The sequence below is a fragment of the Mycobacterium gordonae genome (assembly GCF_002101675.1).
Lineage (GTDB): Bacteria > Actinomycetota > Actinomycetes > Mycobacteriales > Mycobacteriaceae > Mycobacterium > Mycobacterium gordonae.
This window is the reverse complement of record NZ_LQOY01000249.1, coordinates 1-57,078: the sequence shown is the minus strand read 5'-3', so window position 1 is coordinate 57,078 and position 57,078 is coordinate 1. Positions and strand designations below refer to the sequence as shown.

Genomic DNA, 57,078 nt, shown 5'->3' with positions numbered 1-57,078 from the left:
GACGTGACCTCACCGACCGCGGCCGGTCGGGCGTACCCGCCGGCTTCGATCGACATTCCCGGGCACAGCTCCCCCCAGAATTCGCGACGCTCCGCGTGAGCAGCGGAAAGGCTACCGATCATCGCGACATCGTATCCTGGGTCAGCGGCGTTCGGGGCCGATCAGAATCACTCCCATTCGATGGTGCCGGGGGGTTTGCTGGTGACGTCCAGCACCACCCGGTTGACCTCGCGGACCTCGTTGGTGATGCGGGTCGAAATGCGCTCCAGCACCTCATAGGGCACCCGGGTCCAGTCGGCGGTCATGGCGTCCTCGCTGGAGACCGGGCGCAACACGACCGGGTGCCCGTAGGTACGCCCGTCGCCCTGCACGCCCACCGACCGGATGTCGGCCAGCAGCACCACCGGGCATTGCCAGATCTGATTGTCCAGTCCGGCGGCCGTCAGCTCTTCCCGCGCAATCAGGTCCGCGCGACGCAACGTGTCCAGCCGTGCCGCGGTGACCTCTCCGACGATTCGGATGCCCAGCCCGGGACCCGGGAACGGCTGGCGTGCAACGATTTCCTCCGGCAGGCCCAGCTCCCGCCCGACCGCGCGCACCTCGTCTTTGAACAACAGGCGCAGCGGCTCGACGAGTTTGAACTTGAGGTCGTCGGGCAGACCGCCCACGTTGTGGTGGCTCTTGATGTTGGCGGTGCCGCTGCCGCCGCCGGACTCCACCACGTCCGGGTACAGCGTCCCCTGCACCAGGAAGTCAATCTGGCTGCCGTGCAAGACATCCCGCACCGCGCCCTCGAATGCCCGGATGAACTGCCGGCCGATGATCTTGCGCTTGCCCTCGGGATTGCTGACGCCCGAGAGCGCCTCGAGGAAGGTCTGCGCGGCGTCGACGGTGACCAGATTGGCTCCGGTGGCTGCGACGAAATCGCGCTCCACCTGGGCGCGCTCACCGGCGCGCAACAGACCGTGGTCGACGAAGACGCAAGTCAACTTCTCGCCGATGGCGCGCTGCACCAGCGCGGCGGCCACCGCCGAGTCCACGCCACCGGACAGGCCGCAAATGGCCTGACCGTCGCCGATCTGCTCGCGCACCTGCTCGATCAGCGCGTTGGCGATGTTGGCCGGGGTCCACTCCGCGCCGATCCCGGCGAACTCGTGCAGGAACCGGCTGAGCACCTGTTGTCCGTGCGGGGTGTGCATCACCTCGGGGTGGTACTGCACGCCGGCCAGGCCGCGCTCACGAGCTTCGAAAGCGGCCACCGCCGCCCCCGCGCTGCTGGCCACCACCTCGAATCCTTCCGGCGCCGCGGTGACCGCGTCGCCGTGGCTCATCCACACCGGCTGCACCCCCGGAAGGTCTGAATGCAATTCGCCGCCAAGGACTTTCAGTTCAGTGCGGCCGTACTCGCTGGTTCCGGTGTGCGCGACGGTGCCGCCCAATGCCTGGGCCATCGCCTGGAATCCGTAGCAGATGCCGAACACCGGCAGACCAAGGTCGAACAACGCCGGATCCAGTTGCGGGGCGCCGTCGGCGTAGACACTGGCCGGCCCACCCGAGAGCACCAGTGCCAACGGGTTCCGGGCCCGGATCTCCTCGACCGACGTGGTGTGCGGAACCACCTCCGAGAACACCCGCGCTTCCCGGACCCGGCGGGCAATCAACTGGGCGTACTGGGCACCGAAGTCGACCACCAACACGGGCCGCGGCGAGGCTGATTCCACGGGCACCGAGTTTAGCCATCTGACGGGTTCCGCGGTTGTCAACCTTGGTTGACGGAAATCGCGACCGCTCCTATAGTCCGTTAGGTCGTCCACTTTAGTTGACAGTTCTCCGGATGGGCAGGTGCTCAAAATGGATTTTGTGGTGGCGCCACCTGAGGTCACTTCCGCACTCATCGCGCACGGGCCGGGATCCGGTTCCCTGCTGGCTGCGGCAACGGCGTGGGAGGCGTTGGAAGAAGACCTGACTGCCACGGCGCACGGATTCTCATCGGTGGTGTCGAACCTCGCCCAAGTCTGGCAGGGCGTCCCGGCGACAGCCATGGCTGAACTGGCGTTCTCATACAGCAGCTGGCTGAGGGACGCGGCAACGGCCGCCGCGCACGCCGCCGGTCAAGCGACCGCCGCGGCAGCGGCCTACGACGCGGCGCGGGCAGCTACCGTGCCACTGGAAGCGTTGGCGGGCAATCGAACTCAGCTGTTTTCCCTGGTGGCCTCAAACCTCCTGGGACTCAATGCGCCGGCGATCGCCGCCACCGAGGCCGACTACGAGCAAATGTGGGCCACGGATGTGGCGGCCATGTCGGACTATTACGCTGGCGCCTCGGCCGCGGTCGCCCAGCTCACACCGTGGCGGCCGGCACCGGCGGCGCCGGCCGCATCGTCCGACGTCACTCTGGTGATCGGTGGCAGCGGATTCCCGTTGCCTTCCCAGAGTTATGTGAACACCGTGCTGGCCGAGTACGTCACGCCCCATTTCCCGGCTTTCACCGTCGCCAATGCTCAGGCGCTGCTGACACCCGCGCAGTCCTACTGGATCACCGGCATCAAGACGCTGACCGAGGAGGCCTCCTGGGCCCAGGGGCTGACGATTCTCGACAACGCCATCCATACTCAATTGGCGTCGGGTAATCACGTTGTCGTGCAAGGGTTTTCGCAGGGCGCCGGGATTGCGTCGCTGGAAATGGCCCGACTCAAAGCCGCCGGCGTGCCCACCGATGCGGTGAGCTTCTCCCTGGTCGGGAACCCGATGAACCCCAACGGTGGGCTGTATTCGCGCTTCGACGGACTCACCCTGCCCAGCATGGGCAAGGCGTTCCCCGGGTCCACGCCGGCCAATGATTACCCGACCGTCGTGTACACGATCGAATACGACGGCTTCGCCGACTTCCCGCGGTATCCACTCAACATTGTGGCCGACGTCAACGCCATGCTCGGCGCGCTCTACGTGCACCCGCTGTATCCGACCCTCACGTCCGAACAGGTCGCCACCGCCGTCCAATTGCCCACCGAGGGACCGACGATGACGACCTACTACATGATTCCCACCCAGAACTTGCCGCTGCTCGAGCCGTTACGGACGTCGTTTCTGGGCAACACGATCGCCGATCTGATTCAGCCCAACCTGAAGGTGATCGTGAACCTGGGCTACGGCGACCCCGACTACGGCTATTCGACCGCGCCGGCCAACATTCCCACCCCGTTTGGGCTGTTCCCGGACGTCAGCCCAGTCCGGGTGGTCAACGCCCTGGTCAACGGAACCCAGCAAGGCATCAGCGACGCGGGCGCCGATTTGAGAGCCTGGCATCCACCGTCGCAACCGACCATGCCGAGCCTCCCCCACCTGACCCTGCCGGCATTCTCGCCGCTGTCGGTCGATGGCGTCATCGACGGCCTGCAGACGGCGAACACCAAGCTCGTCACCGCCGCTACCCGCGCCACGGCAACGGCTTACGCGACGCTGCTTCCGACCGCGGACACCCTGACCGCCATCGCCGTCTCACTGCCGTCCTACGACATCAACCTGTTCCTGGACGGCATCAGGCAAGTCGTCGAGGGGGATCCAGCGGGCATCGTCAACGCAATCGGCTACCCGATCGCTGCCGACATCGGACTGCTCACCTTCCTGAGCTTCTTCCTCGCCTACGCCTACTACGGCGCCGCCAAGTCGATCGTCGCCGACTTCACCGCGCTGCTATAGCCCCTCGGCGCGCAGGCACAGCCACGCGGCATCGGCGCAGACCGCCGCGTCCTGCGCGTCCGGTGGGTCGGCCAGCACACCGAGCAGCCAGGCCCAGACCAACTCCTGAGCCGAACCCACCCAGAGCCGGCTGCGGCGAAACGATGTCTACTTTGATCGTCGCCGTTGCAGTTGCTGACCGCGGCCGGGAACCTGACGCCGCGTCAATTTCGGTCCGCTTACGTCGAATCGACCCAGCCTCGTCGGACCGGTGTCCGGCGGTATGATCGCCGGAGCAGGCGACGGATCGAGCAGGGGCTATAAGGGTGCGGGTCACGGGCAGAATTGTGCGGTTTGACGGGGTGCGCGGTTATGGGTTCATCACCCCAGATATTGGCGGCGAAGACGTGTTTTTGCACGTCAACGACCTGGAGGTGGAGAAAAACCGCGTAGTGCGGGGCGCCCGGGTGTCTTTTGAGATTGATGAGGGAAATCGCGGGAAATTCGCGCGGGAAGTACGTTTGTCGAATGTGTCCGCGCCCGTCGACGACGATCCGTCGGTGGCCGGCGACGAATATTTCGACGTGCTTTCGCCCGAAGAATTCCGCCAGACAATTACCGAGAAGTTATTGCACATAACTCCAGCACTGAATGCTCAGCAGATCCTCGCGGTGCGGAGCAGCTTTGAAGAGGTGGCCCGCAAACACGGCTTAGTGGATTCATAGTTTGCCCCCGGCGCCTCACCGGGCATGTGGAGAGGTGTTGCCAACTACATCACCAACTACATGGAAGCGGGGTTGAGCCAGTGGCATCTGTGCTCGGTCTGCCAGAGCAAGTGCGCGCCTGCCTGTTCGACCTCGACGGTGTGCTCACCGACACCGCGAGCGTCCACACCAAGGCGTGGAAGGAGATGTTCGACGCTTTCCTGAGACAGCGCGCAGAGCAGACGGGTGAAGCCTTCGTCCCCTTCGATCCGGCCGCCGACTACCGCCAGTACGTCGATGGCAAGAAACGCGAAGACGGCGTCCGGTCATTCCTGCACAGCCGGGGCATCGATCTGCCCGACGGCGGCCCCGACGATCCGCCCGATGCTGACACCGTGCATGGCTTGGGAACCCGGAAAAACGATGCCTTTCAAGCGGTTCTGCACAAAGACGGTGTCGAGGTGTTCGACGGGTCGCGCCGGTACCTGGAGGCGGTAGAGGCGGCGGGGCTCAAGGTCGCGGTCGTGTCCTCGAGCGCCAACACCCGCGACGTGCTCGCGATCACCGGCTTGGACCGATTCGTCCAGCAGCGGGTAGACGGGGTGACCCTGCGCGAGGAGAACATCGCCGGCAAGCCGGCCCCGGACTCCTACCTGCGCGGCGCGCAGTTGCTCGACGTCGAGCCGGGTGCCGCCGCGGTGTTCGAGGACGCAATCTCCGGCGTACAGGCCGGCCGGGCCGGTAATTTCGGACTGGTGGTGGGTGTCGACCGAGTCGGTCAGGCTGACGAACTGCGCGACAACGGCGCCGACGTGGTGGTGACCGATCTCGCCGAACTGCTCGGTGAGGATGACGGGGGAACGACATGATTTCCCAGGAAGCGTTTCCGGTTGAGCCTTGGCAGATTCGCGAAACCCGACTCAATCTGAATTTACTGGCCCAGTCCGAGTCGCTGTTCGCATTGTCCAACGGGCACATCGGATTACGCGGCAACCTCGACGAAGGTGAACCCTACGGACTGCCGGGCACCTACCTGAACTCGTTCTACGAGATCCGGCCACTGCCCTACGCCGAAGCCGGTTACGGATATCCCGAGGCCGGACAGACCGTCGTCGACGTCACCAACGGCAAGATCATCCGGTTGATGGTCGACGACGAGCCGTTCGACGTCCGCTACGGCGAATTGCTGGACCACGAGCGGATTCTCGACTTCCGAGCCGGAACGCTCACCCGCTGCGCGCACTGGCGCTCGCCCACCGGCAAGCAGGTCAAGGTGACTTCCACTCGACTGGTGTCGCTGGTGCACCGCAGCGTCGCGGCCATCGAGTACGTGGTCGAGGCCATCGACGACTTCTCCCGGGTCACCGTGCAATCCGAACTGGTCACCAACGAGGACCAGCCGCAGACTTCCGACGACCCCCGCGTCTCAGCCATCCTGGAGAACCCGCTGGAGGCCGTAGATCACGAAATCACCGAGGGCAGAGCGCTTCTCATGCACCGCACCCGCAGCAGCGCGCTGATGATGGCCGCTGCGATGGACCACGAGGTCGAGGTCCCGGGCCGGTGCGAGATCAGCACCGACGTCCGCGCCGACCTGGCCCGGACCACGGTCATCTGCGGCCTGCGGCCCGGGCAGAAGCTGCGCATCGTCAAGTACCTGGCCTACGGCTGGTCGAGCCTGCGCTCCCGTCCCGGACTGCGGGATCAGGCCGCCGCGGCCCTGTCCAGCGCCCGCTACAGCGGCTGGCAGGGTCTGCTCGACGGACAGCGCGCCTACCTGGACCTGTTCTGGGACGCGGCCGACGTGGAAGTCGAGGGCGATCCGGAAAGCCAGCAGGCGGTGCGATTCGGGATGTTCCACCTGCTGCAGGCCAGCGCCCGCGCCGAGCGCCGGGCCATTCCCAGCAAGGGCCTCACTGGGACCGGCTACGACGGCCACGCGTTCTGGGACACCGAGGGTTTCGTGTTGCCGGTGCTCACCTACACGGTGCCGCACGCGGTCGCCGACGCCCTGCGCTGGCGCGCCTCGACGCTGGACCTGGCCAAGGAACGGGCCGCCGAGCTGGGCCTGGACGGCGCGGCCTTCCCGTGGCGCACCATCCGCGGCCAGGAGTGCTCGGCGTACTGGCCGGCCGGCACCGCCGGCTGGCACATCAACGCCGACATCGCGATGGCCTTCGAGCGCTATCGCATCGTCACCGGCGACGATTCTCTGGAAGAGGAGTGCGGCCTGCCGGTGCTGATCGAGACCGCCCGGCTGTGGATGTCGCTGGGGCACCACGACCGGCACGGCGTCTGGCATCTGGACGGGGTGACCGGCCCCGACGAGTACACCGCGATCGTCCGGGACAACGTCTTCACCAACCTGATGGCAGCCAATAACCTGCGCACCGCCGCCGAGGCCGCCAAGCGTCATCCCGACAAGGCCGGGGCGCTGGGCGTCACCACCGAGGAGATGGCCGCCTGGCGCGATGCGGCCAACGCCGCCCACATCCCCTACGACGAGGAACTGGGCGTCCACGAACAGTGCGAAGGATTCACCACGCTCGCCGAGTGGGACTTCCAGACCAACGCCACCTATCCCCTGCTGATGCACGAAGCCTACGTTCGGCTCTACCCCGCACAGGTGATCAAACAGGCCGACCTCGTTCTGGCGATGCAATGGCAGAGCCACGCGTTCACGCCCGAGCAGAAAGCCCGCAATGTCGACTACTACGAGCGGCGGACGGTCCGTGACTCGTCACTGTCGGCGTGCACCCAGGCGGTGATGTGCGCCGAGGTCGGCCACCTGGAGCTGGCCCACGACTACGCCTACGAGGCCGCCCTGATCGATCTGCGCGATCTGCACCGCAACACCCGCGACGGTCTGCATATGGCCTCGCTGGCCGGCGCGTGGACGGCGCTGGTCGCCGGCTTCGGCGGGTTGCGCGACGACGAGGGCATCTTGTCCATCGACCCGCAACTGCCCGACGGCATTTCGCGGCTGCGATTCCGGCTGCGGTGGCGTGGTTGTCGCGTGACAGTAGACGCCGACCACGAAAACGTCATCTACACCCTGCGTGACGGGCCCGGTGGCGAGCTGGTGATCCAGCATGCCGGCGAGGAACTCACCTTGAGCACCGAGGAGCCCACGACCATCGCGGTGCGCCGGCGCGAGGCGCTGCTGCCCGCACCGGTTCAGCCGCCGGGGCGGGAGCCGATTCACCGGCGGAGTCTGGCCAAAATGGTGCCGTCGACGTAGACGCGACGGGTGGCTTCCCCGGGCGGTCTTGTCTACGCATTCAACCTGAGCGCGGGTTTCGACGTGACAACGAGGAGAGGTAAGGCTAACCTCATCGCATTCGGTTGTCGTCCCTCGTCGCTGACCCACGGAGCCCTTGGCATTGACCTCTGCATTCATGAAGATCCGAACGTTCCACGGCTCGATGTTGGAACGGCCGTCGACACGTGCGTCACCGCACCGCTCCAGGGCCGTCGCCGACACAAGCGACTCCCGTACGCCCGAGATTCCCTTCATCCGGCCTAGCTTCCCCGGACCGGCGGAGCTGGCGGAAGACTTCCGGCGGATCGCGCACACCAACTGGTATACGAACTTCGGGCCGAAGGAACGCCAGTTCGCTCACGCTCTCGGCGAATACCTGGGTTCGGAGCTGCACGTGGCGACCCTCGCGAACGGCACGATGGCGCTGATCGCAGCGATACACGTCACTTTCGGTGCCGGCGACCGGGATCGCTACGTGCTGATGCCGTCGTTCACCTTCGTCGGCGTAGCCCAGGCTGCGCTGTGGAACGGGTACCGCCCGTGGTTGATCGACATCGACCCCGGCTCATGGCAGCCATGTGTCGAATCCGCCCGCACCGTTCTGGAACGCTCCCGCGACCGGATTGCAGGCATCGTCCTCACCAACGCTTTCGGGGTGGGCAACCCCCAGATCGGGGACTGGGAACAGCTTGCCGCCGAATGGGAGTTGCCCTTGGTCATCGACTCGGCAGCCGGATTCGGTTCTACGTACCCCGACGGCGATCGCGTCGGTGGCCGCGGGAGGTGCGAGATCTTCTCACTCCATGCGACCAAGCCGTTCGCGGTCGGCGAGGGTGGTGCTCTGGTCTCGCGCGATCCGCACCTGGTCGAGCAGACCTATCGGTTTGCCAACTTTGGGCTTGGAAGCTCACGCGAAGCCGGCCATTTCGGCATGAACGCCAAGCTCCAGGAGATCAACGCCGCCATCGGCCTGCGCCAATTGGTGGGCCTCGATGACCGTCTGGAAAGCCGCCGCGCGGTGCTCGGCAGCTACCGCGCCGGTCTGGCTGAGGAGGGGTTGCGATTTCAACCAAACGCCGATGCTTCGGCACTCTGCTTTGCGAGCGCCTGTTGCACGACACCCGACCACAAGACCGCCGTGCTTGCCAGCCTGCACCAGAACGCGGTCCGAGCGCGCGATTACTACAATCCACCTCAGCACCGCCATCCTTATTTCGTCGTAAACGACGAATTGCTCAAGACGGCTGATTTGCCTGTCACAGAAGACATTTGCTCTCGAATCGTCTCCCTGCCGGTGCACGACCACATGGCCTCAGGCGATGTCGCGCGGGTGGTAGCGGCGGTGCAGGAAGCGTAGCGGTGACCGCACAGCCGGCCACACCATGCGACTCCCCCAAGGTGAGCGTGGTGTCGATCACCTACAACCAAGAGAGCTTCATCCGGCAGGCGCTGGACGGCTTCGTCGCGCAGCGAACCAATTTTCCCGTCGAGGTCGTCATCGCCGACGACGCTTCCAGAGACGCCACCCCGGCGATCATCCGGGACTACGCCGCCCGCTACCCGCAGCTGTTTCGACCGATTTTCAGGTCGACGAATATCGGCGTGCACGCGAACTTCGTCGCGACCTTGTCGGCCGCCCGAGGTGAGTACCTCGCCCTGTGCGAGGGCGACGATTACTGGACCGATCCGCTCAAGCTGACCAAGCAGGTGGAATTCCTGGACCGGCATCCGCGCACGAGCCTGTGCTTCCACCCCGTGCGGGTCATCCACGACGGGGCGCCCGACGCGGAGTTTCCACCGGTCAGCTGGCGGCGCGATATGAGCCTGGAAGCGCTGCTGGCACGCAACTTCATCCAGACGAATTCGGTCGTCTACCGTCGCCAGCAGCGTTACGACGACATACCTGCCAACATCATGCCGATCGACTGGTACCTGCATGTGCGGCATGCGATCAACGGCGAGATCGCAATGTTGCCCGACACGATGGCGGTGTATCGCCGTCACCCACAAGGGATCTGGTATGAATCCGATCGCGACCGGCAAAAGTTCTGGCAGTCGCGCGGCTACGGGGTGGTGGCGACGCTCGAGGCGATGGTGGACCTGTTCCCCGGCGACCATGCGCGGGAAAGAATCATCGGCAAGGTGGCCGATTGGGTGCTCGGCGAGATCGCCAAGGTGCCGGGCCCCAAGGGCCGTGCGGCCCTGCTGAATTCGGTGGCCGACCATCCGCGGGTCACGATGCTCTCACTGCAGCACCGGTGGACGCAGACGCGCTGGCGACGGCTTGAACATCGGCTCTCCGGGGACGTCGCACGTGTACGCAGGCATGCCTACGTGTATTCGTCCCACCTCAAACATCGATTTGCGACGGCTTCTGCACGACGTAGAGAACCGAACCGGGATCAATAGCGTGCCGGGAGAATGCCTCCTGGCCGAAGCTTCGCCAGTCGAGCACGTCGATCTCGAAGCGGTGCTGACGAATTCGCGAACAGAGGGTGGCGCGGTCGTAGAGGCGCACGTGATCGCCTTGCGCGAACCGGCGCCAGCGCTCACGTTCGTCGGTCAGTGAGGGATCTTCGTCAAAACTGCCCTGCGGTGTTACCGGGGTCATGATGATGCCGCGGCCGCCGGGTACCAGGACTCGATAGAGCTCATCCAACGCACGGCCGTCATCTGTGACGTGCTCGAGCACGTGCGAGCAGATGAAGAAGTCGAGCGAATCGTTCTGGTAGTTCGGCATGTTCGTGATATCCACCACGTCGTCGACGCCCGACATCATCAGGTCGGCCGATCGGTAGTGGAAGTCATCTCGGCTCCGCAGATATGCAGACAGTGCTGGGGCAGGAGCGAATTCGACCACCCGACGTACCCCGTCGGGCGGCAGGAACCGGTCGACATAGAGCTTGTAGAGCCGGTCGCGGTCGCTGCAACCACACACCGGACACAAGTACCGGCGATGGTTCAACGTCTCGAAGTCGTCAAGTGCGTAAGGGAATTGGTACTGAGCCAGGGTTCGTCCCAAGGTTCGACTGATGCTCTTGAACCGGACCTTCTTATCGCAGAGATTGCAGCGACCCGGCCCGCGGAACATCGCGCTCCGGATGAATCGCTCGAGGCCCCAGGCGGTCATCCGGCCCGCTCAACCCGGCTCGGCTGCACCGATGAGACCAGGCCGGGCGCCAACGATTTCGCCAGTGAGCGAATGCGAGGTGCACTCTCGACGTGCCAGAAACGGATTCGGGCATTGAAATTGCCGCCGTTCAACGGCCCGATGACGAAGAATCCCGGGCTGGCCTCGAACTCATCGTTTACGACGACACCCCGGTTGGTCCGGTTGGGCCGGCAGAGTCCGTTCCGCAGACTGCTGGCGAGGAACGCCGCCGAAGACGTGTCCAGCTCTTCAAAACCGCCGCAATTGACCACTGCCGCGAATCGCCGGGGGTGTGTCTGCTCAATGCCATTTGCCCGGTAACACACCCGGGCAAAGGGCTCGCCGGAGGCGCACGGTTGCACTCCGAGTACCTCGCCGGCGACGATCGCCAACGTGCCTTCGGCGGCCAGCTCCGCTGCCGCCTGGCGGCAGTCGCGTCCCGCGCGACGGACCAACTTCGTGTAATCCATGCCATGCACGCAGAAAAACTCTTCGAGCTGCTCTGGATCCATCTTGCCGAACGCCTTAGCCATCAGCGCGCCGACGCCCTCGTACAGATCGGCCAGATTCAGCGACCGTTCTGCGGCCGTGCGCAGGTCGGCGCGGACGGCGGCCATCAGGTCGATTGCGAGTACAGTCTGCGTTTCGAGCAATGCAGTCAGGCACGGGAATTCGAACTCGGGCGACTCATCGCAGATCATGTAGGGCAACACCCCCGAACGCGAGATCACGGTGACGGTGTCGATCCGTTCGCGGATGGCCGGCTGGTGATACATCAGGTAGAGGACTTCGAGGGAAGTGGCGTTCGATCCCAACACCAGGACGTTGCGCTGTTCGCGCACCGGGACGCCGTCCAGGGCCTGACGTAACCGCTGCAGGTTGCTCTCACAATCGGGGCGGTAAAGATCGTTGATGTAGGCGAATGCGGGCTTGTGATCGCCATGCAGCATCGTCCTGGTCGGCGGGCTGCCGATAGCCGCGACCACCCGGTGTGCACGGATCTCCATGGGACCGCCGGGGACTGAGGGGCGCAAGCCGACGACGAAACACCCAGCTTTCGAATCCGCGCTCACGGCCTCGGCATGGATGGTCGCGATCTCGGCCAATCCGCGGTCGGCGAGGTCAGCCATGGCGTCGACCACTTGCTCCGCGATGAACATGCCGAACAGAAACCGCGGTAGGTAAAGCCCGCCCCACCGGTTGTGGTGCAGCGCATCGCGGTTGTCGTCAAGCCAGCGAGCCGCGGCCTCACCACCGTGCTCCCGCAGGAATGTCAACCAGTCGTCCTTGTGCCGCGCCAGCCAGGCACAGTAAGCGCCCTTCTCGGGTTCGCTGACGAACTCGTCGAGCTTTTGGATGGCGAGCGCGCGGATACTTGACCGGCGACCATATGCGATGCCGCACCAGAACTGCTCGTCACGCTCCACCACCGCGATGCGGAGCTTGGCGACTGGCGGCCGACGCAGCAGAATCGCGGCGATTTCCAGCAGAGTCATCGAGCAGGCGATCCCGCTTCCGACGAAAGCGATGTCGAATGGGGGTACGGGAACCACAGCGCTGTCGCGCAGCATGACCCGCCTCTCGAATCAGCGGGACGACACACCCGCACGCCGTGGAGTTAGGGCAGCCTAACATGCGGCCCCTGGGTGGCAGCCGGCGACTATTCCGGTTCGAGTACGACGCGGACGTACACCTTGCGACCCGACGAATCGACGAACCAGGCATTCCGGAACTCGTCGTGCGTCAATGCACGCAGACGGTTGAGGAAGTGCCCGAAGGTTCCCTGTTCGTCCAAGTCCAATTGCCGCAGCCGGTCGAAATCCTTCTTGAGGTTCAGATTGCCCTCCGTGGCCATCGGCTCGGCCCGATACGTCCGGTCACGAATCGCGGGGAAGTTTTCGAGCACCAACTCGCGCTCGATGGCCAGCAGCCTGATATACACGCTGCCCGAGGTGTCCCAGGAATCGATCGGACATTCCCGCTGCACAATGATGGGGCCGTGGTCCAGTTGATCGTCCATCTCATGAATCGTCACGCCGGCCTGTTGCCCGTTGATGATCGAGAAGACCTGCGGAAACCATCCACGGTTGTACGGGTTCAGACCTGGATGGACATTTACGCATCTGACCCCGTCGAGCAACGCCGCGGGAAAGATCTGCTTGCAGTGCAGTGAGAAAACCAGGTCATAACGCTGCACGATCTCGGCCACGCTGCCGTTGATGTCAAGCCGCGGCACGCCCGGCAGTTGGCCAAACCGCGACTGGTAGACCTCGATTTCGCCGTACCGCCTTTGCAGTTCGCCGGCGAGAGCATAAGTGTGGACGTTGTCGGTGAGGATCAGCGTCGTCATACCCGCCCTCGCACGGCCCTACCGTACGGCACGACCCACCCACTCCGGCGACCTGGCGCTGACGGCCACCCGTCTACTTGGCTATGACGGCAAAGTGGGCACCGGTGGCCCACGACGCTTCGAAGACCCCGAAAGGGACTACCTCGTCGCGGCCGTTGTCGACGCCGGGGTCGTTGAGGTGGACCACATTTGCGCCGGTGTCGATGCCGGTGACGACGACGAAGTGGTTTTCGTGGGTGCGGTCACCACCCTGGTTCCACAGAATCGGGCCGTTGACCGCGGCAAGCACTTTGCGGCCCGCGCCCAACTCCGGTGCCAGCGTCCCGATGGTGAACTGGCCCCTGACGGCCGGAATACCGTAGTGCCCCAATAGAACCGCTACGTCCCACGGGTCGGTGCCGTTGCCGTTGAAGATCGGTCCCGTCCCAGCCGAGTTGGGGGTATTCGCGGCCACCGCCTTGACCTCGTCCTCACTGGGTTGGTTGCCAGTGATCTCACCGACCACATCAGCCACCGCGACCTCTGCGCAGGCCATGTTGTCGTGCTGGCGGCGCCAGAATGGTGCTGCCGCTGCGGGGTTGCCGTACATCTGCCCGGCACCGCCGCCCGGATTAGCTTGCGCCGCAGCGGGAAGTGCTATTACTGATGCGGTAGCCAGCGTCAGCAGCGCACCCACCAGCCCCAACTGCTTTGATGCCTTTGTTGTCATGTGCACAGGATCGGCTGAAGCGCTGGCCAGATCTTTGGATTATCCCTGCGAATTTCTTGCGCCGCAGGCAGCGCGGCTCTCGAGTCAGTGCGGTTGGACCATGCGGGCCAACTCGGCCATCACGGACTGCCGCAGCTCGGCGTCCGTCAGGTCGTCCAGCCCGGTCGACGCCCGCAGGAACGGCTCGAAGAGCCGCCAGCCGAATTGCAGGGCAGCGGCATTGGCCACCGCCAGCCGCGCGCTGCGGTCATCGGGAAATTGCGGGCGCACCGCCTCGAGCAGCTGCGACATGCCAGGGAACTGCGTCTGCAGCTGCCCAACCGGGTAACCGTCCAGCAGCGTGCGGGCGATCACCCGCAGATGCCGCTCCATGACTTGCTCAAGTTCCGCGTCCGAGGCGCCGCGCTGCCGCGCCGCGGTGGTGGCCCCGCCCAGGTGGTCGAGCACCGCGCCAACCAGCTTCTCTTTCGTGCCGAAGTGACGAAACACCAAGCCGTGGTTCACCTTCGACCGGGCCGCGATGTCGCGGATCGAGGTTGCGGCGGGTCCGCGCTCGGCGAACAGATCGGCGGCAGCCTCCAGTACCGCGGCCGCCACCTCCTCCCGCCCGGTGGGAATCGCGCCGCGCGAAACGCTTGCCGCCCGTGTAGTCACGCGCCTACGTTAACGTGGTAGTCAAATGACTACACAAGGCCGCCTCGAAAAGGGAACACACAAATGACACATGCGGTTACCGTCACCAAGCTGACCAGCCGGATCGGCGCCCGCCTGGACGGAGTGCGCCTCGGTGGTGACCTGGACCCGGACACCGTCGAGGAGATCCGCCGGGCGCTGCTGGCCCACAAGGTGATCTTCTTCCGCGGTCAGCACCACCTCGACGACGACGGGCAACTCTCGTTCGCCGAATTGCTGGGCACCCCGGTCGGGCACCCGGCGGCGAAAGCATTCGGTGCGAAAGGCCCGATCATCACGCCGATCAACTCCGAGTGGGGCAAGGCGACCGCCTGGCACACCGATATGACCTTCGCCGCCAACCCGCCGGCGGCCTCGATCCTGCGCGCGGTCACCCTGCCCAGCTACGGGGGGACGACGCTGTGGGCCAACACCGCCGCGGCCTACGCGGCCCTGCCCGAACCGTTGCAGCACCTGGTAGAAAACCTGTGGGGCCTGCACACCAACAAGTTCGACTACACGATCAGCGCGGCCGACCTGCAATCGTTGAGCGACGCCCAGCGGGCAATGGTGACCGGATTCCAGCAGCCCGACTTCCGCACCGAGCATCCGGTGCTGCGGGTGCATCCGGAAACCGGCGAACGCACCCTGCTGGCCGGCAACTTCGTCCGCAGCTTCGTCGGGCTGGACCCGCACGATTCCGACGTGCTGTTCGAATTGCTGCAGCGCCGAATCACCCAGCCGGAGAACACCATTCGCTGGAGCTGGGAGCCCGGTGACGTGGCCATCTGGGACAACCGCGCCACCCAGCACCGGGCCGTCGACGACTACGACAACCAGCACCGGCTGATGCACCGCGTGACGCTGCTCGGCGATGTGCCGGTCAATGCCCGCGGCGATCGCAGCCGGGTGGTCAGCGGCGCCCCCCTTGCCGTGGCGTAGTCAGTTGACTACACTCGCTGTCAAGTAGTCAATTGACTACACCCCTTTTCCGTGAAGGAACAGCGATGACAAACCTGATATCAGTGCACAAGCTGGGCAGCCGCATCGGCGCGGAGATCAGCGGTGTCCGCCTCGGCGGTGACCTCGCCCCAGCTGCGGTGGATGAGATCCGTACGGCGCTGCTGGCTCACAAGGTGATCTTTTTCCGCAATCAGCACCACCTCGATGACCAGCAGCAACTCGCCTTCGCCGGGCTGCTCGGCACGCCGGTCGGTCATCCGGCGGCCACCGCGCTGGCCCCGGACGCCCCGGTCATCACCCCGATCAACTCCGAACTCGGCAAGGCCAACCGCTGGCACACCGACGTCACGTTCGCGGCCAACTACCCGGCCGCATCCATCCTGCGGGCGGTCACGCTGCCCAGCTACGGCGGTTCGACGCTGTGGGCCAACACCGCGACGGCGTACGACGCGCTGCCCAAGCCGCTGAAGTGTCTCGTCGACAACCTATGGGCGGTGCACACCAACCGCTACGACTACGTCAAGACCGAGCAGATGACCGATTTGCAGCGCGCGTTCCGGCAGGCGTTCGAGATGCCCGACTTCCGCACCGAACACCCGGTGGTGCGGGTACACCCCGAAACTGGCGAACGGACCCTGCTGGCCGGCGATTTCGTGCGCAGCTTCGTCGGTCTTGACAGCCGTGAGTCCAGCGCGCTGTTCGAACTGCTGCAGAACCGGATCACCGTGCCGGAGAACACCATTCGCTGGAACTGGCAGCCGGGCGACGTGGCCATCTGGGACAACCGGGCCACTCAGCACCGGGCCGTCGACGACTACGACGACCAGTACCGGCTGATGAACCGGATCACCCTGATGGGCGACGTGCCCGTCGATGTGTACGGGCAGCGCAGTCGGGTCATCAGCGGGGCGCCGCTGGCCTTAGTGAGTTGACGGGCGAGCTGACCGGTAAGCCGATCAGCCGGTCTTGCTGACCGGATCGATGGGCAGCCACCGCAGCGCGCCCGGCGCGTCGGCGGGCACCACCGGGTTCTCCGGTTCGATCGGGTCCAGCCTCCGGTAGGCGTCTCCCTGCAGCGGGCGTTCGTCGTTCTGGCCCTTGTTGGGCCAGAGCGACGCCGCCCGCTCGGCCTGTGCGGCGATCGACAGCGATGGGTTGACGCCGAGGTTGGCCGAGATGGCGGCTCCGTCGACGACGAACAGCGTCGGGTAGCCGTAGACGCGGTGGTAGGGGTCGATCACCCCGTTGGACGGGCTGTCGCCGATCGCCGCGCCACCCAGGAAGTGGGCGGTCAGCGGGATGTTGAACAGCTCGCCCCAGGTGCCACCGGCCACGCCGTCGATCTTCTCCGCGATGCGCCGCGTCACCTCGTTACCGACCGGGATCCAGCTCGGGTTCGGTTCGCCGTGGCCCTGCTTGCTGGAGTACCAGCGGATGCCGAGTTTGCCGCGCTTGGTGAACGTGGTGATCGAGTTGTCCAGGTGCTGCATCACCAGTGCGATCGTGGTGCGCTCACTCCACTGCTTGGGGTAGAGCATCCGCAGCATCAGCCTGGGGTTGGCGCGGGCCTGGTCCAGCAGCTGGCGCCAGCGGGGCACATCGGTGCCCTGCGGCCCGGCCCCGTCGGTCATCAGGGTCTGCAGCAGCCCCATAGCGTTGGAACCCTTGCCGTACCGGACCGGCTCCACGTGGGTGTCGCTGGTGGGGTGGATCGACGAGGTGATCGCGACACCGTGGGTCAGATCTAGCTTGGGGTCCACCTTCAACGTCGCCGCGCCGACGATGGATTCGGAGTTGGTGCGGGTCAAAACTCCGAGCCGGTCGGACAGCTTCGGCAGCTTTCCGGCGTCGCGCATGTTGAACAGCAGGTGCTGGGTGCCCCAGGTACCGGCGGCCAGGATCAGGTGCGAGGCGGTATAGGTCTTACGGTCGCGGCGCACCCAGCTGCCGGTGCGAACGGTCTTGACCTCCCACAACCCGTCCGGCCGCTGCTCGAATCCCTTCACGGTGGTCATCGGAATCACCTGCGCGCCAGCGGATTCCGCGAGGGCAAGATAATTCTTCAGCAGAGTGTTCTTGGCGCCGTGCCGGCAGCCGGTCATGCAGCATCCGCATTCCATGCAACCGGTGCGTGCCGGTCCCGCGCCGCCGAAATAGGGGTCGGGCACCGTCTTGCCGGGCGTCTGGGTGCCGTCGGGGCCGAAGAACACTCCCACCGGGGTGGGCACCCAGGTGTCGCCGCAGCCCATCTCGTCGGCGACCTCTTTGAAGATGCGGTCGGCGTCGGTGAAGGTCGGGTTATAGACCACCCCCAACATCCGCTGCGCCTGCTGATAGTGCGGCATCAATTCGTCGCGCCAGTCGGTGATGTGCTTCCACTGCTGGTCGTTGAAGAACGGGTCCGGCGGGATGTACAGCGTGTTCGCGTAATTCAGCGACCCACCGCCCACGCCGGCGCCGGCCAGGATCATGACATTCTTCAGCGGATGAATGCGCTGGATGCCGTAGCAGCCCAGCTTCGGAGCCCACAGGAATTTGCGCAGGTCCCAGGAGGTTTTGGCGAAGTCCGAATCGGAGAACCGGCGGCCGGCTTCGAGTACGCCGACCCGGTAGCCCTTCTCCGTCAGACGCAGCGCGCTGACGCTGCCACCGAAGCCTGAACCGATAATCAAGACGTCAAAATCCGGTTTCATCGGAGCAGTATGACGCGCTTTACATTGCACGCGTCAAGGGGCTGCCGAGCAGACGCAAAAGCACCCGTTTTCGGCCCGAAAAAGGGGCTTTTGCGTCTGCTCGCGAGGGGCCGGGACCCTAGCTGGCGACCGTCAGACCCACCTTCTGGAACTCTTTGAGGTCGCAGTAGCCGGCCTTGGCCATCGCGCGGCGCAGGCCGCCTACCAGGTTCAGGGTGCCGAACGGGTCATCGGAGGGCCCGTTGAGGACGCGCTGCAGCGGCGGGCGCTCCCCGACGGCGATCTGCAACAGCGCACCCCGCGGCAGCGACGGGTGCGCGGCGGCGGCCGGCCAGAACCAGCCCTCCCCCAGCGCCTCGGCCGACTCGGCCAGGGGCGTGCCCAGCATCACCGCATCGGCACCGCAGGCGATGGCCTTGGCCAGCTCACCGGAGGTGTGGATGTCGCCGTCGGCCAGCACGTGCACGTAGCGGCCACCCGTCTCGTCGAGGTATTCGCGCCGTGCAGCGGCGGCGTCGGCGATCGCGGTGGCCATGGCCACACTGATGCCCAGCACCTCGTCGGTCGTGGTCACTCCCCTGGTGGAGCCGTAGCCGACGATGACGCCGGCCGCCCCGGTGCGCATCAGGTGCAGCGCGGTGCGGTGGTCCTGCACGCCTCCGGCGACGACGGGGATGTCCAGCTCGGAGATGAAGGTCTTGAGGTTCAGCGGCTCGCCGTTGCTGGCAACGCGTTCGGCCGAGACGATGGTGCCCTGGATGACCAGCAGATCCACGCCGGCCTGCACCAGCACCGGGGTGAGCGCCTGAGCGTTCTGCGGGCTGAGCCGCACCGCGGTGGTGACCCCGGCCTCACGGATGCGGGCCACCGCCGCGCCGAGCAGGTCGGGATCGAGCGGGGCCGCGTGCAACTCCTGCAGCAACCGGATCGCCGCCGAGGGTTCGGGCTCCTTGGTTGCGGCCTCGATCAGTTGGGCGATCTTGCCCTGCACGTCGGCATGCCGGCCGAACAGCCCTTCGCCGTTGAGCACCGCCAGCCCGCCGAGGCGGCCGAACTCGATGGCGAACTCCGGGGACACCAGCGCATCGGTCGGGTGGGCCAGCAGCGGAATCTCGAACCGGTAGGCGTCCAGCTGCCAGGCCGTCGACACATCCTGCGACGAACGGGTTCGCCGCGAGGGCACGATGTTGATCTCGCTGAGTTCATAGGTACGACGGGCGCTGCGGCCCATGCCGATCTCAACCATGGTCACCGTCAGCGGGCGTAGTAGTTCGGTGCTTCGACCGTCATGGCGACGTCGTGCGGGTGACTCTCCTTAAGTCCAGCGGGCGTGATCCGGACGAACTGGGCCTGCTGCAGCACCTCTATCGTCGGCGAGCCGGTGTACCCCATCGCGGCTCGCAGACCGCCGGTCAGCTGATGGATCACCGAGCCTAGCGGGCCGCGGAACGGCACCCGGCCTTCGATGCCCTCGGGTACCAGCTTGTCTTCGGACAGCGCATCGTCGGCGAAGTATCGGTCCTTCGAAAACGACTTGCCCCCGCCCCGGCCCTGCATGGCGCCCAGCGAGCCCATGCCGCGGTAGCTCTTGTACTGCTTGCCGTTGACGAAGATCAGCTCTCCGGGTGCCTCGGCGGTGCCGGCCAGCAGCGAGCCGAGCATGGCGGCCGACGCGCCCGCGGCCAGCGCCTTGGCGATGTCGCCGGAGTACTGCAGCCCGCCGTCGGCGATCACCGGCACGCCCGCCGGACGGCAGACCGCGACTGCTTCCAGGATTGCGGTGATCTGCGGTGCGCCGACACCGGCGACGACCCGGGTGGTGCAGATCGAACCGGGCCCGACGCCCACCTTCACGGCGTCGGCGCCGGCGTCGACCAGGGCCGCGGCCGCCGAGCGGGTGGCGACGTTGCCGCCGACCACGTCGACCCGGTCGCCGACCTCGAGCTTGAGTTTGTTCACCATGTCGAGCACCAGTCGGTTGTGCGCGTGCGCGGTGTCGACCACCAGCACGTCCACCCCGGCGTCGACCAGCATCATCGCCCGCACCCAGGCGTCACCGCCCACGCCGACCGCCGCCCCCACCAGCAGCCGCCCGTCGCTGTCCTTGGTGGCCAGCGGGTGCTGCTCGGTCTTGACGAAGTCCTTGACGGTGATCAGCCCGGTCAGCCGGCCGTGGCCGTCCACGATGGGCAACTTCTCGATCTTGTTGCGCCGCAACAGACCAAGTGCCGCCGACGCACTGACGCCCTCCTGGGCGGTGATCAGCGGCGACTTGGTCATCACCTCGGCGACCTGCCGGTTCTGGTCGACCTCGAACCGCATGTCGCGGTTGGTGATGATGCCGACCAGCGCGCCATCGTCGTCGACCACGGGCAGCCCGGAGATGCGGAACCGCGCACACAGCGCGTCGACCTGGGCCAGCGTGTTGTCCGGGCGGCAGGTGACCGGATCGGTGACCATGCCGGCCTCCGAGCGCTTCACCATCTCCACCTGTCCGGCCTGCTCGGCGACGGGCAGGTTGCGGTGCAGCACCCCCATACCGCCGGCGCGGGCCATCGCGATGGCCATCCGCGACTCGGTGACGGTGTCCATCGCCGAGCTGACCAGCGGGACCTTGAGGCGCACCCGCTTGGTGAGCTGACTGGAGGTGTCGGCGGTGGCCGGCACCACGTCGGAAGCCGCGGGCAGCAACAGCACGTCATCGAAGGTCAGACCCAACATCGCGATCTTGTGTGGGTCGTCGCCTCCGGTGGGCACCGGGTCCTCGGTCAGGCCACCCACGCGCACGTACGGGCTGCCGACCAGGTCGGAGCTGTCTTCGAGGCCGGACATGCCACGGGACATCGGCGGGGCCCTCCAAATGCAGGCTGGGGTAAGAAAGATCATCCTATCGGCTTCCGGGGACAGCCCGACTCGCGACTTCGCGTGTCATCACGGTGGGGCGGGGCGCGCCTCGGCAATTTCTGGCGTTATCACTACCGGCCTGCGTAGGCTATGGGGGTGCGTGACCACCTCCCGCCGGGTTTGCCGCCCGATCCCTTCGCCGACGACCCCTGTGACCCGTCGGCGGCTCTGGAGGCCGTCGAGCCGGGCCAGCCGCTGGACCAACAGGAACGGATGGCCGTCGAAGCGGACCTGGCGGACCTCGCGGTCTACGAGGCGCTGTTGGCGCACCGCGGCATTCGCGGCCTGGTGGTCTGCTGCGACGAGTGCCAGCAGGATCACTACCACGACTGGGACATGCTGCGGGCCAACCTGCTGCAGCTGCTCATCGACGGCACTGTGCGTCCGCACGAGCCGGCCTATGACCCCGAGCCGGACGCCTACGTCACGTGGGATTACTGCCGCGGGTACGCCGACGCCTCGCTCAATGAAGCGACGTCCGACGCGGACGGGTTCCGCCGCCACCTCTGAGGTGGGCTCTGCGTTCTAAGGCTGGGTGCTGGTCGGGAACGGTGTTCTCGGCGCTGCTGGCGTGGCCGGCCCCGAAGTCCGGTCCCACAACTCCCCCGACGGTCTCGACGTCCCCGGCGCACTCGGTCCCGCCGCTGGTGAGTCGGGTGTCGCCGAGGTGCTCGATTTGGGCTTGCCCTGGTTTGTCGGCGCGGTGGTCGTCGGTGTGGGTGACGGTGTGGTGGCTGACGGCTTGGGTTTGGTGGTACTGGTCGACGGCACCGAGGTGCTGGGTGGCGTGATGGTGGGAGTCGGCGACGGAGTGGTCGCATCGAGCGGTTCGGGTGTCTGCGGTGACGTCGACTCTTCGACCGACACCGGAGACGGCGACTCGGTGGCAGGAGCCTTCGGCTGGGGTCCCGGGGAGCCGGCCGGCACGTGCGGGATGGCCAACTCGGTGGTGGGGGGCGCGACGGGGCGCACCGTCGCGTTGGGATCTCGCTTTTCCACTTTGGTGTTGAGCTGGTTCACCTCGTCCAGCAGGCCCTGCCGGCGGTCGCCGTCGTTGACGGCCTGCAAGGTGCTGCTGACCTCGGCCAGCTGGCTTTGCGCCTGGTCCCATTTGCCCTGGGCGATCATCTGCTCCACCTTGGCCAAATCGGCCTTGGCGGACAGCACGATCTGGTCGTCGCTGACCCGCGGCTCGTTGAACATCATGGCGTGCAGGCCGTACAACAGGTCACCTGGCCGGGCGTCGCCCAAGACCGCACCGAATCCGCTGAGCAGTAACAGGGTTGCGGCCACCGATCCGACCGCGGCCAGTCCGCGCCGGCCCTGGTTGCGATCCATCATGCCGGCGCGCAGCGCGTCTTCGGCCTCGTCCTGCGAGACCAGCGCACTGGCCGGCGGCCAGCGCAGGTCGTCACGCCACTCCCCCAGCAACGCCGTCAGCGCCTCGTCTTCGAAGCCGCCGGGATCTCCTAGTGCCACCTCGGTGCGCGCAGCGAGCGCGTCGAGGAGCAGGTCCGTGTGAGCGACCTCGTCGAAGGCCGGCTGATCACTACCGATGTCAGAACTACGCATATTCACCTGCCGCGACGATCTCGTCTCTCAACCGTTGAAGTGCGCGGTGTTGCGCCACCCGGACCGCTCCGGTCGTGCTGCCGACGGCGGCGGCGGTCTCCTCGGCGCTCAGGCCCACCACCACGCGCAGGATCAGGATCTCGCGTTGTTTGGCCGGCAAGATCTCCAGCAATTCGTTCATCCGGGTCACCGAGTCGGCCTCGATGGCCCGCTGTTCCGGGCCCGCATCCGAGGACCGCCGCTCGGGCACCTCTTCGGCGGGATAAGCCAGATCGCGACCGGCGGCGCGATGGGCGTCGGCCACTTTGTGTGCCGCGATCCCGTACAGGAAGGCCAGGAATGGGCGTCCTCGGTCCCGGTAGCGCGGCAACGCCGTGATGGTCGCCAAGCACACCTCCTGGGCCACGTCATCTGCAGACAATCCGCCCCGTTCGACGGTGCCGACCCGCGCTCGGCAGTACCGGACGACGATCGGACGGATGGTCTCCAGCACCTCCCGAAGCGCATTCCGGTCCCCTGCTGCGGCCTCCACAACCACAGCGTCGAGACGTTCTCCCTGCATTGTCATCGACGGTGGTTTCTCCAAAGTCACGGACGGGACACATCCCGGGCTAACTCGCTGAGCGACAATATCGGGTGGACAGGATTTCAAGCAGTGCGCCAGGTCCCACCAGCGCGTTGCACTTCACCTGCGCAAATATCCCGAATTTCGACGAGTTCGGGCAGCCCCTGTGGCGGAACCGTGACGCTTCCGGTATCGATCAGCAAGCAAGCCAGCGCCCACCGCAACGGCGTCAGCCCCAGCGGTTCAGCCGCCTGAAGTGCTCGTTGGGCGACGGCGCAAGCCCGCTCGACGGCCCCGGCACTGCATAGCGCGGCAGCGAGCACCACATCGCTCTTGACTCGGTGGCGCGCTGAACCACCGGTCATGATCTGCGCTTTTTCGACCGCTTGCGCCGCGCGGCGCACCGCGGTCGAGCCGTCGCCAGAGGCCATCGCCAGCTCCGCGCCGACCCAGCCCCGGCGCACCGCGAGCCGGTCCGCCGTCGACGCCGCAAGCTCGGCACCGTCCAATGTCGCGTCGGCGCGCGTCAACAGCGCCGCAGCAACGGCGAAGCGGCCGACGCCGAGCGCGTCGGCGGACAGACCCACCAGTGCATCGGCCCGGGCCTCGGGATCGTCGCCCGCCAGCGCGAAAGCCCGCCCGTCCCACCTGCGCGCCAGGGTGTGCCAACCCAGCTGGCGTAGAAACGACGCCTGCGTGCTGTGCGCCAGCGACGCCAGTGGGCCGGCACTGAGCTGCCGGCGCAGCCTGGCCAGGTCGGCATAGGCACTGCCGTAACGGCCCTGTCCGCCGGCGGCGACGGCACGCAGCCACAGTTGGCGCGGCGTGGTCGCTGCCGGCAGCGGCCAGTCCCCCGAGCGGCCTCCGAAGGCGGCGTCCTCGAGGGCCTCCTCGAGGGCCGCAACGGAAGACGCGTCGCTCAAGCTGATAATTTCGCCCCCGCCTGACGAAGTTTCGACAAATCTCGCCGCAAGGTTACTTCATGCCCCGGCAGAAACTCCCGTTCCGCGCCCAAGCGATGAATTCAAATTCTGTGCCCCGGCAACGGCCGGCCGCAGCCGCCGGTGAGCCAGGATGCCACTCGCCGAACCAGCCGACGGACTCGATTTCCAATACTCGAATGTTGTTCCAATTTCCGGTGCGATGCATTGAAAAATGGGGGCTGACATTTTGTGTCAACACCATTATGTTTTGACTGCCGTGATTTTGATGTGATCGCGTCGATGCCCACCAGAATCCGCGAGACCGCCGTCGTGGCGGTCAGGCCGGAAAGGCCGGCCAGGAAGGACTGTCGCGATGAGTTTCTTAACGTCCTCACCGGAGGTCACTTCAGCGCGTCTGTACGCCGGCGCGGGCTCGGGACCGATGCTGGCCGCCGCGGCGGCATGGAGCGGGTTGGCCGAGGAACTGGATTCCGCTGCCGGCTCATTCTCATCGCTGATTTCCGATTTGGCGACCTCCGCGTGGCAGGGCCCGGCGGCGGCCGCAATGACCGCCGTGGCCGCGTCGTACAGCCAATGGCTCGGCACCGCGGCGACCCGCGCAGGCGGGGCGGCAACCGGGGCCGAAGCGGTGGCGACCGTCTACGAAGCGGCCCGGGCCGCGGTGGTGCACCCCGAAGCGATCGCCATCAACCGCAACCGGTTGGTGTCATTGGCACTGACCAACATCTTCGGGCTCAACGCTCCGGCGATCGCGGCCACGGACGGCGAATACGAAGAAATGTGGGCAACTGACATCGCCGCGATGGTCGGCTACCACGGCGGCGCCAGCGCGATCGCCCAACAGTTGGCGCCTTGGCAGAGCGCGCTGGCCGGCCTGTCCGGGCAGGTTGCGGCGGCAACCGGCAGCGGGGGCGCCGCGCTGCCTGCGGCGCCGGCCGCCACCGCAGTCGAGTACGGGCTGATTGCGGCGCTGCTTTCCGGCCGGCTCGCATCCGGGATTCGGATCGTGGCCTCGGTCGACACGCCGCTGGCTATCGCGATGGGCCGGCTGACCGAGGTGGCCAGGCAGGTGAGCGCCGGCCCGGCGGTGATCACTCAGGCGGCCGCTCAGCTTTCCGCCGTGGCAGCCAGCCCCGCCCTGCTCACCCGCGCCGCGCAGCTGTCAGCCGTCGCGATCAGCCCCGCCACGCTGACCCAGGCGGCAGCGCAGCTGTCCGCCGTCGCGGCGGCCCCGACCGTGCTTGCCGCAGTCGTCGCCGATCCGGCATGGGCTACTCAGGCGGCGTCACGGTTGTCGGAGCTGGTGGCCAACCCCGCCGCGCTGGCCCCGCTCGCCGGCCCGAGCCTGCTCACCCAGGCGGCCACTCAACTGTCCGCCGTCGCGGCCAACCCCGCCCTGCTCACTCAGGCCGCGGCCCAGTTGTCCGCGGTCGCGGCGAACCCTGCCCTGCTTACCGAGGCCGCAGCACAATTGTCGGCGGTCGCGGCCAACCCCGCGTTGGTAGCCACCATCGGCGACGCGAGCGTGCTCACCCAGGCCGCCAGCCAACTGTCCGCCGTCGCGGCCAGCCCGAGGCTGTTGACCCAGGCCGCCAGTGACTTGTCCGCAATCGCGACCAATCCTGCCTTGTTGACTCGGGCCGCCAGCGACCTTTCTGCCATCGCGATCAGCCCGGCGCTGCTGACTCAGTCGATCGAACAACTCGGCGGCGCAGTCGCAGCCACACCCATCTCCCTCACCGACGCCGCCGCCCAACTCGGCACCACCATCGCCACCACCCCCATCACCGACTCCGGCACCATCTCGCTTCCCCATCTGTGACGTGTCGGAAATCGCTTGATCGACTCTCGGTGGCAGGGAAGTCGTGGGCCGCTTTGAAAATGCGCCAATTCATCGAATTCGACCGCCGACAGAACAGACGGCCCGGTCGTCGGACTCGACTCGGCCGGACGGAACACGGTGCGAGCCGGGGACTCGTCTGTCCGGTCTTTTTTTCTCTGAGTTTCGGAAAATGGCTAACGCTTCGGGGTTGATCACCATTATGTTTTTCCTGTCAAGATTCCCGAGTCAGCGGTGATCGCCGAGCGCTTCAGCCAAAGGATGTGGTGCGTAATGACGGCGAGCGGAGAGGGAATGGCGGCGACTGTCGGTGCGCGGCGGGCGACCGTCTCGCATTCGGCGCCGATGGAGGCGGCAGCATGAGTACAAACCGGGGGCCCGGAAAGTAGTAATCCTCGAGGCCGTCATCGGGAGACGGTCAGGTCGGGACGGCCGGCCAGGAAGGAATATTGCGATGAGTTTCTTGCTGTCGGCGCCGGAGGTCACTTCAGCGCAGATGTACGCCGGTGCGGGCCCGGGACCTATGCTGGCCGCCGCAGCGGCATGGGATGGACTGGCTGACGAACTGGGTTCGGCGTTCCAGTCGTTCAGGTCACTGATCTCAGACCTGGCGGCTTCAGCCTGGCAGGGGAACGCCGCGCTGGCGATGACCGCGGTCGCCCTGCGCTACGCGGACTGGCTCGGCGGGGCCGCCACCCAGGCCGGGGGTGCAGCCACGGGAGCCAAAGCGGTGGCCAACGTCTACGAACTGGCCCGCGCCGCCGTCGTGCATCCGGTCGAAATCTCGATCAACCGAAACAGGGTGGTCTCGCTGGCACTGTCGAACATCTTCGGACTCAACGCACCGGCGATCGCGGCCAAAGAGTTTGAATACGAAGAGATGTGGGCCAAGGATGTGGCAGCGATGGTGGAGTACCACGGCGGCGCCAGCGCGATCGCCGAGCAGTTGGTGCCGTGGCAGAGCGCACTGAAAGCTCTGCCCGGCCAGGTCGCCGCGGCGGCCGGACTCGAAACGGCCGCGTTGCCACCCGCTCCGGCTGCCACGGCCGTGGAGTACGGGCTGATCGCGGCGCTCGTCGGGCTGGGCGCGATAGCGACATTCAATGACGGGATCGGGAAGGTGGGCTACGCCGTCAGCGCGGCCATAGCGCCCGCTGCGAAGGCGGTCACAACTACGGCGGCCTCGGTGGCGGCAAGCGCCAACGCGGCCGTTGCGCCCGTGGCCAAGGCGATCGCCGCAACCCCTGTGGTCGCCGCGGCGAACGCGGCCATCGCGCCCATCGCCACACAGATTGCGACGGCGGCGAACGCGGTGGCAGCGACGGCCACGGGCCAGTTGGTGGCTACCCTCGGCCCGGTTCAGGATGCGCTTGCCCAGCAACTCGCGACGGTGGCCGCCAACCCGCAGGTACTGAACAACCTCCTGCAGGCTTCGCTGGCTAATCCGGCATTGCTGAACCAGATCGTGCCGCTGCTTGCCGCCAATCCGGCACTGCTGACCACGACGTTCGCCCTCTTGTCCAATAACCCGGAGCTGGTCCTGAGCCTGGTCGCACAGGTGCAGAGCAATCCGCAGCTGGCCGCGCAGTTGTTCGGGGCCTTCGCGCAGCTTCAGGCCAGCAACCCGGCGTTGGCGGCCCAGTTACTCAGTCTGGCCCAGCAGTTGGGCGCCCAGCTCGGGATCGGCCAGGCCGCCTGACGCTGGGACCCTTTCTTCCACCACCGGCGCCGGACGGTGGTTGTTCAAATGTGCCCGTAGGACAGGTTTCAATCAGCGTGATATCTGCTCCTCATTGGTAAAAAGTTTGTGCGCTCTGTGTTACCGGAATATTACCCACGGGGGCTTTTGCGCCAATTACAGGTTGCTCACACTACCCTGCTGAACAGGCATTTTAGGCTTACAACCGGATCCGGTTAGCACACCTAGCCTTCGGCAAAAGCGTCACAGATGAACGCCGAGTTAATTCTCATACAACGGGCACGTATTTCACCACACCACGCGCCTATTGACTGCATTTCGATAGCCCACCTAGCGTCTATCGTGTTCGGTGTAGTCATCGATGACGCCACTGCCATTCAGTTGCACAACTCGCCTCGTTCGCGAGCCTGCCCGCTCAGGTGTGCCGTGCAGAGAGGGAATCAGCAATGCCACAGCCGGAACAACTTCCTGGACCCAACGCCGACATCTGGAACTGGCAGTTGCAGGGGTTGTGCCGCGGCGTCGACTCCTCGATGTTCTTCCACCCCGATGGCGAGCGGGGTCGCGCACGGATGCAGCGCGAACAGCGGGCCAAGGAGATGTGCCGGCGCTGCCCGGTGATCGACGAATGCCGCACCCACGCGCTGGATGTCGGCGAGCCCTACGGGGTGTGGGGCGGCCTGTCGGAATCCGAACGCGACATGCTGCTCAAGGGCTCCATCGGACGCAGCCGCGGAATTCGCCGCTCGGCCTGATTGACGTAAGACGACGCAGGCCCGGGTGAAGTACCCCGGGCCTGTGTTCTGTTCCGGGAGACCTTACCGGGCGGCCAGCTGCAGGAGTTCGTCCACCGACCATTGATCGTCGGCATGCTCGCCGTACTTGCGCGCGCGTACGACGCCGTCCGGCCCGATCAGGAAGTCCGCCGGCTTACCCAGGTGGTTCTCTGTGGGGGCCAGGCTTCCGACGACCGATCGCACTGACCGCATCTGCCGCGCACCTCGGCGGGCCGCCCGCACCACTTGCGGATGAAGGAGCGCACGCAGCGAAGATCCGACACCGAACTCGTCGTACAACTCCCGATCGGGGTCGGCCACGACGGCGAAGGGCAGGTCGGCCTGGTAGCGCCGAAGAGCGTCGGCGGCAGAGTGAAATACCACCACCTCCCTCACTCCGGCGGTGGTGATCTCGTCGACCCGGCGCGCGACCTCACGCAGGTGCAGGGTGCAGATCGGGCACCCCGCGAACCGCCGGAACTGCAAATGCACAAGCCCCGCCTCGGCGGGGATCGTGATATCCGTGCCTTCGATCGTCGTCAGCGTCCGAGCGTTTACCCGGTCGCCCGCATTCAACTCCACCTGAGTCTCCAATCGCCGTGCTACAGATAGGTCCGCAGGTCATCCTGCGTCCCGGAATCAAACCCCTTGATAAGCAGTGATTTTGAAGTGAAGGCGGCCGCTTCGTGGCAAATTGGCGAGGGCTCGACCGGGTGCGACTCCGCGAGTTGGACCCCAAAGGCGGAACGCCGCAACGCCAATGCGGCCGAGCCCGTAGCGGCGATCGCCAGGGGCGCTTCACTCGAGGAGCTTAACCGGCGTCGACGAGCGGCTTGAGCGCATCACCCAGCGTGGTGATGACACCGGGGGTGTAGCGGTGCGTCGGCAGGTTGACGATCACACCGTCGATCCCGGCATCGAGCACCCGCCGCTTGATCTCCTCGGCGACCCGTTCGACCGGTCCGGTGACGGCCCGTCCACCGCGCGCTTCGCCGATGTCCTTCGGTGCGCCGTACCCGTCCAGCACCACGGTCAGCAGGCAGCTGGTCTCCAATGTGGCCGGGTCTCGGTCGATTTCGGCGCAGCGCTGGCGCAGCACGTCGAGTTTGGCCGGCAACGCGTCGATGTCGGCGATGATGTTGAGGTGGTCGGCATACCGGGCGGCCAGGCGGAACGTCTTCTTCTCGCCGCTGCCGCCGAGCATGACCGGGATGTGGTCGCGGAAGCGGGGCTCGTTGACCGCATTCTCGGTGTGGTACCACTTGCCCGAAAAGCTGGGCCGCTCGCCGTGGAACATCGGCAGGATGATCTGCAGCGCCTCTTCGAGCTTCTCGAACCGCTCGGTGAAGGTGTCGAAGTCGAAGCCCAACTGACGGTGTTCCAGCTCGAACCAGCCGGCTCCGATACCGAGGATCGCCCGTCCCGCGCTCACCACGTCCAGTGTCGTCATCTGCTTGGCCAGCAACGTCGGGTTGCGATAGGTGTTGCCGGTCACCAGCGTCGACAGCTGCACCCGCTCGGTGGCGGTGGCCAGAGCGCCCAGGGCCGTGTACGCCTCCAGCATGGGTTCGTCGGGTTCGCCCAGTCCGGGCAACTGGTAGAAGTGGTCCATCAATAGCACGGTGTCGAATCCGGCGCTCTCGGCCTCCTGCGCCTGGGCCTTGACGGCGGGGAAGAGTTCGGCGACCGGTGTGCCGTAGGAGAAGTTGGGAATCTGCAGTCCGAGTCGAATGGTCATGTTGTGGTCCAACCACGTGCGGTGTGGATCTAGTCCCGGTTCGGCATCCCGTCCGGAGAAAACACCGGCGATTGTCACCGCCAACATTGCATGCGGGTGACCGGCTTGGGTCGATCTCGTTGCACGTTGTCCAGTGTGCCTGCGGGCCTTCGAGATTCGAAATCTGAAAGCACCGCTTCCGGTGGCACGATCCGACCCGGTGACCGATAGTCATAGGGACTACACAGGAATGGATATGGGCGAGGTCTTTCAATTTCACCGCGAGATCATCGTCAGCGGCGACGACCCGCTGTCGAAGACGATCGCCGAGGAACTCAGGGGCGCCGGCGCGCGGATCATCAAGATCAACACCGCCGCCGATCTACGCGCCGCCGGCGTGCACCGCGCCCGCGCCGTGGTCTGCGCCGGGCCCAACGACGCGGTGAACCTCGAAATTGCTTTGCTGGCGCGAGAATTCAGTCCGAACGTACGCGTGGTGGCGCGATTGGCGAACGAGGTGCTGCGCAGAGGGGTGGCCGGCGTCAACGGCCCCGGCGCGATTCTGGACCTCGCCGACCTGGCGACACCCTCCATCGTCGAGGCGGTCCTGTCCCGTAACGCCCACCAATTCGAAGCTGCTGGAATCGAATTCGTCGTCTGGGGATCCGAGGCCTCGCACGACGCAACGCTGCGCGAACTTTATGCCGACCTGGCGCCGGTGGCGGTGGTACACGGTAGGAACTCTCCCGTGCCCGGTGAGGTGGTGCCTTGCCCCGGGCGGGATCAGCAGGTCTACGCCGGTGACTGGACCTCGATGATCGGCGTCAAGGACGAGTTGGAGGCCCGCGGCATCACCGTGCCGCCGCCGAGTGCGACCCGCTCCCGCCACTCCCGGACGCGACGCGCGATCGACGCGCTCCGCGCCATGCGCGACGACCTCAATCCGCTGGTCTATCCCTCGCTGTTGTTCACGCTGTTGCTGACGCTCGGCTCGACGGTGGTGGTGCGCCTGGGGCACCACAACCCGGAACTGTCGTGGCTCGACGCCCTGTACTTCGCCTCCGAGACCATCACTACCGTCGGCTACGGCGATTTCAGTTTCGCCTACCAATCCCCGTTCCTGCGACTGTTCGCCGTCGGGTTGATGTTCGGCGGGGTGATCATCACCGCTGTCCTCACCGCGTTTCTCGCGGATCTGCTGCTGTCGCGGCGCTTCGTCAACACCACCGGACGGCTGCGGGCGCGACACATGCGGGGGCACGTCGTGGTGGTCGGACTCGGGTCCATCGGGGTACGCGTGGTGACCGATCTGACCGCCGCTGGCTACGACGTCCTGGTCGTCGAGCAGAACGAGAACAATCCGTTCCTGCAGACCGTGGCCGAACTCGATGTGCCGGTCATCTTCGGTGATTCGACGATGCGCCAGACGCTGGAGTCGGCCCGCGTGGATCATGCCCGCGGAGTCGCGGTGGTCACCAGAGACGACATGGAGAACATCGAGACCGGAATCGTGTTGCTCGAGATCCTGGGATCCGACACCAAGGTGCCGATCGTCATGCGGGTGCAGGGACGGGCGCTGGGCACCGCGATCAACCGGCGGTTCGGCTTCGAGAACGTGCGGTCGATCGTCGACCTCGCAGCGCCCTGGTTCATCGGGGCGGCGATGGGCCTGCAGGTGCTGGGCACGTTCTGGGTGGGTCAGCGCTCTTTCATGGTCGGTGCGATGCTGGTCGCGGCCGGCAGCGAGCTGGACGGACTGCTGATGCTGGAGCTGTCCACCCAGACCCGCGTCATCGCGATCATCCGCCCGGAGGGGCCGATCCGGCTGCGCCCACGCCGGGACGCCCGGCTCAAAGCCGGCGACACCGTCTACCTCATCGGACCGTACCGCGAACTGATCGCGACGCTGCGCAAGGGCCAGCCGCCCCCGTTGACGGCAGTCAACGGCGAGCGGACGACGACGCTGGCGGCAGCGCGGCGGCCCGACGTACGCCCGCCGCGGTGGGCGCACGACGTGGAGGTGTAAGAAGATGCGTCAGTTCCCGATCGGTGGGCGGGGTTCGCCGGCCAGTGGCGGGATCGGTCCCTCGCCGGCCTCTGGCACCACCGCGTCCTTGCCCTGGGTGTCGTCGCTGTCGTCGGGCGTGTCGTTTTCCTGGTCTCGGCTCACTGAACCCACTGTAGGTCACACGTCGTAGTACAGCGCGAACTCAAAAGCCGTGGGCCGCAGATTGAATGGCGCCAGCTCGTAGTCGCGCTTGTAGTTGATCCAGGTCTGGATCAGGTCAGGTGTGAAAACGCCTCCCTCGGTGAGGTATTCGCTGTCCTCTTCCAGACGGTCGATCACCGCGGACAACGACGTGGGCGCCTGCGCGATGTCCGCTGCCTCTTCGGGAGGCAGGTCGTAGAGGTCCTTGTCGATCGGCGGGGGCGGTTCGATCTTGTTCTTGATGCCGTCCAGTCCGGCCATCAACATCGCGGCGAACGACAGGTACGGGTTGCCTGATGCATCGGGACAGCGGAACTCCAACCGCTTTGCCTTCGGGTTGTTTCCGGTGATCGGGATCCGCACGCACGCCGAGCGGTTGCGTTGGCTGTAGACCAGGTTGATGGGAGCTTCGTAACCGGGCACCAGGCGCTTGTAGGAGTTGATGGTGGGATTGGTGAACGCCAGCAACGAGGGCGCGTGGTAGAGCAAGCCGCCGATGTAGTGTCGCGCCGTGTCCGACAGTCCGGCGTACCCGTCCTCCTCGTACATCAGCGGGACGCCGTCCTTCCATAACGACTGATGGCAGTGCATGCCCGAGCCGTTGTCGCCGAACAACGGCTTGGGCATGAAGGTCACGGTTTTGCCTGCCTGCCAAGCGGTTTGCTTGACGATGTACTTGTACATCTGGTGGTCGTCGGCAGCGTGCAGCAGCGTGTTGAACCGGTAGTTGATCTCGGCCTGGCCGCCGCTGCCCACCTCGTGGTGGCCCTTTTCCAGCGCAAAGCCGGCATTGGTCAGATGGGTAAGCATCTCGTCCCGCAGGTCGACGTAGTGGTCGGTCGGGGCTACCGGGAAATATCCGCCCTTGGGGCGCACCTTGTATCCGAGGTTCGGGCTGCCGTCGGACTCCTTCTCCGCGCCGGTATTCCACCACCCCGATGTCGCGTCCACTTTGTAGAACGCGCCGTCGATGCGGGAATCGAAACTCACCGAATCGAAGATGTAGAACTCGGCCTCCGGGCCGAAATAGGCGGTGTCGGCGATGCCGGAGGAGACCAGGTAATTCTCGGCCTTGCGGGCGACGTTGCGCGGATCGCGCGAGTACGGCTCGAGTGTGAACGGGTCGTGCACGTGGAAATTCACGTTCAGCGTGGGGGCTTTGCGGAACGGGTCGATGGTGGCGGTCTCCGGATCCGGAAGCAGCAGCATGTCGGACTCGTGGATCGACTGGAAGCCGCGGATCGAGGATCCGTCGAACGCGAGGCCTTCCTCGAACACGTTCTCATCGAATGCGTACATCGGAATTGTGAAGTGCTGCATGGTTCCTGGCAGGTCACAGAAGCGGACATCGACATATTCGATGTGCTCGTCACTGGCGAGTTTGAAGATGTCGTCGGGCGTCTTCTCGGACACGGGATGCTCCTTTTTCGGCTCTCCGCTGTGGTGCGCCCTCCCATTGACACATGCCGTAGCGAACGCCGCATCCGGAGAGTTTTGACCGCGATAAATAGGGGTAGGCACCGCTCATGAAAAAGGGCGTAACCTTCGCTGTCGCGGTGCTGACCACCACCATCGCACCGTTAGCCGCTTGCTCGAATCATGGTGGCCAGAGCGGCACCTCCTCCACGTCCGGCGGCCAGAGCGGCGCGGAGAAGTTGAGCACCCAGTTGAAAGGTGCCGACGGTAGCCAAATAGGCACGGCTAATTTCGATTTCGCGAACGGCTACGCGACCGTGACGGTGGAGGCAGGCCCTAATTCGGTGCTGACCCCGGGTTTCCGCGGGCTTGCGGTCCACTCGGTGGGCAGCTGTGAGCCCGCCGCCTTCGAGTCCGCGGGCAGCGTGTACCAGGCTTCCGGCCACCCGGGTTATCCCGCCAGCGGCCAGCTGACCGCCTTGCAGGTGCGGCCCGACGGCTCGGCGAAATTGGTCACCACGACCAGCGGGTTCACCGCCGCGGACCTGCGAAACAGCTCCGGCACCTCACTGGTCATCTCTTCGGACCCGGGCACCTTGGGTGAGAGCTCCGCCGAAGAAACCGGCAAGCGGTTGGCGTGTGGCGTCATCGCCGCGGCGTCGGCCACGACAACCTCGTCGACCACGTCCTCGACGACGTCGTCCACCGCGACCACCAGCGTTACCACGATCACCACGACGACCGCCGTCGTGCCCCCGGCGACCACGAGCACCAGCACCAGCACAGTGACGGTCACCGGCACCCCGACCACGACGTCTACGGCGCCCAAGACGGTGACGACTCCGCCGGGCGGCTGAGCCACCAGGTGTCCGCCTCCCTCCGCCACACCCGCTGCGCGCGCGCTGCCGCCGGCGCCCGGCACCCCGGGCGGCCTGTACGGACCGGGCGGGTTGGGTGGGCCCGGCGGCCCAGGCGGCCCTCCGGCGCCGGGTGACCGTACAGGCCGTACGGACCTCAATCCGGGGCGCCCGGCACTCCGGGTGGCATCGGCTCACCGGGGCAGATCGGCGGCATCGGCGGGCCGGGCGGTGACCACCTGGGTGGCGGTGGAATGGGACGACTCCAGTCGTTTCAGGCGGTCGGGCTTCGATGCAGCCTAGGCATCCCAACTTGTCAGATCACGGGCCGGAATATCATGCGCGGCACAGAAATTGATGTACCGCTCGATGGACGTCTTGTGGTTCTCCTGCCAGAGGATGGTGTTGTTCTCGTCGATGAACAGCAGCTCGCCGACGATGAAGAAGAACACCTCGGCGTCTTCCACGCTCTCCGGAGTGTGCCGCGAGCCGGCGACCTCATAGACGGTGTCACCCGCGCGGGAGACCCAGTTGTTCTCCATGTACCGCCAGGCTCCTTTGACGGTGTGCCCGACCACGATTCCGGTGTGGTAGTGCGGAGCCAGCTCGAGTCCGGCCGGGAACTTCATCGAGACGACGATCTCGCCCCGGACCGGGTCGACCTTCCAGTACCTCAAGAACACCTGGTCGCTGAGCGGGGTGAACGGGATCCAGGGATTGTCGGCACCGCTCATGTAGTTGACGTCGAGTTCTTGCATCGTCTGCATCGGGGTCTCCTTGACTTAGGTCGGTGGCCGGTCGGCCAACTGCCCTGAACGGTAGGGACGGAGGCAGCGAATTACTTGGCGCAGAACGCCAAGGTTGACGGGGCCGTTTGTACTGAGGTCACAACTGCGCGCTGAGTCCCGGCAGCGCGGGGAGCAGCGCCAGTGCCACCGCGAGATCGAGGCTGTCCGTGTCGATGCTGCGACCGAGGATCATCTGCGCCTGATCGACGCGGTAGCTCACGGTGTTCGGATGGACGGTGAGTCGCCGCGCCGCTCGGGTCCGGCTCCTGTTCTCCTGCAGGAAAACCGACAACGTCGTGGCGACCCGGAACGTCGCCTCGTCGTCGGCGGCCAGCGGACCCAGCACCCGGTGCACGAACGCCTCCGCTAACTCGCTGTTGCCACCGGCCAGCGCGGCTACCGCGACATCGCGATAGCGAGTCAGGGCACCGCTGCGGGATCCCAGCAACGTGGCAACCCGACGCGCATTCGAGGCTTCCAGATGACTGCAGCGGAAGGCCCTCAGGCCGTAGCCCGGCTCGCCGACACCGATCCGGACGCCTGCTGCGAGCTTTACCCCGGTCCCATCCAAAGAAGCTGTCCCGAACTCGTTCTGACGGCTGAACCAGCCGAACGCCACCAGCGAGCCGCCCGGGTGAATCAGGGTCGTCTCACCACCCATCTCCTGCGAAACCATGCCCAGCGCCTCGCTTAGAGCCGACTGACCGTCGCTGTCGTCGGCCACCTCGTCGAACCATGCGACCGCCCCGACATGATGGCGGTTCACGTCGTAACGCAATCTCTTCGAGGCCCGCTGCGGGTCGCGTTCGTGCTGCGACAGGATGTCCTCGATGGCGCCGGTGCGGGCGGCGGCCGCGTTGCGTAGCCAGACTTCCCGTTCGGCCTCGTAGGCTTCCTCCGCGCGGTTCAAGGCGGCATCGACGTAACCGAACATCCAGCTGGTGGCAAGTCGCGACGTCGCGGCCTGCTGCGCCCGATCCACCGGGGTGGCCGCGATGCGGTCCCACATCCACTCCCACAGCAGCTCGTGGGTCACTCGGTAAAAGCGCATCAGGCTGGCCAGCGGTATCTGGCGTTTGACCCCGGCGCGGGCGACGGCCCGGGTCGGCGCCGACAATTCGGCATCACGAGGGTCGGCGCCGATGTCGAGCAGGTCAGCGACATTGCGCAGGCTCGCCGCGGTGCTGATCACGTTCTCCTTCACCGACTGCGGGTCTGGAAACAGCACCGGCATCTCCTGCCGCACGCGGGACACCGCCTGCTCGGCCAGTTCGTCTGCACGAGAACGGATTTCGAGGGCGATCGGACGCAGCAGAGTCTCCCAGAGCCGCTCAGCGTCCGCTTCACGAAAGGGTTCCCACGTGGGCTTCATGGCGGCTGAAGATACTCCGCCTTGGCCGTCCAGCTACCGGGATCGGCCGTATTGGCGCCGGGCTTTTGTGACCAGCTCACAAACGCGGGCACCGACCTTGGCACCGGAGAACGAGCCACCATCGACCCCGAGCGCCTAACTTCTGCGGTGATCGGCGCGAACGGGACACCGCTCGCCGACGCCGAACCCCGAAGCAACTCCTAACCCGAGGAATAAGTCATGGACCTGATGTCACCCGTCGAATCGATGATGCTGCTCGCCGAGTCGCCAGGGCACCCCATGCACGTCGCCGGGCTCCAGTTGTTCCAGGCACCGGCGGGTGCCGGCCCGGAGTTCGTCCGCGACTACTACCAGGCGCTGCGCACACGGGATGACGTCGCTCCCCTATTCGGCAAGCGCCCGGCGGCACTGCCGGCAGGACTGAACCTCGGCTGGTCGGATGTCACCGACATCGACCTCGACTACCACGTACGGCATTCCGCACTGCCCCGCCCCGGCCGGGTGCGCGAACTTCTGGAACTGACCTCGCGGCTGCACTCCGGCATGCTCGACCGGCACCGCCCGTTGTGGGAGACGCACGTGATCGAAGGGTTGAGTGACGGACAATTCGCCGTCTATACCAAGATTCATCACGCCCTGGTCGACGGTGTCTCGGCGATCAACCTTCTGCAGGGGTCGCTCAGTGCGGATCCGCACGATGAGGTGATCCGGGCGCCGTGGTCCGTGCAGCCAAGCGTCGCGGACTCCGCCGCCGCAACGTCGCGGTGGCAGACGCTGGCCCGGGCGGTCAAATCTATTCCGCGTTCCGGCACTTCGACGCTGCGTCTGGCGCGCGCGGCGCTCCTCGAACAGCAGCTCACTTTGCCGTTCCGCGCACCGCGCAGCATGCTCAATGTGCCGATCGGCGGTGCCCGCCGGTGCGCCGCGCAGTCATGGTCGATGCAGCGCATCAAGGACGTCAAGAACGCCGCCGGCGTCACGGTCAACGACGTCGTGCTGGCGATGTGCGCCGGGGCGCTGCGCGCGTACCTGTCCGATCAAAATGCGCTGCCACACAAGCCTTTGGTGGCGATGGTTCCGGTCAGCCTGCGCACCGCCGACGACGGCGCCGGGGGTAACGCTGTAACCGCTGTACTGGCCAATCTGGCGACGCACGTTGAGGATCCCGCGCAGCGGCTGGAAACGATCAGCTCGTCCATGCGCGCGAGTAAAGCCGTTCTGGCCGGGCTGCCCCGGGCGCAGGCCATTGCGATGGGAATGATGTTGCTGTCGCCGGTCGTGCTGGGTGGCGTGACCGGAAGCGCGGTCACGCCGCCGCCGTTCAACGTGTGTATCTCGAACGTCCCCGGCGCCCGAAACCCGCTGTATGCCAATGGCGCTCGCCTGGAAGGCAGTTACCCGATGTCGATTGCGGCCAACGGGCAAGCGCTCAACATCACGTTGGTGGGCAGCGGCGACAGGCTGGACTTCGGCCTGGTGGGGTGTCGCCGCGCGGTGCCGCACCTACAGCATTTGTTGGGGCACCTGGAGACCTCCCTCAAAGACCTGGAGCGGGCCGTCGGTATCTGAGCGCTCCAGCCGCAGACTCAGCACGCCCCCGGCTCGGGTACCGGGGGCGTGCTGCCGCGCTGTGTTATCGGCCAACCGGAACAAGGATCGTCTTGCCGGCGAGACGGCCTGCGTCGGCGGCGGCGTGCACTGCGGCGATGTCGCTCAACGGCCGGCGATCCGCGACATCGATCGCAAGCTGCCCGGCATCGACCTGGTTGACCAGGCCGGCCAGTTGCGCGGCGTCGCTGCGGACGAACACCCGCTGGGTCCGCACCCCCCGGGCAGCATCCTCCGGCCCCGAGGTCATGGTGCCGACCAGAAACCCGCCGTCCGCGACCAGGCTCACGAGAGCCGCGGTCTCGGCCTCCGTGGTATTCACGAGATTGAGCACCACATCGAAGGGCTGCCCCTCCACGTGGACCACGCGCGTGGTGTAGTCGAGGTAACCGACGAGCCGGTCGGCTCCGTAGCGGCGCAGACGATCCACGGCCGACTCCTTGGCCGTCGCCGTGACGACGGCTCCAGCCCGCTTGGCGAGCTGGACCGCGTATCCCCCGACCGCTCCGCCCGCGCCGTTGATCAGCACCGCCTGCCCGGACCGCAGTCCGGCGACCTCGAACAGGGCTTGCCAGGCCGTCAACCCGACAGTGGGCAGGGCAGCGGAATCAGCCAGCGTCACCGAGCGAGGCGCGGCGGCGAGCACCTCGGCCGGAGCCACCACGAAATTTGCCGCGGCGCCCGGGGCATCCATCGGAAGCAGGCCCACCACTGCGTCACCAACCGACCATCCGGCCACCCCGTCGCCGAGTTCGGCAACGGTGCCGGCGACGTCGATTCCCGGGACGTGCGGAAAGGAGATGGGAAACACCTCGGTCAGATAGCCGCCGCGAATGCCTGCATCGACCGGATTGAACGAGGTGCCGGCCACTTTCACCAAGACCTCCCCGGCACCCGGTGCCGGCCGTTGGACGTCGTCGTACTGCAGAACCTCGCTGTCGCCGTACCGGTGGTAGAGCGCTGCCTTCATGGTGTCCTCCTCGGTTCATTGCTTCGAATTCGAAGCGGTTACGTCAGGCGTAACTGCTTCGATATCGAAGCGATTCCGTCCCGAGGTGTGATCGTCGTCTCATTGATTCGACGTCGAAGCAATATGCTCAGGGCATGGCCGACGCCCTCAATCCCGCGCAGCTGCACACCTACTTCGCGCTGACGGAAGCGGCCAGCCTGCTGCAGTATGCGGTCCGGCAACAACTGCAAGCCGAAGGCGACCTGAGTTACGTGCAGTTCGAGATCCTCGCCAAACTCGTCGATGCCGACCGGCCACTGACCATGACCGAGTTGGCCGACGGCGTGGTCTACAGCCGCAGCGGGCTCACCCACCAGGCCGGCCTGCTGGAAAAGGCGCGCCTGATCACCCGGCAAGGCAGTACCAGTGACCAGCGCGCCACCCTGGTCGACATCACCGAGCAGGGGCGGGCCCGCGTCGCCAAGGTGCTGCCCGGCCACATTCGGGTGGTCCGCGAGCTGCTGTTCGCGTCCCTGTCGGAGCGGGACGTGCGCGTGCTCGGCGACATCATGAGCCGGGCAGTGGACCACATGCGCGCCCGGCCGCCCCGCTCCGCCGGGTCACGTAAACGCGGGCGGAATACAGTTCAGTGACGAGATGCGTCTCCGAGGAGGTCCCGATGCCGAGTGCTCGCCGCACCCTGGCCGCCATCGCTGTCCTGGTCTTTCCTGCCGTACTCGGCAGCGCTGAGGCGTACGCCGCCCCGCTGCCCGCCTTCTGCGTCCCGGCCAATGTCGTCGACAACGTCTGCACCGTACGGCTGACATCGGTGACGGCCGACGTCGTCAACGGGACGATCACGGGCACTCCGACCGGTGGCGGGGCGGCGATTACCCTTGCGGGACAAGCGGAGGCGTATCTCAAGTCGGCAGGGTTCGGCGCCGCACCGCCGAATCCGGTGCAGCGTTGGGACGCCGCGATCGACGGTGTCGGCAGTCTCGACCCGTCCGATCCCAATTGGTACGGCAACGCCAAAGCCAGGGCGTTTCTCCCGCGGACGCTCAATGACCTTGCCACCCAGTTCCCCCCGGGTGTCCTCGTTGTCCGGTTCACGTCCGACGATTCGCAGCCTGGCGCGTTTCGGCTGGTGTCCATTCAGCCGACGTCGCAGTAGCCGCGCCCGCTAAAACCGTTCATCGCGGCGGCGCGCGAGATAGGCCCGCTCTGCGGGATTGTCGACGAGTGCGATGGCCGCCGCATAGGCCGCCCGCGCCTCGTCCGACCGCCCGAGGCGGCGCAGCAATTCGGCGCGGGTCACGTGGAATGCGTGGTAGCGCTGCATGCCCGCCCCGGGCAGTCGGTCCACCAGGGCCAGGGCCACCTCGGGCCCGTCGAGCTCTGCGACGGCGATCGCATAGTTCAACTGGACGACGGGACCGGGGTCGAATTCCATCAGCTGTCGATATAACTGGGCGATCTGGGACCAGTCGGTGTCGGCCGCGCTCGGCGCATCGGTGTGCACCGCGTTGATCGCCGCGAGCAGCTGGTAGCGGCCAGGTCTGTTGACCGACAGGCATTTTCGGACCAGGGCGTGCCCCTCGGCGATCAGCTTCCTATCCCATCTGGTGCGGTCCTGCGCGTGCAGCGGTACCAGTTCACCGCCGGCGATCCGGCTCGCGCGACGGGCCTGGGTGAGCAGCATCAGTGCCAACAGACCCGCTACTTCGGGTACCTCAGGTAAGAGCCCGTACAGGATCCGGCCGAGCCGCACCGCCTCGGCGGTGAGGTCGTCACGCACCGGCAGCCCCGAGGTGGACAGGTAGCCCTCGTTGAAGACGAGGTAGATCACCCCGAGTACGGCCGCGACCCGCTCGCCGAGGTCGTCTCCGGACGGCACTCGATAAGGGATACGCGCCGCCGCGATCTTCTTTTTCGCCCGGCTGATCCGTTGGGCCATCGTCGTCTCCGGCACCAGGAACGCCGCGGCGATCTCGGCGACGTTCAGCCCGCCGAGAAGCCGCAGCGTCAGCGCCACCCGCGCCTCGGGCGAGAGCGCCGGATGGCAGCAGGTGAAGATCAACCGCAACCGGTCGTCATCGACCGGTCCGATTTCGGGCGCCGTGTCGTCGTGAATCATGTTGGCCGCCAGATGTTTTGACCAGCGGTGTGATTCGCGGCGCAGCCGGTCGATCGCCTTGTTTCCGGCGGTCATGGTCAGCCAGCCGCCCGGATTGGGCGGAATCCCGTCTGCCGGCCACCGCTCCAAGGCCACCAGCAGAGCGTCCCCGGCCGCCTCTTCGGCGACGCCGATGTCACCGAAGCGACGCACCAGCGAGGCGATCACCCGCCCGTACTCCTCCCGGAACACCCGCTCGATCGCGTCCACGCGCCGTCGCAGTTCAGCCCTGGAACGGCCGAACCTCGACGCGGCCCTGGCAGGCTTTCGATCCCTGTTTCGCCCAGTCCAGCGCGGCGTCGAGGTCGGCGGCCTCGATGACCCAGAACCCGCCGAGGTACTCCTTGGACTCGGTGTAGGGCCCGTCGGTGACGATGGGCTTGTCACCGGTGTTGTCGACGGTGGTGGTCGACTCACGCGGCATCAGCCCCCCGGCGAACACCCACGCGCCATCGGCCTGCAGCTTGTTGTTGAAAGCATCGACGGCATCGAAAATCGGCTGCATCTGCTCGATGGTCATCTCCGCCATCGCGGCGGCCTCGGCGGTGTCGTGATTGACGGCCAGAAAGTACTGCGGCATCACATGCTCCTTGAACTACGCGGGCGGCTCGGCGTGGCTGCCCGTCACGATGTCTACGAAGACAGCACGCTGGATATGACATGTCCGCGCGGGAAAATTCATCGCGCGGCCCTCAAGTGCCGCAGGATGGCCGGATAGACGACCTCGGCATGGTCCAGGTGCGGGGCATGCTTGGCACCTGGCACGGTCAGCAACTCTGCGGCGGGGTATAACCGCAAGACGCGCCGGCTGTTCGCGTAAGGAGTGACGCGGTCCTCAGTGCCCCACACCACCAGCACCGGACGTGGATGTCGTCCCACGGCTGCCCACTGGTCCCCGGCATGGGCCGGGAAGTTGGCGACGGTCGAGGCGAAGGATTCCGCCATGCCCGGGAAACGCAGCTGTTCGCGAGCTTGTTCGTTGTAGTCCGGGAACCGGTCCGGACGGCTCAGATGCTGGCTTTCCAGACGATCGATGACGTCGTCGATGCGCGAGGCGACGAGCCTGCGGGCGCCGGGCAGTCGTAATAGCGACTGAGCCAGAATCTTGAGCGCCCCGGTCGCGTAGAGCCCCGGCGCGATGAGTCCGATGCTTTTGGTGCGGTCGGGATTCTCGGCGGCGAACCGAGTCACGATGAGGGCTCCCATCGACCACCCGAGGAGATGCATGCTCTCGATGCCGAGGGTGTCCACCAGTTCACGTAGTTGCCCCAGATACAGGTCAAGGTCATACTCGACCGGCGGCCGGTCCGACAGCCCGCGCCCGAACTGGTCGTAACGCAGGACGCGAAACCCCTGAGCGGCAAGCGCTTCCGCTAAAGGCTGCCATGCGTAACCCGGGGTGACCAGGCCGTGCACCAGCACAACCCACGGACCTTGGTCACCGACGACGTGGTAAGCGGTCACACCGTGGGTCAGTGACGCCGATCGGGCGCGCGCCGCCTCCCGCGCTTGTGGCAATGACTGCATGTCCGCAGCGTATCGACCCCCGCTGCCCGAGGTCCCTCGCGCGTGGGGTGAGCAGCAGGTACCGCTGGGCGTCTTGATGCCCCGAGCAGCGGTACCTGGTGCCGAACGCTAGTTCACATGGCTCCGGCACCTGGGCGATCGCCACACTCGTCATCGTTCACGCTGTAGGCAGCATGTCAAAGCAGCCGCTGCACCAAGGGCTTGCCAAGGCCGGACAGCCAGGCGTACGGTCGGCATATACCCCCCTTGGGTATGGGTGCCGACGCAAGAGCATCGACCTTTTTACGAAGAATTCCGACCGCATCGGCTCGTGACATGTTTCGCCATCGATGCGCTAGCCAATACGGGGAAGCGTCGACGCCACGCTTCTGACGTTCGCACCATCTTCCGATTCGAAGGAACCGCATGCATAACCCATCGCCGCACGAGGCAATTCACCACCACCATGAGACAAACCATGGACACCACGACATGAGCAGCGTCAATCGCATGGCCGTCAGCGCGACGCTGCACTGCCTAACAGGCTGCGCCATTGGCGAGATCGTCGGACTCATTATCGGGACGGCACTCGGCTTGTCGAACCTGGCGACCATCGCCCTGGCGGTAGCACTGGCCTTTGCCTTCGGCTACTCCCTGTCGACGCTGCCGTTGCTCAAAGCGGGTTTAGCTTTGGGGGCCGCACTGAGCGTGGTCCTCGCAGCGGATACGTTGTCGATCCTTACGATGGAGGTCGTCGACAACCTCGTGATGGCGATCATTCCCGGAGCTATGAATGCGGGTCTGGTGAACCCGATCTTCTGGGTCGGCATGATGATTGCGCTCACCACAGCCTTCTTCGCCGCATATCCGGTCAATCGGGTGCTGTTGCAGCGGGGCAAGGGGCACGCACTCACCCACCAGTACCACGGTGGTGAGGAAACCGCCACGGGCGCAAGGCGATTTATCCCCTCGTTCAGCACCGGCGCACTGGTAGCCGTGATCGTGGCGTTCATGCTAGGCGGCTTAGTGGTGTCGGTCGCCGATCAGTTGACACAAGCGAGCCCGGCACCGAGCCATTCAGAAAGCGCCGGTATGCCCCCTGACAACGGAGTGACACACCCGATCCTCGCCCATTGATGTATACCCCCTAGGGGTACTTGTGTTTTTCCTGCTGCACCGCTACGGTCTCAAGTACACGGATTACCCCCCGGGGGTATAAGAAGGAGATCGCGATGACACCCACAACAACAGCTGTCGATTGGCATCTTCAGGGCGACTGGTTCGACGTCTGCAGCTGCAAGTTGCCCTGTCCCTGCAGCTTCGCCCAAGAGCCGACGCACGGCGACTGCCTGTTCACCCTCGTCTGGCATGTGCGTGACGGCCACTTCGGCGGCGTCGACCTCAGCGGACTGAACGTCATATCTCTCGGCGAGTTCACCGGCAATATGTGGGTCGGTGATCCGAACGCCAAGATGCGACTGATGTTCTACATCGACGAACGCGGTGACGACGCGCAACGGGATGCCCTGGAGCGCATCTTCACCGGAAAGGCGGGCGGCTGGCCAGCTCAATTCGCCGCTCTCATCGAAGATTTGCGCGAAATCGCATATGCCCCGATCTCATTCGAGGCAGCTGATGATCTGGCTTACTGGAGGGCCGAAATTCCCGGAAAGGTCGACCTGCATGTCGCCGCGCTTACTGGGCCGACAGCAGATCCCGACCGGCGGGTCACCACGACGAACGCCCCGGGCGCGGAGGTCGGTCCGGGACAGGTCGCCACGTGGGGCGTGGTCGAGAGAGACGAGGCAACCGGCTTCGACTGGTCACATCCGCATCGGGGCGGTTCGAGCAAGCACTTCCCCTTCGACTGGCGACCGGACACCGATTCACCGTCGGCAGGCGACTCCGTTGGGGCAGGCGTGTCATCGTGCACGTGCCACACGTGACCCCACTCCAGCCCTAAGGCCGCGAGCGGTTGCACCAACCGCCACAAGCTTGCCCCGGCGATCGCACCGACAACGGGCAACAACACCGCCGCGCCGATCGCGTTGACCACAACGGTGCGGACGGCCGCCGCGCGATTCCACGCGTAGGTGGCCTCGACTGCCGCCGATCGATCCACTCGGTGGCCTGCCACCCCGCAAGCCGGTTCCAGCCGCGGCCGGGAAGAACGGTCAGGTATGAGAGCACCAGCACCGTGAAAACTGTGACCACGGCGGTCTGGGCGTATTCACGCGACGCCTCGAGCTTGACCACAAGAAACGACCAGAGACGGTACATCGAGAGCAGCAGGAGAAATGTGATCAGGCAGAAGTCCCACACCCACTGCCATATGCGGTCCATCACGCGATCTGATGGGCAGGCCAGCAAGCACGCCCGGGTCCGTCGACGACCGGGGGCGCTTTGCCGAACTACTCATTGGTGGTGGTGATGACCGTGGCGGTACCCGAGGTCGTCTTCCACGTCGGCTTACTTGTCGACGTAAGACGTCAATCTTGCAGCGCCGGATTCAAGCCGAAAACCTTCACCGCAGCCGACTTACCTTTCAGCTCATGCAATCCCCGTTCCAGAAGCCCGGGCGGTCGAACAACCAAGGCGTCGACGGTTCCCTGAGTTAAGAGGATCACGTCGCCTGTGATTTTGGTGAGTTGCTCGACGCGGGCTGCCACATTGACGGCGTCACCGATGAGGGTGAACTCGAGTTTGCCGCCGCCGCCGATGGTTCCGGCGATCACCACACCGGTGTTGATGCCGATGCCGATGCGAAGCTTGCCACCGAATCGCTCGGCGACGCGCCGGCTGATCAGCGCCGCGGCGCTCACTGCGGCGGCGGCATGCTCGGCAAGTTCGTTGGGCGCGCCGAAGACGGCCAGAGCACCGTCGCCCAGGAACTTGTTGACGTGGCCACTAGCCTCCACGACGACTGGCACGACGATCTCGAACAAGGCGTTGAGATGCGCGACGGCCTCCTCAGCGGTGTGTGTCTCGGCGAACGGGGTGAAATCTCGGATGTCGACGAACATCACGCTCACCTCCCGGCGCTCACCGGTGAACACGTCGTCGCCCTGCTCGAGCAGCCGCGCCGCCAACGACGGGTCGACGTAAGTCCCGAACGCGGCCTGAAGTCGCCGCCGCTCGGCCAAACCGGCCTGCATGCGGTTGAAGGACGCCGCCAACGCACCGAGATCATCGTCTTGCACCACCGGCAGCCGATGCGAGTAGTCCCCGGCCGCAACGCGTTTGGTGCCTTCGGCGAGATCCCGAATCGGCTGCAGGGACGGTCCGAACACGCTGATGACGGTGATCGGTACGGCGAAGATCAGGGTCAGCACGCAGCCGATGCCCACCCACAGCAGGGGGAACTGCTGGGACCGGTCGAACTCGCCCGCCACCGTCGCGCCGGCCATCGAGAAACCGAACGCCACCGCGACGATGGACAGGTTCGACCACGTGGCAAAGCTGGGACGCGACCGGGGAAGGGAGTCACCGATTCCGGAGTCGCCGGCGATTGCGGCCCGCACCGGCCGCATCGGCACTTCCGGCACGCTGTGCACGCCGATCAGGTGTGAAACGGTCCCGATAACGCCACCCAGGACCGCATACTGAGCCAACCGCGGTCCCGCGGCGCCGGCGATGACACCGACGACGATCGACAGTAGGACTCCGCACGCGGTGACGACCGCTAACCCTCGGGCGATAGCACGGCGGGACCACATGTAGGTGGCCTCCAGCGTCCTGGCCGGATCGACCGCTTCGCCCGCTGCCCACCCCTCGACGAGCCGCCACGCGCCGCGGCCGGGTAACACGATCCCGTAGGCCAGCCCCAACATCGCAACGGCGGCAGCGGCGCTCGCTTCGAGGTAGCGATCCGATCTCTCGAAAGCCACGATGGCGCAAGCAGAGAAAAGGTATATCGGGGAGGGTGCCACGACGGAGATCCCGTAGAACACCCACGAGTACCGCGCGCCGAACCGATCCCACGCCCACTGCACAATGCGGTCCATGGCGCGAGACTAGACGCGTATCGGCGGTGAGCTACGAAAGCGCCCCGGCCAGATGACCGGGGCGCTTTCGCTGAACTACTCAGTGGTGGTGATGACCGTGGCCATGGCCGTGGTCGTCTTCTTCGTCGGCCGGCTTCTCGACAACCGCGGTCTCGGTGCTGAGCACCATCCGGGCCACCGACGAGGCGTTGAGGACGGCCGACCGGGTCACCTTCACCGGGTCGACGATTCCGTCGGCGCCGAGATCCCCGTAGGTCCGGGTGGCGGCGTTGAGCCCCTGCCCGGTGGGCAGCTCGTTGACCGTGTTGACCGCGACAGCGCCGTCGAGTCCGGCGTTGGTCGCGATCCAGTACAGCGGAGCGGCCAGTGCCTCGGAGAACACGTCGACGCCGAGCTTCTCGTCGCCGCTGAGCTCGTTGCGCAGCGACTCCAGCACGTGGCGTGCCTGGATCAGCGCCGATCCGCCGCCGGGGACGATGCCCTCCTCGACCGCGGCCTTGGCCGCCGCGACGGCGTCCTCGACACTTTCCTTGCGCTCCTTGAGCGCGGTCTCGGTGGCGGCGCCGACCTTGATGACGGCCACCCCGCCGGCCAGCTTGGCCACCCGCTCCTGCAGCTTCTCCCGGTCCCAATCGGAGTCGCTGGCTTCGACCTCGGCACGCAGCTGCTTGACCCGGTTGTCGACCGCCTCCTTGGAGCCGGCGCCGTCGACGATGATCGTGTCGTCCTTGCTGACCACGACACGCCGGGCCGAGCCCAGCACCTCGAGGCCAACCTCGCGCAGCAGCAGACCGACATCGGGGTTGACCACCTCGCCGCCGGTCACGATGGCCAGGTCCTGCATGAAGGCCTTGCGGCGGTCGCCGAAGAACGGCGACTTGACCGCGACGGCTTTCAGCGTCTTGCGGATGGAGTTGACGACCAGCGTCGCCAACGCCTCCCCCTCGACGTCCTCGGCGATGATCAGCAGCGGCTTGCCCGCTTCTGCGACCTTCTCCAGCAGCGGTAGCAGGTCGGGCAGCGAGCTGATCTTGTCCTGATGCAGCAGGATCAGCGGGTCCTCGAGCACGGCCTCTTGAGAGTCGAAGTCGGTGACGAAATAGGCCGACAGGAAGCCCTTGTCGAAGCCCACACCCTCGGTGAACTCCAGCTCGGTGTCCAGCGTCGAGGACTCCTCCACGCTGACCACGCCGTCGTGACCGACCTTGCTCATGGCCTCGCCGACCAGGTCACCCAGCCGCTCGTCGCGCGAAGACACCGTCGCCACCTGGGCGATGGCTTCCTTGCCCGACACCGGGGTGGCCGCGGCCAGCAGCGCCTCGGATACCGCGTCGGCGGCCTTGCTGATGCCCGAACCCAGGGCGATCGGGTTGACCCCGGCGGCGACCAGCCGCAGCCCGCCCTTCACCAGGGCCTGAGCCAGCACGGTCGCGGTGGTGGTGCCGTCGCCCGCGACGTCGTTGGTCTTGGTGGCGACCGACTTCACCAACTGCGCACCCAGATTCTCGAACGGGTCTTCCAGGTCGATCTCGCGTGCGACGGTGACGCCGTCGTTGGTTACCTGCGGTCCGCCGAACGCCTTGGCCAGCACGACGTGGCGGCCACCGGGTCCGAGCGTCACCTTGACCGCATCCGCGAGCTTGTTGACGCCCGCTTCCATGGCGCGACGGGCGGTCGCGTCGTACTCAATTAACTTGCTCATAAGGCTCCTTCGCCCAGCTCGTAACGCATGCCGCCCCGGAAATCACCCGCACTTGCGCGCGGGGATCGCCGGGGCGGAACACGTTGCGTTACTTGAAAACGACCAGTGTTACTTGGAAACGACAGCCAGCACGTCGCGTGCCGACAGGATCAGGTATTCCTCGCCGCCGTACTTGATCTCGGTACCGCCGTACTTGCTGTAGATGACGGTGTCACCCTCAGCGACGTCGAGCGGGATCCGCTTCTCGCCGTCCTCGTCCCAACGGCCGGGGCCGACTGCGACGACGGTGCCCTCCTGGGGCTTCTCCTTGGCGGTGTCGGGAATGACCAGACCGGATGCGGTCGTGGTCTCGGCCTCGTTGGCCTGTACGAGAATCTTGTCCTCGAGTGGCTTGATGTTGACCTTCGCCACGATTGGAGCCCTCCACTAGTTGAATCGGGTCCGGAGCGTTTGCCCTGACCGGAGTTGGCGGTCGGTCCGGGGCTGCCCCGCACCGTCCGAATTACCAGGTGATTTGGCATTCGTCCGGATCCCTCGCGCCGTCGTCGCGGGTGCCGACACCAGGGTCGTCCGACTGCCACCTAGCACTCTATACATGAGAGTGCTAGCACTCAAGGGTGCCCCGGTGCTTCTACGCGCTGAGCGAACATCAACCGACCATTTGCCCGCGCACCACGGGCAATCCAGGATCGCTGGGCGCATCCAACGGTGACGGCGCCGCGCCCGCGGCCACCAGATGCGCGGCGAACGAGGCGATCATCGCGCCGTTGTCGGTGCACAGTCGGGGCCTGGGGATTCGCAGCGTCAGGCCCGCGTCACGGCAGCGCTCGGCGGCCAGCTCGCGAAGCCGTGAGTTGGCTGCCACCCCACCGGCGATCAGCAGGGTCGACACCCCCAGTTCGGTCGCCGACCGGACCGCCTTGCGGGTCAGCACGTCGGCCACGGCTTCCTGGAATCCGGCCGCCACGTCGGCGGGCACGAAGTCGGGGTTGCTTTCGACGTAGCGGGCCACCGCGGTCTTGAGGCCCGAGAAGCTGAAGGCGTACGGGTCATCCCGCGGCCCGGTCATGCCACGCGGGAAGACGACCGCGTCGCGGTTACCGGTGCGCGCCAGCTCGTCGAGGACACGGCCGCCCGGGTAGCCCAGGCCCAACAGCCGCGCCACCTTGTCGTAAGCCTCCCCGGCGGCATCGTCGACGGTGCTGCCCAGTTCGGCGATCGGTTCACCGAGCGACCGGACGTGCAGCAGGTGAGTGTGCCCGCCGGACACCAGCAGCGCGACCGACTCGGGCAGCGGGCCGTGCTCGTAGACGTCGGCGGCCAAGTGTCCGCCCAGGTGGTTCACTGCGTAGAACGGCACCTCCCACGCGGCCGAATAGGCTTTGGCCGCAGCGACTCCCACCAGTAGGGCGCCGGCCAGTCCGGGGCCGATGGTGGCGGCGACGATGTCGGGCTTGTTCAGCCCGGCGGTTGCCAGCGCCCGGCGCATCGCGGGACCGAGGGCCTCCAGATGCGCCCGGGAAGCGATCTCGGGCACCACTCCGCCGAATCGGACATGCTCGTCGACACTGGACGCCACCTCGTCGGCCAGCAACTCGACAGTGCCGTCGGTGCTCAGCCGTGCGATCCCGACACCCGTTTCATCACAAGAGGTTTCGATGGCAAGGATGGTTCTCATCTATCGGCCTCCCTCCGCATGGTGTACGCGTCGGCGCCGCTGACACGGTAATACCGCTTACGCAGGCCGACCTGCTCGAATCCCATACTGCGATACAGGCCGATGGCGGCCTCGTTGTCGGTGCGGACTTCCAAAAAAACCACTCCCCCATCGGCAAAGGCCAGTAGTGCATCGAGCAGCCGACGGCCGATGCCCTTCCCCTGGTAGGCGCGATCGACCCCGATGGTGTGCACCTCGTACTCGAAGGGCGCCACCCGGCCGAGCCGAGAGATGCCGGCGTACCCGACGAGCGTGCCGCCACTGCGTGCCCCCACGTAATGGTTTGTCTTGCTGTGCAGTTCGCGCTCGAAGGCGACGGCAGGCCACGGGTCGTCGCCGTCGAAGAGCTGCGCTTCCAACTCGGCGCACCGCTGCGCGTCCGCGTAGATCAGCGGACCGAGCGTAACCGGCTCCACGTGAGCCGTCACTTGCGTGCCGCCAGCGGCTTGGCGTCGGGGCGACGCAGGTACAACGCCACCAGCGGCGCGGGCTCGTCGGACCAGTCGGGCACCGCGCGGGCCAGACCGGCCGGGGTCGGGTACCCGGGCTCGCAATACGGAAGATCGAACAACGCCGCATGCTCCGGCGAACCGGCGACGGCCCGCGCCGTACCCGGGTCCACGTCGCCCGGGGCGTTCACCGCCGGGCCCTCGGTGCGGACGCCGTCGCGGTAGCGCGCCCAGTACAGCTCCCGGCGGCGGGCGTCGGTGATTACCAGCGTCTCCCCTCTGGTGAGCACGCCGATCGCGTCCAGGCTGCACACGCCGTGCACCGGGATGCCCAAGGCGTGCCCGTAGGCGGCGCCGGTCGCCATGCCGGCCCGCAGGCCGGTGAATGGGCCGGGTCCGCAGCCGACCACCACGGCATCCAGGTCAGCCACTGTCAGACCTGCATCATCAAGTGCGGCAACAACATTGGGCGTCAGCCGTTCGGCGTGTGCGCGAGCGTCGACGGTGACCCGCTGCGCGAGCGTCACGAAGTCGTCGGCTCTGACAATGCCCGCGGTGACGGCCGGGGTCGACGTATCCAGGGTCAACACGATCATGAGCTCACCCACTCCCAAGTGGCGATCCGCACGTCGGACTCGACGAGGCGCTCGAGGCGGATGTCGAGGTGGCGCTCGGCCAACCGTTCGACCAGCCCTTCACCCCACTCCACCACCACGACGGCGTCTTCGAGATCGGTGTCGAGATCCAGCGAGTCGAGTTCGCCGAGCAGGTCTGCGCCGTGCTGGTCGAGCAGGCGGTAGACGTCGACATGGATCATGTCCGGGTTGCCCGCGCGGCGCGCCCGATGCACCCGCGCCAGCACGAACGTCGGCGACGTCACCGGGCCCTCTACATCCATTCCGGCGGCAATTCCCTTGGCCAGCACCGTTTTTCCAGCGCCCAACGGACCGGAGAGCACTACCACGTCGCCGGCGCGCAGCTGTTCACCCAGCTTGGATCCGAGCGCGATGGTGTCTTGCGCGCGGTCGAGCGTCTGCTGTTCAGCCACGGCGCCGCAACCGCCCACGCAGCCGTTCGCCGAACCGGCGGTAGTGCCATGTCAGCTTGCCGGGCTGCGACCGCTCGATCAGCCGGATCAGGCCGTCGTTGATGGTCTCCGGTTTGTCCAGCAACGCAAGGTGGCTGGCTCCGGGTACGATCACCAACTCCGACCGCGGCAGCGAGGCCGCCATCAACCGGGAGTACTCGTCGGGAGTAAGCAGGTCGTGGTCCCCGCAGGCGATCAACGTCGGGATCTTGAGCAGTGTCCACAATCCTGCGGTTTCGTCGTGATTTTCCAGGGCCCGCAGGAAGCCGACCAGGGTGGCGATCGGAGTGCCGTTCATCATCCGTTGCGAGAACGCGTCCAGGCTGCGGCTGACCTGCAGATCGCTGTAGGACGCGGCCCGCAGGATCGGGCCGATCAGGGAGCGTGACACGTTGCGTCCCCGGTGCATCAATTTCGGTGCGGACTTGGCCGTGAACCGTACCGCGTCCAGCGCCGGGTTCTTCAGGAACGCCCCCAGCGGTGAGCGGGTGACGCCTTCGGCGGCCGACGAGATCAGCGCCGCCCCGACGATCCGCCGGCCGTACCGGCCGGGGAACTGGCCGGCGTGCGACAGGACCGTCATGCCGCCCATCGAGTGGCCCACCAGGATGATCGGCCCGCGCGGCGCGGTGACCTGCAGCACCGTTTCCAAGTCTTGTCCGAGTTGGGTGAGCGTATAGGAATCCGGCTCACCCTCACCGGACTGACCATGGCCACGCTGGTCGTAGAACACCATGCGCACCTGCGAACCCAGCACCTCGCCGAGGCGCATCCGCTGAAAGTGAAAGGCGCCCATCCGCAGGCAGAACCCGTGCGCGAAGACGACGGTCAGCGGGGCATCCGGCGGCCCGGCCTCCCGCACCGCCAGCGGCACGCCGTCAGAGGTCATCACCACCTGGGCGCGGTCGCTGTCCAGTCGCTCGAAATCCTCGTCCGCCCAAGGGTCTTCGTCGAATGAGGCGCGTTCGATGATGGTCTTGCGGGCCGAGGCGCCGACCAGGGTGGCGACCGCGGTCAGTCCTGCGCTTCCCGCAAGCCAGGCCTTCCCCTTGGGAATGCGGTGGTTGTCGTCAGCGCTCAACGGCGTCAACCTCGCGGTAGGTTCTGGTGATCCGTCCACGGATGCCGCTGACCACCTCGTAGTGGATGGTGCCGACCAGGTCGGCCCAGTCCTGGGCGGTGGGCTCGCCGTGGGTGCCGGGCCCGAACAGGATCGCCTCGTCCCCTTCGGCCACGTCGGGCTGGCCGGGTCCCAGGTCGACGACGAACTGGTCCATGCAGACCCGTCCCACCCCGGGCCGCCGCCGGCCGTTGATCAGCACGTCCAGTCGTCCACCGAGCGACCGGAAGACGCCGTCGGCGTAGCCCACCGGGATCAGTCCCAGGTTGGTGTCGCGGGGCGCGGTCCAGGTATGCCCGTAGGACACGCCCTCCCCCGCTTGGATCGACTTGACCAGTGCGACAGGGCATTTGACCGTCATCGCGGGAATCAAACCCATGTCCCCCAGTGTAGGCACCGGGCTCAGCCCGTACACCGCGATGCCCGGGCGCACCAGGTCGAACGCCAGGTCGGGACGGGCCAAGGTGGCCGACGAGTTGGACAGGTGCGCCACCTCGAACCGCACACCTTGGTCGGCCGCATGGGAGAGCATCTGGCGGAACCGCTGGGCCTGGATGTCGTTGATGGGCTGCTCCGGCGCGTCGGCGAAGACCAGGTGCGACATCAGACCCCGCAGCGTGATGGTCTCGTCCGCGACCGCCTGTTTGAGCGCGGTCACCATGGCGGGGAACTGCGCCTGGGCGACGCCGTTGCGGTTCAGCCCGGTGTCTACCTTGACGGTGACGGTCGCCGGTGTGCCGGTCCGGTGCACGGCATCCAGCAGCTCCTCGAGCTGGCGCACCGAAGAAACCGCGATCTGCACGTCGCCCTGTAGCGCCGGCGCGAAGTCGAAGCCGGGCGGATGCAGCCAGGCCAGGATCGGATCGAGGATGCCATCGGCCCGCAGCGCAAGCGCCTCGTCGACGGTGGCCACACCGAGTTCGGTGGCCCCGGCGGCCAGCGCGGTGAAGGCGACGCGGGTGGCGCCGTGGCCATAACCGTCAGCCTTGACCACCGCCATGACCTGCGCTTTTCCAGCGTGCTCGCGGAGCACCCGGATGTTGTGCGCGATAGCGCCCAGGTCGATGACGGCCTCGGCGAGGACGCCCGGGGTCAGGGATAGCGGCGTGACGGACACGCCGACCATTGTCCCAGAACGTCAGAGTGGGCCGGTGCTGCCGGGCAGGCCGTCCGTTCCCGGAAGGACCCCGCCCGCACCGGCGGAGCCGGGTGAGCCGGCAAAGGCGTTGGCCGGGTAGACAACCGCAAAGGCGTTGCCGCCGTTGCCGCCGTTACCGCCCTGGACGGCGGCCGAACCACCGTCGGCGCCGTTGCCGCCGGTGGCGGCGCCGGTCCCATAGTTGAATGCAGTCCCGCCGGACCCGCCACTTGCGGCGTAGGGACCTGTAGTGGACACGCCGGCACCGCCGTTGCCGCCGTAGGCGTTGGCTGTGGACGGGCTGTTGCGAATGATGCCCGAGCCGCCACTACCACCGGCGATCCCGAAGTTGTTCACACCCGCACCCGCAGCCCCGCCATTACCGCCGCGCGCCTCGTGCACGTTGGTGTCGCTGTAGATATCGGCATTGCCGCCATTGCCACCGGCGCCGCCGGCGCCGCCGCTGCTGGCGCCGCCGTTGCCGCCAGTACCGGCGGTCACCGTTCCGGTTCCGAAGGTGCGCGCGTTCCCGCCGGCCCCACCTTTCCCGGCGGCCTGGGCACTGTCGGCGCCTATGCCGCCGTTGCCGGCGATGGCGCTGCCTCCGGAGGTGGGACCGAAGATGTCCGCAGAGCCACCGCCGCCGCCCGAGCCGCCGTTGCCACCGGAACCGCTGACACCGGGCGCTCCGTCGTGCGCGATGGCGTTTCCGGATCCCGTTCCGAAAATGGCCGCGGTACCGCCTGAGCCCCCGGATCCGCCGTTGACGCCGAGACCGCCCGTGCCCGGCACGCCACCGTAGGCATTTCCGGCTCCGGAGTTGCTCCCCGTACCCCCCGTCCCGCCGGTCCCGCCGGTGCCGTTCAGGGCATCGGTGGCGTTGCCGCCGGCGCCCCCGGCACCGCCCGTGGCTGAGGCGGTGGCCGCGGCATTAGTGATATTGGCGCCGCCGCCCGTGCCGCCGCTTCCGCCGTTGCTGAAGCCGGTACCACCTGCGCCGCCCGTGCTGCCCACCAGGTTGGTGATCGGCGAGCTGGCGTTGTTGATGTCCGCGGCGCCACCTTGCCCGCCGTTCCCGCCGGTGCCGGTGCTGCCGGTGCCACCGGCACCACCGGCACCGGGCACGACGTTGCCGGTTCCGAAGGTAATCGCATTGCCACCTCCACCGCCGGCGCCGCCGTTTTGACCATTACCGCCGGCCCCGCCGGCGCCGGACGTCGCCGTCGCCGTCGAGGAGGGGTTGGATATATAGCCCGTGCCGCCGCGGCCACCGGCGCCTCCCGTGCCCGTGGGATTGTCGATGCCGTTCGCCCCGGCGGCCCCGACGGCATTTCCGGTTCCTGAGGAAACTGCCTGACCGCCGTCGCCGCCCTTGCCGGGCGTGGGTCCGAGGCCGCCGAGGCCCGGGGTGCCGCCAACGGCATTTCCAGAACCAGAATTATCTGCAGCCCCACCGGTGCCGCCACGGCCGCCGGTGCCAGCGCTGCTGGCTCCGCCCACCCCGCCGGTGCCACCAATGGCCTGCGCCTTCGAGCCACTGCTGTCGATGTATGCATTGCCTCCGGGGCCGCCCTCACCAGGTCCGAAAAACGAGCTGCCGGAGTTATCGAATCCGGCTCCCCCGGCGCCGCCCGCCCCGCCGACGGCGCTGACCACCGAACCGCTGTTGTCGATATGCGCGTCGCCGCCGCGACCTCCGGTCCCTCCGTGAGCGGTGATGCCGACGCCGCCCGCCCCGCCACTACCCGGCGTGACGGTACCGGTTCCCGTAGTCGATGCCGCACCACCGGCGCCGCCCATGCCACCCCTGGCTCCGGCGCCGCCGGCACCACCGCTGCCGGCGATCGCGGCGGTGGTGCCCGTCCGGGACACGCTGGCGCCGCTGCCGCCGTCACCGCCGCCGCCGGCACCGGCACCGTTTCCGCCGTGACCACCGGCGCCGCCCATGCCGTCCTGTGAACCGGCGCTACCGCCGTTGCCGCCCCTACCACCGAAGCCGTTTCCGGCTGCATTGCCGCCAGTACCGCCGGCGCCTCCATTCCCGTACTGACCGCCGGCGCCACCCTGCCCGCCGCTGCCACCACTGCCGGTGATGGTCTCCGTGTAGCCTGCGCCCCCCTTGCCGCCATGGCCGCCGGTGACGACGGCGTTGCCGTCCCCGCCGGTCAGGCCGGCGGCAGCGCCCAACCCTCCAGGTGAACCGCCGGGTCCGCCCTTGCCCGCGATGCCCGGGTCACCGCCATGACCGCCCGTGCCACCCGCCGTCGCCGGACCCAGACCGGACCCGCCGGTGCCGCCGTCACCACCCATTCCGGCGGCGCCGCCGGCGCCACCCGCGCCGCCGTTGCCGGGGGCGCCCGCCTGGCCCAGCAACACCGAACCGCGGCCCCCGACGCCTCCTTGACCGCCTTGACCGCCTTGGTTTCCGTTACCGCCATTGCCGGCGTCGCCGCCGTTCGCGCCGAGCGGTGCCGATGGAGAGCTGGCGTCCCAGCCGGCGCCACCGGCCCCGCCGGCGCCACCGGTGCCGCCCACACCACCGTGACCGCCGGCGCCGCCGTTGCCGAATAGCAGGCCCCCGTTGCCGCCCGAGCCACCCATGCCGCCGGTGCCACCCTGACTGCCGATGCCCCCGGTTCCACCAGCGGCGGTCGAGGTACCCGGCGTGCCGACGCCGCCCGCACCGCCGGCAGCACCGGCGCCACCCACTCCGCCGGCACCGCCACTGCCGAACAGCAGCGCGCTGCCGCCCAACCCGCCGGTACCGGCGGCACCGGGGGC

Annotated in this window: 53 protein-coding genes (1 of these 53 only partly in view); 19 read left to right on the top strand and 34 right to left on the bottom strand. The window is 66.7% G+C overall.

What is annotated here, in order from left to right:
• A protein-coding gene (locus AWC08_RS32860) for a phytanoyl-CoA dioxygenase family protein (RefSeq protein ID WP_069434089.1) crosses the window boundary here: on the bottom strand, positions 1 to 122 show its 5' end (the start). Its footprint begins 805 nt before the window's first position; 122 of the gene's 927 nt are visible here — the first part of the coding sequence; its start codon is at positions 120 to 122; its stop codon lies beyond the left edge, outside the window.
• Between the two features lie 45 nt (positions 123 to 167).
• A complete protein-coding gene (gene guaA / locus AWC08_RS32855; RefSeq protein WP_069434097.1) occupies positions 168 to 1,721 on the bottom strand; it encodes a glutamine-hydrolyzing GMP synthase in 1,554 nt (517 codons plus the stop codon).
• 130 nt (positions 1,722 to 1,851) lie between these two features.
• Between guaA and AWC08_RS32850 the strand changes: the two genes are divergently transcribed.
• Entirely contained in the window at positions 1,852 to 3,699 is a 1,848-nt protein-coding gene (locus AWC08_RS32850; RefSeq protein ID WP_069434088.1) for a PPE family protein, read from the top strand.
• Here the strand turns inward: AWC08_RS32850 and AWC08_RS39315 are convergent.
• The gene (locus tag AWC08_RS39315; protein ID WP_264076410.1) at positions 3,694 to 3,819 is read right to left on the bottom strand and encodes a hypothetical protein; all 126 of its coding nucleotides are present in this window, start codon (positions 3,817 to 3,819) and stop codon (positions 3,694 to 3,696) included. The genes AWC08_RS32850 and AWC08_RS39315 overlap by 6 nt on opposite strands.
• Positions 3,820 to 4,004: 185 nt before the next feature.
• On the opposite strand from AWC08_RS39315, the gene AWC08_RS32840 reads away from it, so the two are divergent.
• The 5 genes from AWC08_RS32840 (at position 4,005) to AWC08_RS32820 (ending at position 10,053) form a co-directional block, all read left to right on the top strand.
• Positions 4,005 to 4,403 carry a cold shock domain-containing protein gene (locus AWC08_RS32840; RefSeq protein ID WP_065136951.1) on the top strand — a complete coding sequence of 133 codons (399 nt, stop codon included), beginning with the start codon at positions 4,005 to 4,007 and terminating at the stop codon, positions 4,401 to 4,403.
• Positions 4,404 to 4,492: 89 nt separating this feature from the next.
• Positions 4,493 to 5,251 carry a beta-phosphoglucomutase family hydrolase gene (locus AWC08_RS32835; RefSeq protein WP_069434087.1) on the top strand — a complete coding sequence of 253 codons (759 nt, stop codon included), beginning with the start codon at positions 4,493 to 4,495 and terminating at the stop codon, positions 5,249 to 5,251.
• Positions 5,248 to 7,623 (top strand): glycoside hydrolase family 65 protein, encoded by a 2,376-nt coding sequence (locus AWC08_RS32830; RefSeq protein WP_085088756.1) that lies wholly within the window; start codon positions 5,248 to 5,250, stop codon positions 7,621 to 7,623. The genes AWC08_RS32835 and AWC08_RS32830 overlap by 4 nt, the downstream gene beginning before the upstream one ends.
• Positions 7,624 to 7,780: 157 nt before the next feature.
• A complete protein-coding gene (locus AWC08_RS32825) occupies positions 7,781 to 9,001 on the top strand; it encodes a DegT/DnrJ/EryC1/StrS family aminotransferase (protein ID WP_069435289.1) in 1,221 nt (406 codons plus the stop codon).
• Positions 9,002 to 9,042: 41 nt separating this feature from the next.
• Complete coding sequence (locus tag AWC08_RS32820; RefSeq protein WP_069435294.1) at positions 9,043 to 10,053, top strand: glycosyltransferase; 1,011 nt, start codon at positions 9,043 to 9,045, stop codon at positions 10,051 to 10,053.
• On the opposite strand, the gene AWC08_RS32815 is transcribed toward AWC08_RS32820, so the two are convergent.
• The 5 genes from AWC08_RS32815 to AWC08_RS32795 all read right to left on the bottom strand — a co-directional run bounded on the left by AWC08_RS32815 (position 9,995) and on the right by AWC08_RS32795 (position 14,508).
• A complete protein-coding gene (locus tag AWC08_RS32815) occupies positions 9,995 to 10,774 on the bottom strand; it encodes a methyltransferase domain-containing protein (protein WP_083271408.1) in 780 nt (259 codons plus the stop codon). The genes AWC08_RS32820 and AWC08_RS32815 overlap by 59 nt on opposite strands.
• Positions 10,771 to 12,366: an FAD/NAD(P)-binding protein gene (locus AWC08_RS32810; RefSeq protein ID WP_069435290.1), complete on the bottom strand. Its 1,596-nt coding sequence runs from the start codon at positions 12,364 to 12,366 to the stop codon at positions 10,771 to 10,773. The genes AWC08_RS32815 and AWC08_RS32810 overlap by 4 nt, the downstream gene beginning before the upstream one ends.
• 89 nt (positions 12,367 to 12,455) lie before the next feature.
• Positions 12,456 to 13,145, bottom strand: coding sequence for a dTDP-4-amino-4,6-dideoxyglucose formyltransferase (locus tag AWC08_RS32805; RefSeq protein WP_069435291.1), 690 nt, complete (start codon positions 13,143 to 13,145; stop codon positions 12,456 to 12,458).
• A gap of 73 nt (positions 13,146 to 13,218) precedes the next feature.
• Complete coding sequence (locus AWC08_RS32800; RefSeq protein ID WP_069435292.1) at positions 13,219 to 13,854, bottom strand: C39 family peptidase; 636 nt, start codon at positions 13,852 to 13,854, stop codon at positions 13,219 to 13,221.
• A gap of 84 nt (positions 13,855 to 13,938) precedes the next feature.
• Entirely contained in the window at positions 13,939 to 14,508 is a 570-nt protein-coding gene (locus tag AWC08_RS32795; RefSeq protein ID WP_065136944.1) for a TetR/AcrR family transcriptional regulator, read from the bottom strand.
• Positions 14,509 to 14,571: 63 nt separating this feature from the next.
• Between AWC08_RS32795 and AWC08_RS32790 the strand changes: the two genes are divergently transcribed.
• Together AWC08_RS32790 and AWC08_RS32785 are read left to right on the top strand one after the other, a co-directional pair.
• A complete protein-coding gene (locus tag AWC08_RS32790) occupies positions 14,572 to 15,468 on the top strand; it encodes a TauD/TfdA dioxygenase family protein (RefSeq protein WP_069435293.1) in 897 nt (298 codons plus the stop codon).
• A gap of 65 nt (positions 15,469 to 15,533) precedes the next feature.
• Positions 15,534 to 16,421: a TauD/TfdA dioxygenase family protein gene (locus tag AWC08_RS32785; protein ID WP_065135403.1), complete on the top strand. Its 888-nt coding sequence runs from the start codon at positions 15,534 to 15,536 to the stop codon at positions 16,419 to 16,421.
• A 24-nt stretch (positions 16,422 to 16,445) separates the two neighbouring features.
• Here the strand turns inward: AWC08_RS32785 and AWC08_RS32780 are convergent, their stop codons facing one another.
• The 3 genes from AWC08_RS32780 to guaB all read right to left on the bottom strand — a co-directional run bounded on the left by AWC08_RS32780 (position 16,446) and on the right by guaB (position 21,026).
• Entirely contained in the window at positions 16,446 to 18,182 is a 1,737-nt protein-coding gene (locus AWC08_RS32780; protein ID WP_085088753.1) for a GMC oxidoreductase, read from the bottom strand.
• 118 nt (positions 18,183 to 18,300) lie between these two features.
• Positions 18,301 to 19,428 carry a GuaB3 family IMP dehydrogenase-related protein gene (locus tag AWC08_RS32775; RefSeq protein WP_065135423.1) on the bottom strand — a complete coding sequence of 376 codons (1,128 nt, stop codon included), beginning with the start codon at positions 19,426 to 19,428 and terminating at the stop codon, positions 18,301 to 18,303.
• A gap of 8 nt (positions 19,429 to 19,436) precedes the next feature.
• Positions 19,437 to 21,026 carry an IMP dehydrogenase gene (gene guaB / locus AWC08_RS32770; RefSeq protein WP_065135405.1) on the bottom strand — a complete coding sequence of 530 codons (1,590 nt, stop codon included), beginning with the start codon at positions 21,024 to 21,026 and terminating at the stop codon, positions 19,437 to 19,439.
• Between the two features lie 156 nt (positions 21,027 to 21,182).
• On the opposite strand from guaB, the gene AWC08_RS32765 reads away from it, so the two are divergent.
• Positions 21,183 to 21,596 (top strand): DUF5319 domain-containing protein, encoded by a 414-nt coding sequence (locus tag AWC08_RS32765; RefSeq protein WP_065135424.1) that lies wholly within the window; start codon positions 21,183 to 21,185, stop codon positions 21,594 to 21,596.
• A 15-nt stretch (positions 21,597 to 21,611) separates the two neighbouring features.
• Here AWC08_RS32765 and AWC08_RS32760 read toward each other — a convergent pair whose 3' ends face one another.
• From AWC08_RS32760 to AWC08_RS32750, 3 genes are all read right to left on the bottom strand, one after another.
• Positions 21,612 to 22,658 carry an anti-sigma-D factor RsdA gene (locus AWC08_RS32760; RefSeq protein ID WP_069435449.1) on the bottom strand — a complete coding sequence of 349 codons (1,047 nt, stop codon included), beginning with the start codon at positions 22,656 to 22,658 and terminating at the stop codon, positions 21,612 to 21,614.
• Complete coding sequence (gene sigD / locus AWC08_RS32755; RefSeq protein WP_055579203.1) at positions 22,651 to 23,226, bottom strand: ECF RNA polymerase sigma factor SigD; 576 nt, start codon at positions 23,224 to 23,226, stop codon at positions 22,651 to 22,653. The genes AWC08_RS32760 and sigD overlap by 8 nt, the downstream gene beginning before the upstream one ends.
• An 80-nt stretch (positions 23,227 to 23,306) precedes the next feature.
• A complete protein-coding gene (locus tag AWC08_RS32750) occupies positions 23,307 to 24,146 on the bottom strand; it encodes a hypothetical protein (protein WP_085088750.1) in 840 nt (279 codons plus the stop codon).
• A gap of 373 nt (positions 24,147 to 24,519) precedes the next feature.
• On the opposite strand from AWC08_RS32750, the gene AWC08_RS36055 reads away from it, so the two are divergent.
• The 3 genes from AWC08_RS36055 (at position 24,520) to AWC08_RS32735 (ending at position 28,461) form a co-directional block, all read left to right on the top strand.
• Positions 24,520 to 25,989, top strand: a complete 1,470-nt coding sequence (locus AWC08_RS36055; protein ID WP_082986512.1) for a PPE family protein — start codon at positions 24,520 to 24,522, stop codon at positions 25,987 to 25,989.
• A gap of 472 nt (positions 25,990 to 26,461) precedes the next feature.
• The gene (locus AWC08_RS32740; protein ID WP_065135409.1) at positions 26,462 to 27,706 is read left to right on the top strand and encodes a PPE family protein; all 1,245 of its coding nucleotides are present in this window, start codon (positions 26,462 to 26,464) and stop codon (positions 27,704 to 27,706) included.
• Positions 27,707 to 28,152: 446 nt separating this feature from the next.
• On the top strand, positions 28,153 to 28,461 hold the full coding sequence (locus AWC08_RS32735; RefSeq protein WP_065135410.1) for a WhiB family transcriptional regulator: 309 nt from the start codon (positions 28,153 to 28,155) through the stop codon (positions 28,459 to 28,461).
• 63 nt (positions 28,462 to 28,524) lie between these two features.
• Here the strand turns inward: AWC08_RS32735 and AWC08_RS32730 are convergent, their stop codons facing one another.
• Both AWC08_RS32730 and AWC08_RS32725 read right to left on the bottom strand, forming a co-directional pair.
• Positions 28,525 to 29,064, bottom strand: a complete 540-nt coding sequence (locus AWC08_RS32730; RefSeq protein ID WP_232008030.1) for a peroxiredoxin-like family protein — start codon at positions 29,062 to 29,064, stop codon at positions 28,525 to 28,527.
• A 229-nt stretch (positions 29,065 to 29,293) separates the two neighbouring features.
• Positions 29,294 to 30,220 (bottom strand): LLM class F420-dependent oxidoreductase, encoded by a 927-nt coding sequence (locus AWC08_RS32725; protein ID WP_069434620.1) that lies wholly within the window; start codon positions 30,218 to 30,220, stop codon positions 29,294 to 29,296.
• 235 nt (positions 30,221 to 30,455) lie between these two features.
• On the opposite strand from AWC08_RS32725, the gene AWC08_RS32720 reads away from it, so the two are divergent.
• Positions 30,456 to 32,225 (top strand): NAD-binding protein, encoded by a 1,770-nt coding sequence (locus AWC08_RS32720; protein WP_065135411.1) that lies wholly within the window; start codon positions 30,456 to 30,458, stop codon positions 32,223 to 32,225.
• Positions 32,226 to 32,234: 9 nt separating this feature from the next.
• Here AWC08_RS32720 and AWC08_RS39310 read toward each other — a convergent pair whose 3' ends face one another.
• Positions 32,235 to 32,369: a hypothetical protein gene (locus AWC08_RS39310; protein WP_256101452.1), complete on the bottom strand. Its 135-nt coding sequence runs from the start codon at positions 32,367 to 32,369 to the stop codon at positions 32,235 to 32,237.
• Between the two features lie 15 nt (positions 32,370 to 32,384).
• A complete protein-coding gene (gene glnA, locus AWC08_RS32715; protein WP_069434613.1) occupies positions 32,385 to 33,821 on the bottom strand; it encodes a type I glutamate--ammonia ligase in 1,437 nt (478 codons plus the stop codon).
• 113 nt (positions 33,822 to 33,934) lie between these two features.
• Between glnA and AWC08_RS32710 the strand changes: the two genes are divergently transcribed.
• Complete coding sequence (locus AWC08_RS32710; RefSeq protein WP_083271294.1) at positions 33,935 to 34,681, top strand: superoxide dismutase family protein; 747 nt, start codon at positions 33,935 to 33,937, stop codon at positions 34,679 to 34,681.
• A gap of 299 nt (positions 34,682 to 34,980) precedes the next feature.
• On the opposite strand, the gene AWC08_RS32700 is transcribed toward AWC08_RS32710, so the two are convergent.
• Positions 34,981 to 35,448 carry a 2,4'-dihydroxyacetophenone dioxygenase family protein gene (locus tag AWC08_RS32700; protein ID WP_069434615.1) on the bottom strand — a complete coding sequence of 156 codons (468 nt, stop codon included), beginning with the start codon at positions 35,446 to 35,448 and terminating at the stop codon, positions 34,981 to 34,983.
• Positions 35,449 to 35,566: 118 nt separating this feature from the next.
• Complete coding sequence (locus AWC08_RS32695; RefSeq protein ID WP_069434616.1) at positions 35,567 to 36,841, bottom strand: PucR family transcriptional regulator; 1,275 nt, start codon at positions 36,839 to 36,841, stop codon at positions 35,567 to 35,569.
• A 219-nt stretch (positions 36,842 to 37,060) separates the two neighbouring features.
• Here AWC08_RS32695 and AWC08_RS32690 point away from each other — a divergent pair, with 219 nt between their 5' ends.
• Entirely contained in the window at positions 37,061 to 38,410 is a 1,350-nt protein-coding gene (locus AWC08_RS32690; RefSeq protein WP_065135416.1) for a WS/DGAT/MGAT family O-acyltransferase, read from the top strand.
• Between the two features lie 64 nt (positions 38,411 to 38,474).
• Here the strand turns inward: AWC08_RS32690 and AWC08_RS32685 are convergent, their stop codons facing one another.
• Positions 38,475 to 39,419, bottom strand: coding sequence for an NADP-dependent oxidoreductase (locus AWC08_RS32685; RefSeq protein WP_085088747.1), 945 nt, complete (start codon positions 39,417 to 39,419; stop codon positions 38,475 to 38,477).
• A 134-nt stretch (positions 39,420 to 39,553) separates the two neighbouring features.
• On the opposite strand from AWC08_RS32685, the gene AWC08_RS32680 reads away from it, so the two are divergent.
• On the top strand, positions 39,554 to 40,051 hold the full coding sequence (locus tag AWC08_RS32680; protein ID WP_065135417.1) for a MarR family winged helix-turn-helix transcriptional regulator: 498 nt from the start codon (positions 39,554 to 39,556) through the stop codon (positions 40,049 to 40,051).
• Positions 40,052 to 40,077: 26 nt separating this feature from the next.
• Positions 40,078 to 40,572 (top strand): hypothetical protein, encoded by a 495-nt coding sequence (locus AWC08_RS32675; RefSeq protein WP_065135418.1) that lies wholly within the window; start codon positions 40,078 to 40,080, stop codon positions 40,570 to 40,572.
• Between the two features lie 9 nt (positions 40,573 to 40,581).
• Here the strand turns inward: AWC08_RS32675 and AWC08_RS32670 are convergent, their stop codons facing one another.
• From AWC08_RS32670 to AWC08_RS32660, 3 genes are all read right to left on the bottom strand, one after another.
• Entirely contained in the window at positions 40,582 to 41,784 is a 1,203-nt protein-coding gene (locus AWC08_RS32670; RefSeq protein ID WP_232008031.1) for an RNA polymerase sigma factor, read from the bottom strand.
• Positions 41,785 to 41,797: 13 nt separating this feature from the next.
• Positions 41,798 to 42,154, bottom strand: a complete 357-nt coding sequence (locus AWC08_RS32665) for a YciI family protein (protein ID WP_069434622.1) — start codon at positions 42,152 to 42,154, stop codon at positions 41,798 to 41,800.
• A 98-nt stretch (positions 42,155 to 42,252) separates the two neighbouring features.
• Positions 42,253 to 43,101, bottom strand: a complete 849-nt coding sequence (locus AWC08_RS32660; protein WP_069434618.1) for an alpha/beta fold hydrolase — start codon at positions 43,099 to 43,101, stop codon at positions 42,253 to 42,255.
• A gap of 471 nt (positions 43,102 to 43,572) precedes the next feature.
• Here AWC08_RS32660 and AWC08_RS32655 point away from each other — a divergent pair, with 471 nt between their 5' ends.
• Together AWC08_RS32655 and AWC08_RS32650 are read left to right on the top strand one after the other, a co-directional pair.
• The gene (locus AWC08_RS32655) at positions 43,573 to 44,217 is read left to right on the top strand and encodes a DUF4396 domain-containing protein (protein ID WP_232008032.1); all 645 of its coding nucleotides are present in this window, start codon (positions 43,573 to 43,575) and stop codon (positions 44,215 to 44,217) included.
• A gap of 95 nt (positions 44,218 to 44,312) precedes the next feature.
• Positions 44,313 to 45,026 carry a DUF1326 domain-containing protein gene (locus AWC08_RS32650; RefSeq protein ID WP_065135421.1) on the top strand — a complete coding sequence of 238 codons (714 nt, stop codon included), beginning with the start codon at positions 44,313 to 44,315 and terminating at the stop codon, positions 45,024 to 45,026.
• Positions 45,027 to 45,569: 543 nt separating this feature from the next.
• Here the strand turns inward: AWC08_RS32650 and AWC08_RS32645 are convergent.
• The 10 genes from AWC08_RS32645 to AWC08_RS39305 all read right to left on the bottom strand — a co-directional run.
• Positions 45,570 to 47,084, bottom strand: a complete 1,515-nt coding sequence (locus AWC08_RS32645) for an adenylate/guanylate cyclase domain-containing protein (protein ID WP_065135422.1) — start codon at positions 47,082 to 47,084, stop codon at positions 45,570 to 45,572.
• Positions 47,085 to 47,163: 79 nt separating this feature from the next.
• Positions 47,164 to 48,786, bottom strand: a complete 1,623-nt coding sequence (groL, locus tag AWC08_RS32640) for a chaperonin GroEL (protein WP_069435306.1) — start codon at positions 48,784 to 48,786, stop codon at positions 47,164 to 47,166.
• A 108-nt stretch (positions 48,787 to 48,894) separates the two neighbouring features.
• Positions 48,895 to 49,197, bottom strand: a complete 303-nt coding sequence (groES, locus tag AWC08_RS32635; RefSeq protein WP_011739140.1) for a co-chaperone GroES — start codon at positions 49,195 to 49,197, stop codon at positions 48,895 to 48,897.
• Positions 49,198 to 49,435: 238 nt separating this feature from the next.
• On the bottom strand, positions 49,436 to 50,464 hold the full coding sequence (gene tsaD / locus AWC08_RS32630) for a tRNA (adenosine(37)-N6)-threonylcarbamoyltransferase complex transferase subunit TsaD (protein WP_069435305.1): 1,029 nt from the start codon (positions 50,462 to 50,464) through the stop codon (positions 49,436 to 49,438).
• On the bottom strand, positions 50,461 to 50,931 hold the full coding sequence (gene rimI / locus AWC08_RS32625; protein ID WP_069435304.1) for a ribosomal protein S18-alanine N-acetyltransferase: 471 nt from the start codon (positions 50,929 to 50,931) through the stop codon (positions 50,461 to 50,463). The genes tsaD and rimI overlap by 4 nt, the downstream gene beginning before the upstream one ends.
• Entirely contained in the window at positions 50,928 to 51,548 is a 621-nt protein-coding gene (gene tsaB / locus AWC08_RS32620; RefSeq protein ID WP_069435303.1) for a tRNA (adenosine(37)-N6)-threonylcarbamoyltransferase complex dimerization subunit type 1 TsaB, read from the bottom strand. Before tsaB ends, rimI begins: the two co-directional genes overlap by 4 nt.
• Complete coding sequence (gene tsaE, locus AWC08_RS32615; RefSeq protein ID WP_142283945.1) at positions 51,545 to 52,018, bottom strand: tRNA (adenosine(37)-N6)-threonylcarbamoyltransferase complex ATPase subunit type 1 TsaE; 474 nt, start codon at positions 52,016 to 52,018, stop codon at positions 51,545 to 51,547. Before tsaE ends, tsaB begins: the two co-directional genes overlap by 4 nt.
• Positions 51,993 to 53,057, bottom strand: a complete 1,065-nt coding sequence (locus AWC08_RS32610; protein ID WP_172835109.1) for an alpha/beta fold hydrolase — start codon at positions 53,055 to 53,057, stop codon at positions 51,993 to 51,995. The genes tsaE and AWC08_RS32610 overlap by 26 nt, the downstream gene beginning before the upstream one ends.
• Positions 53,058 to 53,109: 52 nt before the next feature.
• The gene (gene alr, locus AWC08_RS32605; protein WP_069435308.1) at positions 53,110 to 54,276 is read right to left on the bottom strand and encodes an alanine racemase; all 1,167 of its coding nucleotides are present in this window, start codon (positions 54,274 to 54,276) and stop codon (positions 53,110 to 53,112) included.
• 21 nt (positions 54,277 to 54,297) lie between these two features.
• A partial coding sequence (locus tag AWC08_RS39305; RefSeq protein ID WP_159460044.1) for a hypothetical protein occupies positions 54,298 to 57,078 on the bottom strand: 2,781 nt, incomplete at its 5' end.

Excerpts from the sequence above, each read along its gene's own strand:
- AWC08_RS32850 (WP_069434088.1), top strand. The coding sequence starts at position 1,852 with ATGGATTTTGTGGTGGCGCCACCTGAGGTCACTTCCGCACTCATCGCG.
- AWC08_RS32690 (WP_065135416.1), top strand. The coding sequence starts at position 37,061 with ATGGACCTGATGTCACCCGTCGAATCGATGATGCTGCTCGCCGAGTCG.
- AWC08_RS32735 (WP_065135410.1), top strand. The coding sequence starts at position 28,153 with ATGCCACAGCCGGAACAACTTCCTGGACCCAACGCCGACATCTGGAAC.
- tsaB (WP_069435303.1), bottom strand. The coding sequence starts at position 51,548 with ATGATCGTGTTGACCCTGGATACGTCGACCCCGGCCGTCACCGCGGGC.
- AWC08_RS32710 (WP_083271294.1), top strand. The coding sequence starts at position 33,935 with ATGAAAAAGGGCGTAACCTTCGCTGTCGCGGTGCTGACCACCACCATC.
- AWC08_RS32720 (WP_065135411.1), top strand. The coding sequence starts at position 30,456 with ATGGGCGAGGTCTTTCAATTTCACCGCGAGATCATCGTCAGCGGCGAC.
- AWC08_RS32825 (WP_069435289.1), top strand. The coding sequence starts at position 7,781 with ATGAAGATCCGAACGTTCCACGGCTCGATGTTGGAACGGCCGTCGACA.
- AWC08_RS32650 (WP_065135421.1), top strand. The coding sequence starts at position 44,313 with ATGACACCCACAACAACAGCTGTCGATTGGCATCTTCAGGGCGACTGG.
- AWC08_RS32675 (WP_065135418.1), top strand. The coding sequence starts at position 40,078 with ATGCCGAGTGCTCGCCGCACCCTGGCCGCCATCGCTGTCCTGGTCTTT.
- AWC08_RS32680 (WP_065135417.1), top strand. The coding sequence starts at position 39,554 with ATGGCCGACGCCCTCAATCCCGCGCAGCTGCACACCTACTTCGCGCTG.
- groL (WP_069435306.1), bottom strand. The coding sequence starts at position 48,786 with ATGAGCAAGTTAATTGAGTACGACGCGACCGCCCGTCGCGCCATGGAA.
- AWC08_RS32665 (WP_069434622.1), bottom strand. The coding sequence starts at position 42,154 with ATGCCGCAGTACTTTCTGGCCGTCAATCACGACACCGCCGAGGCCGCC.
- AWC08_RS32685 (WP_085088747.1), bottom strand. The coding sequence starts at position 39,419 with ATGAAGGCAGCGCTCTACCACCGGTACGGCGACAGCGAGGTTCTGCAG.
- AWC08_RS32645 (WP_065135422.1), bottom strand. The coding sequence starts at position 47,084 with ATGGACCGCATTGTGCAGTGGGCGTGGGATCGGTTCGGCGCGCGGTAC.
- AWC08_RS32660 (WP_069434618.1), bottom strand. The coding sequence starts at position 43,101 with ATGCAGTCATTGCCACAAGCGCGGGAGGCGGCGCGCGCCCGATCGGCG.
- sigD (WP_055579203.1), bottom strand. The coding sequence starts at position 23,226 with ATGACAATGCAGGGAGAACGTCTCGACGCTGTGGTTGTGGAGGCCGCA.
- AWC08_RS36055 (WP_082986512.1), top strand. The coding sequence starts at position 24,520 with ATGAGTTTCTTAACGTCCTCACCGGAGGTCACTTCAGCGCGTCTGTAC.
- AWC08_RS32780 (WP_085088753.1), bottom strand. The coding sequence starts at position 18,182 with ATGAAACCGGATTTTGACGTCTTGATTATCGGTTCAGGCTTCGGTGGC.
- AWC08_RS32775 (WP_065135423.1), bottom strand. The coding sequence starts at position 19,428 with ATGGTTGAGATCGGCATGGGCCGCAGCGCCCGTCGTACCTATGAACTC.
- AWC08_RS32740 (WP_065135409.1), top strand. The coding sequence starts at position 26,462 with ATGAGTTTCTTGCTGTCGGCGCCGGAGGTCACTTCAGCGCAGATGTAC.
- AWC08_RS32815 (WP_083271408.1), bottom strand. The coding sequence starts at position 10,774 with ATGACCGCCTGGGGCCTCGAGCGATTCATCCGGAGCGCGATGTTCCGC.
- AWC08_RS32790 (WP_069435293.1), top strand. The coding sequence starts at position 14,572 with ATGACACATGCGGTTACCGTCACCAAGCTGACCAGCCGGATCGGCGCC.
- AWC08_RS32830 (WP_085088756.1), top strand. The coding sequence starts at position 5,248 with ATGATTTCCCAGGAAGCGTTTCCGGTTGAGCCTTGGCAGATTCGCGAA.
- AWC08_RS32655 (WP_232008032.1), top strand. The coding sequence starts at position 43,573 with ATGAGCAGCGTCAATCGCATGGCCGTCAGCGCGACGCTGCACTGCCTA.
- tsaD (WP_069435305.1), bottom strand. The coding sequence starts at position 50,464 with ATGAGAACCATCCTTGCCATCGAAACCTCTTGTGATGAAACGGGTGTC.
- AWC08_RS32695 (WP_069434616.1), bottom strand. The coding sequence starts at position 36,841 with ATGAAGCCCACGTGGGAACCCTTTCGTGAAGCGGACGCTGAGCGGCTC.
- guaB (WP_065135405.1), bottom strand. The coding sequence starts at position 21,026 with ATGTCCCGTGGCATGTCCGGCCTCGAAGACAGCTCCGACCTGGTCGGC.
- AWC08_RS32760 (WP_069435449.1), bottom strand. The coding sequence starts at position 22,658 with ATGCGTAGTTCTGACATCGGTAGTGATCAGCCGGCCTTCGACGAGGTC.
- AWC08_RS32700 (WP_069434615.1), bottom strand. The coding sequence starts at position 35,448 with ATGCAGACGATGCAAGAACTCGACGTCAACTACATGAGCGGTGCCGAC.
- AWC08_RS32805 (WP_069435291.1), bottom strand. The coding sequence starts at position 13,145 with ATGACGACGCTGATCCTCACCGACAACGTCCACACTTATGCTCTCGCC.
- AWC08_RS32810 (WP_069435290.1), bottom strand. The coding sequence starts at position 12,366 with ATGCTGCGCGACAGCGCTGTGGTTCCCGTACCCCCATTCGACATCGCT.
- AWC08_RS32800 (WP_069435292.1), bottom strand. The coding sequence starts at position 13,854 with ATGACAACAAAGGCATCAAAGCAGTTGGGGCTGGTGGGTGCGCTGCTG.
- AWC08_RS32725 (WP_069434620.1), bottom strand. The coding sequence starts at position 30,220 with ATGACCATTCGACTCGGACTGCAGATTCCCAACTTCTCCTACGGCACA.
- AWC08_RS32785 (WP_065135403.1), top strand. The coding sequence starts at position 15,534 with ATGACAAACCTGATATCAGTGCACAAGCTGGGCAGCCGCATCGGCGCG.